Below are 57,671 nucleotides of genomic sequence, written 5' to 3'. Positions count from 1 at the left end.
GCGGATCTGCACCCGCTCGGCGAGACCGACGAACGTCCACGCGAACGCCACGGCCGCGGTCGTGAGCACGACGGTGGGGACGGCGGCGAGCACGGCCGACACCGCGACCGGCACGCTGGACGGGAACGCGGCGGCCACGGCCCCGAACGCCACGGCGTCGACGACCGCCAGGACCGCCCCGCCGACGAGGACGTCGCGCCAGGGCCGGTAGGGCGCCATCACGAGGATGCCGACGCCCGTGACGAGCGGCATGAAGTCGTTCGCGGCGTCCCGGTCCGGACCCCACTGCGCCGCGACGCTCGCGATCGACGCCGCCGCGAGGAGCGCGGTGTAGGCGACGAACGCCCCGCGCGCGAACGGCGCACGGAACGGACTCGTCGCGAACGCCGAGACACCGGCGGCCGCCGCGACGAGCAGCACGGTGAGCGCGGAGAGCGTGGGACTCCCCGGTACGTCTCGGGCGACGATGGAGGCCACGAGCGCCCAGACGACCGAGGCGGCCCCGGTCACGAGGGCGAGCGGGCGGGACCCGAGTGCGCCGAGCGGGTCGTACTGCTGCGGGGTCCGAGCGGGCTCGCGGCTCACGAGGCCGACCTGAGCCGGCCGTCGTCTCCGGCGGGGAACGAGGGCGCCGAGACCGTGCCGGCGCGCCGCGCGTCACCCTCGGCGGCACCGCGTCGGCCCGGACGGAAGGGCACGGACATCATGACGCTGGTCCCGCTGCCGGGCGAGGACCACACCTGCACCTCACCACCGACGCGATCGATCCGCTGCCGCACGGAGTTGCGGAGACCGAGGCGGTCGGCGCCGGTCGTCCGCTCGTCGAAGCCCCGGCCGTCGTCGACGACCATCACGGTGCACATGAGGCCGTCGTCGAACACGCTGACTTCGGCGCGATCGGTACCGGCGTGCTTCTGGACGTTCGTCAGGCACTGCGCGAGCGCACGCGCGAGCGCGGCCGCGACCGGCTGGTCCAGCCGGGCGGTGACGCCCGGGTCGCCGGTCAGGTCGACCTGGAGGCCCGCGGACCGGCACTCCTCCACCGTCCGGTGGACCACGTCGTCGTCCGTCACGGCTCGTCCCTGCGCATCGGCGTCCCGGCCCGCATCCGGCGCCGCCAACCACTCGTGTCCGGCGAGCATCGCGAAGTCCTCGTCGACGGTCCGGGCGAGGGTGGCGTCCATGGGGCCCGCGGGGGCGAGGGCGATCGCGTTGAGGTGGTTGAGGACCGTGTCGTGGAGGATCGCCGCGGCCTCGAGCTCGATGCCCTGCCGGTACGTCGACACGTGCTCCTCGCGCGCCGACCGCAGCAGCTCGGGTTGGACGCGCTGCAACCGCGCGGTCAGCCCCGTGGCGACGCCCACGATCCCGACGACGAGCCCCATGGTCACCCACGCGAGCAGGGTCGGCACCACCTGACCGATCACCTGGGCGGTGCCGATCAACGTCGCGAGGTGACCGACCGAGAACCCGAGGATCGACCACGCGATCACCCGTCCCGTCGACGTGCTCGCCCCACCCACGAGGACGAGCGGGATGACGGCGAGCGACAAGAGGTAGGACTCGATCCAGGTGGGCGCGTCGAGTCCGCTCGCCACGACGATCGTGAACCAGTACGAGCACGCGCCCCCCACGAGCAGGAACGCCGCCGCGGAGCGCCACGTACCGATGCGTGCGTGGACGGCGATCATCACGGTCGTCGGGACGAGCGCGAGCACCGCGAGTCCGACGCGCGGCGACCCCGTGACCGCGCCGTACAGCCCGAGGACCGCGACGAGTGCGACCAGTGCTGCGAGGGCGGCAGCGTGGAACGCCCGCACCAGCGACCATGCGTTCACGCGCGGCGCGAGGTGCGTTGGGATCCCGAGCATCGGTGCCGTCCCTTCCGCCGCCCTGGTGCGCCGCGGCCGATTCAACCACCACAGCGCGCGTCGTGTACCCCGAACAGTGGAGTTGGCTCGGGTTGACCTGATTGTAGCGGGCCGTCGCGACCATGGTGTGTCCCCCGAATGCCCGGACCCGAGCCCGAGAGCCGGCCCCCGACCTCGGCGGAGGCAGCGCCCGCGCGACCATGCTCGCCGGGCGTGGAGGGCGACGTCAGAACAGGGTGACGGCCGACCCTGCGGCGACGTCGAGGTCCCCTCGGGCGCGGCCTGCCGCGGTCGGGGACACGGCGGTCGGCACCGCCGGGGCCCCAACTGCCGGGAGGATCCGGGCAGCTGCTGCCGGGGCCACCGGGGTCGCCGCAGCAGCCGTAGCGCCTTGTGCCTCGCCGACCTCGTCACCGAAGGACGCCGCGGCCCGTTTGAGTGGCGAACCGTCGTGGAATCCCATGGAGCCCGTCGCCGGGTCCACTCGCCCCATGGGCAGGCCGTGGTCGGCGAGGATCGGCCGCATCCGCTCCGAGAGCCACCGTCGGTAGTCCCGCGGTGCGTACGCGGCATTGAGGTACATCCGCCGGTAGCGCTCGACGAGGTCCGGGTGGCGTCGTCCGAGCCAGTCCATGAACCACGGCTTGACGCCCGGCTTGAGGTGCAGGGCCGAGAACACCACGCTCGTCGCCCCGGCCGCCGCCGCACGGCCCACCGCATCCGTCAGGTGCGCCTTGGTGTCCGTGACGTACGGGAGGATCGGCATGAGGAACACGGAACAGTCGAGTCCGGCGTCGCGCACCGCGCGCACGGTCGCCAAGCGCGCGGCCGTCGAGGGCGTCCCTGGTTCCACCGACTGCTGGAGGTCGTCGTCGTACACGGCGATGGACATGGCGAGGTCCACCGGGACGCGCTCCGCGGCCTCGACGAGGATCGGGATGTCGCGACGGAGCAAGGTGCCCTTCGTCAAGATGCTGAACGGCGTGCCCGAGTCGGCGAGCGCGCGGATGATCCCGGGCATGAGCCGGTACCGCCCCTCGGCACGCTGGTACGGGTCCGTGTTCGTGCCCAGCGCGACGGGATGACGATCCCACGAGGGTCGCGCCAGCTCACGCGTGAGGACCTCGGACACGTTCGTCTTGACCACGATCTGCCGGTCGAAGTCCGCTCCGGCGTCGAACTCGAGGTAGGCGTGGGTGGGGCGGGCGAAGCAGTACACGCAGGCATGACTGCAGCCCCGGTAGGGGTTGATCGTCCACCCCCACACGCCGCCGTCGTGGCCGCCGACCCGGTTGAGCGCCGACTTGGCCAGGACCTCGTGGAACGTGACCCCGGCGAACTCCGGCGTCGTCACGCTCCGGACGAACCCGCGGTTCGACGCGAGCCCGGGGAGCATCGCGTCGTCCGAGGCATCGATCGTCTGGCCGTCCCACCGCATGCCCCCATTCGAACACGTGTTCGAACGGAGGTCAAGCGGCGGCGGTCAGCGGTGGAGGTGCAACGTCGCCGCGGTCCGGGTGAGCGTCTCGTCAGCGAGCGCCGGGTCGTCCGACAACCGCTTGCCGTACGTCGGCACCATCCCCCGGATGGCATCCGCCCAGCGGTCCCGGCGGTCGGGGAAGCAGCGCTCGAGCAGCCCGAGCATGATCGGCACCGCGGTCGACGCCCCGGGCGAGGCGCCGAGCAGCCCGGCGATGCTGCCGTCCGCCGAGGTGATGACCTCGGTGCCGAACTGCAGGACACCGCCTCGCTCGCGGTCGGGCTTGATGACCTGGACGCGCTGTCCCGCCGTGATCCGGTGCCAGTCCCCCGGCTGTGCGGACGGCATGAAGTCCCGGAGCGCGGCGAACTTGCGGGACCGGCTCGCGAGCAGCTGCCCGACCAGGTAGCGGACCAGGTCCATGTTCGAGAACGCGACCGACAGCATCGGCCGCAGGTTGTGGAGCCGGATCGACCGGAAGAGATCCGACCACGAGCCCTGCTTGAGGAACTTCGGGCTGAACCCGGCGTACGGCCCGAACATCAGACTCGCCTGACCGTCGACGATCCGGGTGTCCAGGTGCGGCACCGACATGGGCGGCGCACCGACCGACGCCTTGCCGTAGACCTTGGCGGCGTGCTTGACCACGACCGCCGGGTCGTCGGAGCGGAGGAACTCACCGCTCACGGGGAACCCGCCGTAGCCGCGGATCTCCGGGATGCCGGAGCGCTGGAGGAGCTGGAGCGCGCCACCGCCGGCACCCACGAAGACGAACTTCGCTGCGATGCGGGACCTCGACTGCCCCACCTCGTTCTTGACGAGGAGCTCCCAGGTGCCGTCCTTCCGGCGCGACACGTTCTTCACGACGTGGTTTGACTCGAACTGGACGCCGTCCCGGCGCAGCCCGTCGACGAGCTGACGCGTCAAGGAACCGAAGTCGACGTCGGACCCGGCGGGCGAGTACGTCGCCGCGATGGGCTGCGACCGCTTCCGGCCGGGGATGAGCGCGGGCGCCCACCGGCGGATCTGGCGTACGTCGTCGCTGTACTCGAGGCCGGCGAAGAGCGGGTGGTCCTTCATCGCCTCGTACCGTGTGCGCATGTAGGACACGTTGTCCTCGCCCCAGACGAAGCTGATGTGCGGCGTCGGGTTGATGAAGGTCTCGGGAGCGGCGAGCGCGCCGGTCTCGACGAGGTGCGCCCAGAACTGCCGCGAGACCTGGAACTGCTCGTTGACGCCGATGGCCTTGCTGATGTCCACGGAACCGTCGGGCAGCTCCGGCGTGTAGTTCAGCTCACAGAGTGCCGAGTGCCCGGTTCCCGCGTTGTTCCAGGGGTTGGAGGACTCCTCGGCGACGTCGGCGAGGCGCTCGTAGATCCGGATGGACCAGTCCGGCTCGAGACGGTGGATGAGCGCGCCCAGCGTCGCGCTCATGATGCCACCGCCGATCAGGACGACGTCCAACGGCTGCACTGGCTTCTCTGGCACCCGATGATCCTACCGGCGGCGGTCCGACACCGGCTGCGCCGGGGCCGGGAGGCACGGCCTGGGTCAGGCGACGACCGCGCGGCGGGCGAGCACCGCCTCCGCGATCTGGACCGCGTTGAGCGCAGCACCCTTCCGGAGGTTGTCGTTGCTGACGAAGAGGGCGAGCCCGTGCCCCTCGGGTGCCGAGCGGTCCGTCCGGATCCGCCCGACGAAGCTCGGGTCGGCGCCGGCGGCCTGCAGGGGCGTCGGGACCTCGGACAACTGCACGCCCGGTGCGGCGGCGAGGACCTCCGACGCTCGCTCCGGCGTCAGGGGGCGCGCGAACTCCGCGTTCACCGAGATCGAGTGCCCCGTGAACACCGGGACCCGGACGCAGGTCCCCGCGACGAGCAGGTCGGGCAGCTCGAGGATCTTGCGGCTCTCGTTCCGGAGCTTCTGCTCCTCGTCCGTCTCGCCCCAGCCGTCGTCGACGATGCTGCCCGCGAGGGGGATGACGTCGAAGGCGATCGGCGCGACGTACTTCGTGGGCTCCGGGAAGGTCACGGCGGAGCCGTCGTGCGTGAGGGCTGCGGCGTCCTGCTCGAGCGCCGCCCGGGCCTGCCCGAGCAGTTCCTCCACGCCGGCGAGGCCGCTGCCGGAGACGGCCTGGTACGTCGTCGCGACGAGCCGGCGCAGACCGGCCTCGGCATCGAGCACCTTGAGGACCGGCATGATCGCCATGGTCGTGCAGTTCGGGTTCGCGATGATGCCCTTGCGTGCCTCGTCGATCGCATGCGGGTTGACCTCGCTCACGACGAGCGGGACATCCGGGTCCATCCGCCAGGCGCTCGAGTTGTCGATGACGAGCGCCCCCGCGGCGGCGAAGCGCGGTGCCAGGGTCCGGGATCCCGATGCCCCGGCGGAGAACAGGGCGATGTCGATGCCCGTCGGGTCCGCGGTCGCCGAGTCCTCGACGACGATGTCCTCGCCCCGGAACGGCAACGTCGTGCCTGCGGAGCGGGCGGTGGCGAAGAACCGGACCGTCGTGGCGGGGAAGGCACGGTCCTCCAGCAGACGGCGCATGACGGTGCCGACCTGCCCGGTGGCGCCGACGACGGCGACGGTGAGCTCGCTCATGGTGTCTCCTGTCTACCGGCCGGTGCCGGCGTAGACGACGGCTTCGATGTCGGCGTCGAGACCGAACGCCGAGTGGACGACGCGCATCGCCTCGTTCAGGGTGTCGGCCCGCGTGACGACCGAGATCCGGATCTCGCTCGTCGAGATCATCTCGATGTTGATCGAGGCCTCGTGGAGCGCACGGAACAGCTGCGCCGACACCCCGGCGTTCGTCCGCATGCCGGCACCGACCAGGGCGAGCTTGCCGATCTGGTCGTCGTACTGCACGGTCTCGTAGCCGATGCTCGCCTTCGAGGCCTCGAGCGCGGTGAGGACCCCGGAGCCCTGCGACTTCGGCAGCGTGAACGAGATGTCGGTGCGGCCGGTCGCCGCGGCGGAGACGTTCTGCACGATCATGTCGATGTTCGCGCCGGCCCGGGCGACGGTCGTGAAGATCTCGGCCGCCTTGCCCGGCTGGTCGGGCACGCCGACCACCGTGATCTTGCCCTCGGAGAGGTCGCCGGCGATGCCGGTGATGATCGGTTCTTCCACGGACTCCCCCTCGGCAGGGTTGTAGACGATGGTGCCCTCGGTGTTGTTGAACGAGGACCGGACATGCAGGGTGACGCCGTGCCGCCGGGCGTACTCGACGGCGCGGATGTAGAGGACCTTGGCGCCCGCGGCCGCGAGCTCCAGCATCTCCTCGCTCGTGATGCGGTCGATCTTGCGCGCCTTCGGGACGACCCGCGGGTCGGCGCTGAAGATGCCGTCGACGTCGGTGTAGATCTCGCACACGTCGGCACCGAGGGCAGCGGCCAGGGCGACGGCGGTCGTGTCGGAGCCACCGCGGCCGAGGGTGGTGATCTCGCCCGTCGTGCGGTTGAAGCCCTGGAACCCCGCGACGATCGCCACGTGCCCGGCGTCGAGGGCCTCACGGACGCGCTTCGGGGTGACGTCGACGATCCGGGCACGGCCGTGCTGGGCGTCGGTCAGCATGCCCGCCTGGCTGCCGGTGTACGAGCTGGCTTCGACCCCGAGGCTCTTGATCGCCATCGCGAGCAGCGCCATCGAGATCCGCTCGCCCGCGGTGAGGAGCATGTCCAGCTCGCGACCGGACGGCAACGGGGTGACCTGGTTCGCGAGGTCGAGGAGCTCGTCCGTCGTGTCGCCCATCGCGGAGACGGCCACGACGACGTCGTTGCCGGCCTTCTTCGTCTGGACGATCCGCTTGGCCACGCGCTTGATGCTCTCGGCGTCCGCGACGGACGAGCCACCGAACTTCTGCACGATCAATGCCACTGACGAACTCCTGGACTCCCACGGACGCGGTCCGCCGATTCTACCGAGTGTCCTCGGACTGTTGCGTCGCGCGCACGCCGCACGCAGCGACCCCGGGCGGTCGCCGACCGGCGCCCGTCGACCGGGAGGCCCGGGTCAACCGCCCACGAGCCGGCGCCCCTCGAAAGCGCGTCCGAGCGTGACCTCGTCGGCGTACTCGAGATCCCCACCGACCGGGAGTCCGGAAGCGAGGCGCGTCGTCCGGACCCCCATCGGCACGAGGAGCCGGCTGAGGTAGGTGGCCGTGGCCTCGCCCTCGAGGTTCGGATCGGTCGCGATGATGACCTCGTCCACGGTGCCGTCCGCGAGCCGCGTCAGCAGACTCTGGATGCGGAGGTCGTCGGGGCCGACGCCGTCGATCGGGCTGATCGCGCCGCCGAGCACGTGGTACAGCCCGCGGAACTCACGGGTCCGCTCGATCGCGGCGACGTCCTTGGCCTCCTCGACCACGCAGATGACCGCGGGCGAGCGGCGGGGATCGCGGCAGATGCTGCAGCGTTCGGTCTCGGTCACGTTCCCGCAGACCTCGCAGAAGCGGACCTTCTCCTTGACCGTCATGAGGAGTTCCGCGAGGCGCGTCGGGTCGAACGACTCGGTCTGCAGGATGTGGAACGCGATCCGCTGCGCGGACTTCGGACCGATCCCCGGCAGACGGCCGAACTCGTCGATGATGTCCTGGACGATGCCGTCGTACATGGTCAGAAGCCTCCGGACCCGCTGCTGTCGAGCGTGGTCTCCTCGATGAACTGGGCCCCGAGGATCTCACGGACGACCGCCTCGCCGTAGCGTCCGGGGACCGGCACACGGGCGGGCCGCTCCGGCACCGACGGGGCCGTCCGGGCGGGAGCTGGGGTGCCGCCCCCGCGGGGTGCAGACGCCGACGGTGCTCGTCCTCCGGTGGGTACGGGCCCCGCGGCGGATCGACCCGACGGGCCCGGGTCCGGGAACGGCGCTCCGTCGTCGTAGGGCTCGTCGTCGAGGGGGTAGTCGTCGACCGGCACGTCGCTCGGTCCGCCTGCGACAGCCGGGGTGCTGGCCGGACCACGGACGGCACCGGCAGCGGGCGCGCTCGTCGCGGCACCCGCGGGCGCACCGCCCGTCCGTCCGGCTGGCGCGACGGCGGCCGGTGCCGTGCCGTCCGGGCTCGACGCCACCCCGAAGGGCGCGGCCCACGACGGCTCGACGTCGTCCGGGACGGCATCTGCAGTGGGATCGGACGCCGGGATCGTCGCGACCACCCAGTCGGTGACCGGGCCGGTGGGAGCGGGGGCAGGCGCGGCTGCGGATGCTCGGGACGGAGCAGGCACGGCTGCTGGCGCCGATCCCCCGGCTGCGGCCGGCACCTGCGCGCTGCTCTGCTCGGAGGATCCGCGAGCGCCGTCGCGCGTCGGCGCCACCGGTGCGGACTCGGGCTCCGACTGGCGCTCGGGTGTCGCCTGACGCTCGGGCGCCGACTGGCGCTCGGGTGTCGGCTGACGCTCGGGTGTCGCCTGACGCTCGGGCGCCGCCTGACGCTCCGGTGTCGCCTGACGCTCCGGCACCGCCCGACGCTCCGGTGTCGCCCGACGCTCCGGCACCGCCTGACGCTCCGGCACCGCCTGACGCTCGGGTGTCGCCTGACGCTCCGGCACCGCCTGACGCTCGGATGCGGGCCGTCCCGCGTCCGGGTTCGACCCCGCGGGTGCCGGCCCGCGAGCGACGAACTTCACACGGACGCCGAGGACATCGAGGATGGCGGCCCGGAGGTACTCGCTGACGCTGTCCTTCGGGTCGGTCATCTGCTTGAACGACGCGACGTCCTGCTGACTCGGGAACGTCAGTGTGAGGACGTCGTCCGTGAAGGCGGTCACCTGCGCGGTCACGACGACCATCCAGGCGGACCGCCGAGCGCGCTGCACGTGCTCGACGACCTGCGGCCAGCTGTCCCGCACCTGTTGCACGCCCAGCTCGCCGACGGCCCGGACCGCTGGCGAGGCCGCGAGCGCCGCGCCGACACCGGTCGACGAGGGCGAGCCCGCACCCGAGGGCGCGCTGCCGGTCGTGGGGACGACTTCGACCGCGCCGGGGACCGCGCGCTGCTCGTCATCGTCGGCCCGTTCGGTCCCGGACGCGCTGGCCGGGGCGGCAGCAGCGGTGGCTCGGGTCGAAGCCGGGGTCGGCGCGGCCGGCGTCCGCGCGGGTGCGGCAGCCGGTGCGCTTGACGTGACGACAGCGACGGGCGCAGAACCGGTCTGGCCCCCGGCGTCACCGACGCCGACGCGACGCTCGAGGCGCTCGACGCGCGCCAGGGCGCCCCGCTGGCTGTCGTCGCTCTCCGGCACGAGCATCCGCGCCACCATGAGTTCGAGGTGCAGGCGGGGCGACGTCGCGCCGGTCATCTCGGTGAGCGCACGGTTCGCGATGTCGGCCGCGCGCGAGAGCCCGACGGCGCCGAAGACGGCCGCCTGCCGCGTCATCGTCTCGAGTTCCTCGGGCGAGACTCCGCGCAACACGGCCGCAGCGCCCTCGTTGGTGGCGGCGACGACGATGAGGTCGCGGAGCCGTTCGAGCAGGTCCTCGACGAAGCGACGCGGATCCTGACCTGTCTGCACGACGCGGTCGACGGCCGAGAACGCCGAGGCCGGATCCGCCACGGCGAGCGCGTCCACGACGTCGTCGAGCAGGGCGGCATCGGTGTACCCGAGGAGTGCGACCGCGCGGTCGTAGGCGATCGTGCGGTCCTCGCTCCCGGCCATCAGCTGATCGAGGAGCGACAGGGTGTCCCGTACCGATCCCCCGCCGGCCCGGACCACGAGCGGCAGGACACCGGGCGCCACCGACACGGATTCCTGCGCGCACAGCTGCTCGACGTACTCGAGCATGGACGCCGGCGGCACGAGCCGGAACGGGTAGTGGTGGGTCCGCGAGCGGATGGTCCCGATGACCTTCTCGGGCTCGGTCGTCGCGAAGATGAACTTGACGTGCTCCGGTGGTTCCTCCACCAACTTGAGGAGTGCGTTGAACCCCTGCGGCGTGACCATGTGGGCCTCGTCGAGGATGAAGATCTTGTAGCGGTCGCGTGCCGGTGCGAACACGGCGCGGTCGCGGAGGTCGCGTGCGTCGTCCACGCCGTTGTGGCTGGCTGCGTCGATCTCGATGACGTCGAGCGACCCACCGCCGTCCCGCGCCAGCTCCACACAGCTCGGGCACACTCCGCATGGCGTGTCCGTCGGGCCCTGAGCGCAGTTGAGACACCGCGCGAGGATCCGTGCCGACGTGGTCTTGCCACAACCCCTCGGTCCGCTGAAGAGGTAGGCGTGGTTGACGCGGTCTGCCCGGAGTGCTGTCCGCAGCGGATCGGTCACCTGCGACTGGCCGATGAGTTCGGCGAAGTTCTCGGGCCGGTAACGGCGATACAAGGCGGTGACCACGCGACCAGGGTAATCGGCGCCGCCGACACCGGGGGTCGTTCTCCACAGACCCCGGCGATGTCAGCTCGTGGTCCCGGCGCGCGCTGGCGAACCTGGACGTCGACCCAGAAAGGGCGTACCGATCAGTCCGTGGAGCGGTATCGTCCACCTACGGCCACGGCGCGACCGACCATCGCAGGACCATCCGTGGCGGATCAGGATCAGGAGTCGAGCTCATGAACGAGCGGTTGACGCTGTCGTGCACGCTGCGCCGGACGATCGTCCGGACCACCGTGGCGCGGACGGCTGGCCGGGCTCGGAACGGCACCACGACGAGCGCCTGATCGCGGGCTCCGGGAGCCTCGGCCCCCGGAAGCCGGGGCGCGTCGGTGTTCGGGTCATCGCCGCCCCGGCCCCTCGGAGCGGCGGACGACGATGTTCGGGTCATCCTCGTCCGCCGCTCCCTCATGCGTGTCAGGGCCGCGTCCGCGCCGCTGCCCAGCGGCCGCAGCTGATCCGGCGGACGCGCATCGCGGACCGGACCCGGGGAACGGGGGGTCGGTGCCGGCCGTGGCGGTCCGCGCCGGACGCCGGACAGCGCCACCGGTCCCCTGCAGCGGTCTCCGAGCAACCGTGATCGACCGGTTCCAGCGGGCGGCGGCGGAACGAGAAGACTCCCCACGTACCCGCCAGAGCCCGGTTGCCCTTGCTGCGTTTCCGCCCTGGGGGAGTTGGCCTGGATGGCGTCACGTGAGGAGCCGCCGACAGTCTAGCGGACGCCTCGCCCGTTCATCGACGCGCACTCAGCCGCGGGCGGTTCAGTGGAGGCATGAAGATCGTCATCGCCGGAGGACACGGCAAGATCGCCCTGCTGCTCGAACGACTCATCACGCAGGCGGGACACGACGCGGTCGGGATCGTCCGCAACCCGGCGCATGTCGCCGACGTCGAGGCCACCGGCGCGACCGCGATCGTCCGGGATCTCGAGCAGATGGACGAGGACGACCTGGCGGTGGACCTCGAGCAGGCCGACGCCGTCGTGTTCGCGGCGGGCGCCGGACCGAACAGCGGTGCCGAACGCAAGTTCACGGTCGACCGCGACGCCGCGATCCTGCTCGCCGACGCCGCATCGCGGGTCTCGGTGCCGCGGTACGTGCTCATCTCGGCCATGGGCGCCGACTCGTACGACCCGGCCACGGCGGTCCTGCCGGCCGCGGACGACCGCGCGGTGTTCCAGGTCTACCTGCGGGCGAAGGCGGAGGCGGACGCGAACATCCGCGCACGCGGGTTCCAGTGGACGATCGTGCGTCCCGGAGGTCTCCTCGACACCCCGGGCCAGGGCACCGTCCGCGCCGGCACCGAGGTGCCCCGTGGTTCCGTCTCGCGGGCCGACGTCGCGGCGGTCGTCCTGGAGGCCCTGCTCGCGGGTGCCGCGATCGGTCGCCAGTTCGAGCTCACGTCAGGCGACGTGCCGATCCACGAGGCGCTCGCGGCGCTCTGAGGCGGCGGCGCGCCACGGCCCGCATCTGAGGCGGCCGCGGGTCACGGCCCGCATCAGCCCGGGCGGCAGCAGCGGCGCGCGCTGGAGATCATGGGGACGCGCCAGCGGCACCACGACGCCGACGCGGACGCTGGGCGAGCCGTGAGTCCGGCAGATCAGTGCAGTGCCACAGCGGCGGACTGCCGTGCGATCTCCAGCTCCTCGTTCGTCGGGATCACGAGCACCGCGACCCGGGAGCGGTCGGTCGAGATCCGCCGCGCACGGCTGGAGTGCAGGTCGTTGCGGTCGTGGTCGACCTCGATCCCCAGGTGCTCGAGCCCGGCCAGGACCCGGCGCCGCAGGAGCGCGTTGTTCTCGCCCACGCCCGCCGTGAACACGACGGCGTCGAGGCCGCCGAGCTGGGCGGTGTACGCGCCGACGTACCGGCGGATCCGGTGCCGGTAGACGGCGAGCGCCGCCTCCGCCCGGTCGTCGCCCTCGGACGCGTCGCTCTGGACGTCCCGCATGTCCCCGTTCCCGGTGAGTCCGAGCAGGCCCGACTGCTTGTTGAGCATGGTGTCGAGGTCCTCGAAGGACATGCCGGCCTCGCGGTGCAGGTGGATGAGGATCGCGGGGTCGAGGTCGCCCGATCGGGTCCCCATGACGAGCCCCTCGAGCGGCGTCAGGCCCATCGACGTCTCGATGCTGCGCCCTCCGTCGATCGCGGCCGCGGACGCCCCGTTGCCGAGGTGCAGGACGATCGTCTTGAGCTGCTCGAGCGGGCGGCCGAGGAACACCGCGGTCTGCTCGGACACGTACTTGTGGCTCGTCCCGTGCGCGCCGTACCGCCGGATCGCGTAGCGCTGGGCGAGGTCCGCCGGGATCGCGTACGTGTAGGCCTCCGGCGGCATGGTCTGGTGGAACGCGGTGTCGAAGACGGCGACCTGCGGCACGTCCGCGAACACGTGCTGTGCGGCCCGGATCCCCTCGAGGTTGGCCGGGTTGTGCAGCGGTGCGAGGGCGGACAGGGCGTCGATCCGCGCTTCGACCTCGGGCGTGATGACGGTGGCGCGGTCGAAGTCGGTGCCGCCGTGGACGACCCGGTGGCCGACGACGGCGGGCGGCTCGTCGTCGAACGAGGGTCCGACGGCGGCGAAGGCGTCGAGCATCGCGCGGAACCCGGCGGCGTGGTCCGGCACGTGGGCGTCGTCGTTCGAGGTGGACTTGCCGGTCACGGCGTTCGTGTGCTTGGTGGCGCCGGAGGACTCCCCGATGCGCTCGACGAGCCCGGACGCGAGCATGCGCTCCCCCTCGAGCTCGATGAGCTGGTACTTGAAGGAGCTCGATCCGGAGTTGACGACGAGTGCTGTGGTCACGATGCCTGCTTCCTGGGTTCGGCGCTGGTCCCGGCCTGGATGGCGGTGATCGCGACGGTGTTGACGATGTCCCCGACGAGTGCGCCGCGCGACAGGTCGTTGATCGGCTTGCGCAGCCCCTGCAGGACGGGCCCGATCGCGACCGCGCCGGCGGACCGCTGCACGGCCTTGTACGTGTTGTTGCCGGTGTTGAGGTCCGGGAAGATGAACACCGTCGCGCGGCCGGCGACCGGCGAGTCCGGCATCTTGGCGCGGGCGACGGTGGGGTCGGCGGCGGCGTCGTACTGGATCGGGCCCTCGACGAGCAGCTCGGGGTGCCGTTCGCGGACGAACGCGGTGGCGGCCCGCACCTTGTCGACATCCGCCCCGGATCCGCTGTCCCCGGTCGAGTAGCTGAGCATGGCGACGCGCGGTTCGATGCCGAACTGCGCGGCCGTTGCCGCGCTGGACGTCGCGATGTCCGCGAGCTGTTCGCTGGTCGGGTCCGGCACCACGGCGCAGTCGCCGTACACGAGGACGCGGTCGGCGAGCGCCATGAGGAACACGCTCGACACGATCGACACGTCGGGCCGGGTCTTGATGATCTCGAACGCGGGGCGGATCGTGTGCGCGGTGGTGTGCCGGGCTCCGGACACCATGCCGTCGGCGAGGCCGAGGTGCACCATGAGCGTGCCGAAGTAGGACACGTCCGTCACCCGGTCGCGCGCCAGCTCGACGGTCATGCCCTTGTGTGCGCGGACACGGGCGTACTCCTCGGCGAACCGTTCACGGAGCGGTTCGGCGGAGGGGTCGACCACGTCGGCGGCGTCGAGGTCGAGCCCGAGCTCGGCCGCGCGGGTGCGGACCGCCGTCGGGTCCCCGAGGATCGTGAGGTCGCAGACGTCGCGCTGCAGGAGCGTCGACGCGGCCCGGAGGATCCGGTCGTCGTCCCCCTCGGGCAGGACGATGCGCTTCCGGAGCTCCCGAGCGCGGTCGATCAGACCGTGCTCGAACATGAGCGGCGTCACGACGGACGACGGTCCGACCTCGAGCCGGGCGAGGAGTTCGTCCGCGTCGACGTGCCGCTCGAACAGCGACAGGGCGAGGTCGGTCTTGCGCGGCGAGTCCGCCGCGAGGCGCCCCCGGGTCTGCGTGATCCGCAGCGCCGTGTCGTAGGTGCCGAGCCCGTTGCGGGCGATGGGCAGGGTGCTCGACAGACCCTCGAGGAGGCGCTGGATCTGCGGCGACGTCTCGAACCCGCCGTTGAGGACGACCCCGGCGAGCGAGGGGAACGTCTCCGAGTCGTTCGCGAGCAGCGTCGCGATGAGGACGTCGGTGCGGTCGCCCGGGACGACGACGATCCCGCCCTCGATGAGCCGGGGCAGGACGTTCTCCATGCTCATGGCGGCGACCACCGTGCCGAGGGCCTCGCGGTCGAGCAGGGCCTCGTCACCGCTGACCAGGGTGGCGTCCGTCGCGGCGAGCACGGCACGCACCGTCGGGGCGACGAGCACGGCGTCCTCGGGGATCGCCCAGACCGGCGTGCCCGGGTGCTCTGTCGCGATCGCACTGCGGATGCCGGCGACGACCTCGTCGATGCGCTCGGGCGCGGTGCGGTTCGCGACGACCCCGAGCAACGACGCGTGGGCGGCGCGGAGTTCGCTCGTGGTCAACTCCGCGATCTGTCGGACGTCGTCGCCGGTCCGGGCGCCGCGCTCGGAGCTGCTCCGCCCGCCGAGCACGAGGAGGACCGGTGCGCCGAGGTTCGCCGCGATGCGCGCGTTGTACGACAGCTCGGTCGGGCTGCCGACGTCGGTGTAGTCGGAACCGACGACGACGACCGCGTCGCACTGCCGCTCGACGAGCGCGAACCGGTTCACGATCGTGGCGAGCGCCCCGTCGGGGTCCGCGTGGACGTCCTCGTAGGTCACCCCCACGGCGTCGTCGTAGTCGATGCCCGCCGATGTGTGCTGGAGCAGCAGCTCGAGGACGTAATCCCGCTCGGCGGTCGACCGCGCCACGGGCCGGAAGACGCCGACCCGGCCGACGGTCCGCGCGAGGGTCTCGAGCACCCCGAGGGCCACGGTGCTCTTGCCGGTGTTCCCTTCTGCTGACGTGATGTAGATGCGGGTCGACACCTCCCCAGGATAGGACCGGGGGCCGGGTGCCGCCCAAGGGCGCGGTGTCGCGGTCGTCGGCCCGCCTCCGGACCTGTACCATGGGGTGTCGTCGCCACAGGGCGACGCCCGGAGGATTCGCCTAGTGGCCTATGGCGCACGCTTGGAAAGCGTGTTGGGTGCAAGCCCTCGGGGGTTCGAATCCCCCATCCTCCGCCACGATCGACCGTCGATTCCCGTCCGTCGCCCCTCGCGTGGCGCGCCCGGGAGGCTCGTCACCGCCCGCACCGGAGCTCCGGTCCCCCACCTGCCGGACCCGGTCGAACCCCACGTCGCGGGGATCCGCAGATCACCTCCACAACGCTGGGACGGCGCGGGGGTCAGGCCCTAGGCTGACGCTCGCAGGCCGCTCCGTCACCGGTGACGGCCGAGATCCGGCAGCGGCAGGGGCGTCGCGTCGGACCACCGGGACGGCTCCCGGTGGCCGCCGGACCGTGAGGGGCGAGGAGCATCCGTGGGGGAGACGACGGCACGCGTCAGGGCGACGCCGGGGAGGGCGCACCTCGTGGTGCGGCCGAGCGGGGCGTTCCTGCGGAGCACCGCATTGAGCATCCTGTTCTCCGCGGTGCCACTCGCGGTCGCGCTCGTGTGGGTGTCGTTCCCGCTCGGGTTCGTCGCGCCGGTGGGGACCGTCGCGGTCGTCGCGGCGGTGCTGACCTCGCTGCTCGTGGTCCGGTTCCGCACGGTGTACGCCGGCGTCGGCTCGCACCACGTCGAGATGCGCGGGCTGCTCGGACCACGCGTCGTGCTCGACCGTGCGCACGTGCACCGGGTCGTGCTCGCGACGACGTTCGGTCCGTCCGTGGACCGCACGACCCGCCAGCTCGTCGCGCTGACCGAGTCCGGGCATCCGCTCTTCCGGATGCGGGGCGTGCTGTGGGACGACACGGCGCTCGGGCACCTCGCCGAGGCACTGGACGCACGGGTCACGGAGCTCACCAAGCCCATGCCGCTGCGCGAGTTCCACCGCCTGTACCCGCAGAGTCGCGCTTGGTACGAGCGGCCGACGGCGATCCTGGGGATCGCGGTCGGGGTCGGGTCGCTCGTGGTCCTGGCGCTCGTCGCGGAGACCGCGGGACGCATCGCTCACTGACGTCGGGCCGCACCCTCGGCGGTGCGGATCCGGGGTCAGTGCGACAGCGCCGGCACCGTGCGCGGCCGGACCACGAACCAGAGCACGAACACGGCCACGACGGCGGTGGCGGCCATGACCTCGGCCATGGGCACGGCGGAGCCGATGCCGAGCAGGCCGACGACCGGCGAGATGATGCCGGCCACGCCGAAGTTCATCGCGCCGAGCAGTGACGCCGCCGTCGCGGCCTCCTTGCCGTGGGCTGCGAGCCCGAGCACCTGGATCTGCGGGAACGAGAACCCACACGCACAGATGAAGAACCACAGGGGCACGAACACGCCCGCGCGCCCCACCCCGACGGAGTCGAACACGGCGATGGCGACCGCGCTGACGAGCAGGACGGCGGTGGAGCAGGCGAGGATCCACTGCGGGCCGACGCGCCGTGCGAGGCGCGACGACACCTGCACGCCGATCACGACGCCCAACGAGTTGACCGCGAACAGGACGCCGTACTGCTGGGTGCTGAGGCCGTACACCTGCTGGAACAGGAACGGCGACGCGGACAGGTACGAGAACAGGCCGCTGAACACCATCGCTCCGATGAGCGCGACGCCGACGAACACCCGGTCCGAGAACAGTGCGCGGTACCGGTCCCGTACCGACGCGTGTCCGACGTCGTGGCGGCGCTCGCGCGGGAGCGTCTCGACGATGAGGCTGATCATCGCGATGATCACCACCGCCCCGTAGCAGGCCAGGAACACGAACACCCCACGCCAGTCGACGACGCGCAGCATCTGCGAGCCGATGAGCGGGGCCAGGATCGGGGCGAGCCCGTTCACCATCGCCAACCGCGACAGCATGCGCACGAGCGGGATGCCCCCGAAGAGGTCGCGCACCATGGCCATGGCCACGACGACGCCCGCCGCGGCGCCCATCCCCTGGAGGAACCGGAGCACGGCCAACGTCTCGAGGTTCGGCGCGAGGGACGCGGCCACCGAGGCCACGATGTGGAGGGACGTGGCGAGGATGAGCGGGAGCCGCCGCCCGACGCGGTCGCTCCACGGCCCGACGAGGAGCTGGCCGACGGCGAAGCCGACCGTCGTGGCGGTGAGCGTGAGCTGCACCGCTCCGGCGCTGATGTCGAAGGCACGCTCGAGCGACGGGAACGCGGGCAGGTAGAGGTCGATCGTGAACGGCCCGAGCGCCGTGAGCGCGCCGAGGACGACCACGTAGACGAGGCGCTGGGAGCGACGCAGAGCGTCGCCGGGGTGGACGACGGTCAGGGCGCCGGTGGCAGGGGCGGTCACGGGGAGGAGGGCCTTCCGGGGTGAGGGGTGGTCGCCGGTCGAATCGATTCGGGTCCGGGACCAATGCTACGGGTCCGCATCGGCCAGCGCACGGCGGGCCGCGCTTCTGCGTGCATCGGCGCGGCCCGTGCGCGAACCGGCCCCGCGACCCGCCCTCCTGGTAGCGTCGGGGCGTCCACAGAGGGGTGATGACCATGGTCGACGCGCGGATCCTGCACACCACGGCGGCGCTGCGTGGGGCCATCCTCGGGCTCGCGGCCGACCGGCCGGTGTCGGCCATCACCGTCGCGGACGTCACGCGCGCCGCGGGCATCAACCGCGCGACCTTCTACTCCCACGCGGTCTCCCCCGGCTCGCTCCTCGCCGACGTCCTGACGCCCGAGCTCGACAGCATCCGCGACGAGGACGCCGCGCTCCGCGAGGTCCCGGGCGCCGACCCGAGCACGATCACCCGCAGGGGCATCAGCGCCGTCGTCGAGCACATCGTCGCGCACCGCGAGATCTACCGGTGGGCACTCCCCGACCCGAACGACGCCTCGCTGCATCGGCTGCTCGCCGAGCACTTCCGGGTGTCGTGCGTCGCGCACATCGCCGGCATGGCGCCCGAGGACCGGCCCGAGGTCCTCCACGACGTCGCCGCGGGGTTCGTCGCACAGGGGTTCGTCGGCGCGATCACCGTCTGGGTCGCCGGTCCGCGGCGGTCACGCAAGGCGCTCGTCGACACGATCACCGCGTCCCTCCCCGCCTGGTGGCGCTGACCCCGCCAGGCCCGCGGGTCGCCTGACGGGGCCGCTCCGGGCCTCCCGGCCGGAACGGCGAGACGCCGGGCCCCTCGTGGGGACCCGGCGTCTCGTGCACCCGCGGAGGTGCGTCGGACCGGTCGACTAGACCTTCGCCTTCGCGAGCGCGGTGAGCAGGTCGAACGACACCGAGCCGAGGCCGGTGACGTCGTCGTAGCCGCGCGCGGTCGTGAGCGACGTGTCCGTGTTGAGCGTGACCAGGTAGCTGTTCCCGCTCGTGGCACTCGTGTACGCCAGCGCGATCGGCGAGGCTGGCGGGGTCACGTCGTTGAACAGCGACGGGGCCACGCGGTCGACCGCGTAGAGCGTCGGGTTCGCGAACCCGATCCGCGAGTGGGTCGTCTGCTGGACGAGCGCCATCAGGGCCGCCGTGATCGGCGACGCGAGCGAGGTCCCACCGTAGGTCTCGGTCTCGTAGGCCGCCGCGGCGAGCGTGCTGTCGTCCTTGATCGGACGGATGCCGATCGAGAACCCGGTGTACGGGTCGGCCAGCGCCCCGAGGTCGGGCGAGACGCGCTTGCCGTTCGCGAGACCGGCGGGGACGATGCCCTTCTGGTAGCTCGGCTGGGCGAAGTACGTGCTCGCACCGCCACCCGCGCCGCCACCGAACAGGTTGCCGGGCAGCGGTGCCGCGTAGGAGTCCGTGCCGTTCGTCGACACGATCTTGTCGAGCGTGTCCCCCCAGCCGGTCTCGTAGGCCTTGCGACCCGACGCGTCGATGCCGAGGCTCGTCCCGCCGACCGCCGTGACCCACGGGGACGAGGCCGGGAAGTCGGGCTCGGGCTGCCCGAGGGCCGCCGTCTCGTCGCCGTTGTCACCGCTCGAGAAGTACAGGCCGATGCCCTCGCCGGCGGCCTGCAGCTGGATGTTCTCCTCGCCCTGCAGGGTCGACAGCGGAACGTCCTCGCCGGTGTTGCCGTAGCTGTTGCTGACGATGTCGGCCAGGCCGCCGTCGAGGATCCGGGACATCGCGATGTCCAGGCCCCCGCCGCAGTTCGTGCCACCGACGTACAGGATCGACGCCGCGGGCGCGACCGCGTGCACGGACTCGACGTCGAGCGTCTCCTCGCCCTGCCAGCCGCTCGGCTCCGCGCAGGCCTCCTGGTCGGTGAACTGCGACACCGACGGGATCTTCTGCGAGAACGTGCTGCTCGTCAGCTGGGGCTCACCGTGGCTGGCCGAGTAGGTGTTCGTGTCGTGGATGATCGTCGGCGACGCGTACGCGTCGATGATCGCGACGGTCTGCCCCTGGCCCTGGACGCCCCGTGCCTCGAGCGCCGAGACACCGTAGGCGGACCGCAGCTGCGACGGGATGTAGCCGCAGTTGAAGGTGTCGACGGTCGTCGTGCCGTACGCGGCCGGGACGGTCGCGGTGTGCTGCCCCGTGTAGGCCGAGCACTGCGCGTTCACCGCGGCCGGCGCCGTGGTCGACTGAGCGAACACGTGCGACGGTGTGGTGGCGGCGGGCGTCTGCCCCTGGCCGACGATCTCGGGACGCGTGGTGAACCGGCCCTGGTCGACGCTGACACCGGAGACCTTCGCCGCGATCGCGGTCGGCAGGGACGGCGTGGAGGACGGCGCGACGAGCGAGCGACCGTCGTGGCGGTACTCGTGGAGCGTCGTGCCCATGACGCTCTGGACCGTGGCAGCGGGACCGCGGAAGACCACGTACTGGTGGCTCGCGGGGACGCCCGAGATCGTCAGGCCCTGCGCGCGCAGGTAGCTCGTCACCTGGTCGACGTCGGCCTTGGTGGGCGCGTACTTCGCGATCCACGCGGCTGGCGACAGCGGCGTGCGGTACTGCGGGTTGCCGGGCGTCGACACCGCCGTGGCGAGGGCGGTCGCCCCGGCCAGGTCGCGGAGCGGCAGGTAGACCTCGCCCTCCACGCTCGTGTCGGCGGCGACGGTCCCGCTGTCGTTCGCGTGGGTCGCCCACGACGGGACGGAGTTGCCCAGCGGCGCACGGGTGGCCGCGTTGGCGGGGGTCGCGGCGAGGAGCGAGGTGCCGGCGACGCACGCCGCGGCGATGACACCGACGAGGACTCGTCGATGAGGGGTGAGTTTGGGAGTTGGCACTACTGTCCTCTCTGACCGTTGTCCAGGAGACCCAGGGAGCTCCAGGAGATTCGTGTGCTGACCCTAATCTGGGGGGTCCCCGGCAGGACAGTCAGCACATCGCGGGACGGTCGCCGTGCCCCGGGCGCGGTCCGGACCCTGAGCGGACACACAGCGCCGCGCCGCGCGGAGGCAGGCGACGATGCGATCGGTGGGCAGCACGGCTGGGAGGACGCCCAGAGCGATCCGGGCCCCTGCCAGCTGCCACCAGCCACCAGCCACCAGCCACCAGCCACCAGCCGGGGCGTGCCACGGATGCCCGTCGCCGGACGATGGTCCGACGACGCTCACTCCCCGGACGGGCGGCGTCCCTCCTGGAGCCGGTCGGTGAGCCGGACCACTCGGCGGACGAGGTCGGCATCGCTGCTCCCCACCGGGAGCCGGAAGTCCGAGACGACCGGCCGTGACGCGCCCCCCTTCCGCAGGGGTTCCCCGATCGCGACCACCACCGCGCCCGCGTCCTGCGCGCGCTGGACCGCCGCGGCCAACGCCGTCGGGTCGACCGCTTCGACCACGACCACCTTCGCCCCGGCCATCGCCGCGGCGACGATCGCCGCGGACTGCGCGTCCGGACGGGAGGCGATGCGCACGTCCGGCACGTAGCCGGATGCAGTGAGCGCGGATCGGAAGGCCCCGTCGAGTCCGGGCGTGGGTGTGGCGATCGCGCCGGGCTCCGTCGCGCCGGGGGTCGCGTCGGCCCTGGCTCCGCGCGTGCCGCTGGGGGATGCGCCCGCCGGCATCACGACGGCGATGCGCGCGTGCTCGTCGAACCCGCCGTCGGCCCCCGTGAGGTCCGTGCTCCGCACCGGCGTCGGGGTCGTGCCGTCCTCCGCCGCGCAGGCGGCGGGCCCGACCGCGACCACCGCGGCGAGGATGACGCACCGCGTCACCACGGCCACCGTCCTGCCCCGCCGCATCACGTCCTCCCTGGTCGTCCGGCGCCCCACGCTACACACGGCGGGACGGCCGGCACCGCCGCGTCGCCCGCTCCGTCACCCGCGTGGGGCGGGCACGGGCCCGACGCGGCGGACGAGGGCCAGGCCGGCGAGCGCCACGAGCGTCATCGCGCCGAACACCACCGCGAACGACACGGTGGCCGCCCGACCCCCGAACGCCGTGAAGGCGACGCCCGTGATCGCGAGCCCCATGACCGCGCCGGCGGCGTCCCCGATCGCCAGGGCGGAACTCGCGGATCCCTGGTCCGCGCGGTCACTGAGCCGGAGTGTGAGCATCGAGGTCCGCGGGTAGACGATCCCCATGCCGGCACCCGCCACGAACCACCCGGCGATCATCACGACCGGCAGGACACCGGTGACGGCGACGACGAACGCGGCGAGCAGCCCGAGCGCCACGAGCGTCAGTCCGATGCTGAAGGTGCGGCGCGCCGTGAGCACCCGTTCCGGGATCCGGCCGTGGGCCCAGCTCGCGGCGGCCCAGCTGATCGCCGCCAGGGTCAGGGTGACACCGGCCGCCGACGGGCTGAACCCGTGGTGCGCCTGGAGCAGGTACGGCAGGTACACCTCGCTGCCCATGTAGGCGGCGCCGGCGACGGCGCGCATCACGACGACGGCCGGGAGGCCCGGTGCGACCCGGAACGTCCCCACCGGCAGCAGGGGGCGCAGCCCGACCACCGCGACCACGAGTCCGACGGCGAGCACGAGGGGCCCGAGTGCGCCGGCGAGGTCCGGGGCGGTGTTGAGCCCGAGCACCGCGACGGCCGCGACGGCGGACCAGGCGATGCGCGGGGCCGGCCACGCTGGGCGGTCCGCGACGTCGGGGACCGGGAGACGCCGGAGGCTCGGCAGCAGGAGGACGAACGAACCGACGGCGATGACGAGCGCGCCGACGAACACCCAGTGCCAGCCCCACGTGTCCGTCACGACACCGGCGGCCGCCGGACCGACGAGGCCCGGCACGACCCACGCGCCGGCGAAGCCCGCGAAGATCCGTCCGTGCAGGTACTCGGGGTAGATCCGCGACACGATGACGTACAGCACGACCGTGAGGGCCCCCGCGCCGAAGCCCTCGACGAGGCGTCCGCCGAGGAACACCGGCATCGACCCCGCCAGGGCCACGATCGCCGTCCCGAGCGCGAAGAGCAGCGCGGAGACGATCGTGACCACGCGTGCCCCCGACCGGTCCGCCCAGGTGCCGGCCACCACCATGCCCGGCACCCCTGCGGCGAGCGGCGCGGCGAAGGCCAGCGAGTACAGCGCCTCGCCGTCGAGGTCGCGGCTGATCACCGGCATGATCGTGGCCATCGCCAGGTTCTGGAACGCGCTGACGGCGACGATCGCGACCATGCCGACGGTCGGCAGGACGTATCCGCGTCCCAGGATGCCCGCACGCTCCGGCATCGCCGCGCGCCCGGGCGGGAGGGTCACCGCGTCAGGGCCTGCTCGACGTCGGCCACGAGGTCGGCGACGTCCTCGATGCCGACCGACAGGCGGACCACGTGCTCGGGCACCGCGAGCTCGGTGCCCTTGACCGAGGCGTGGGTCATCTCGCTCGGGTATCCGATGAGCGACTCGACACCACCGAGCGACTCCGCGAGCTGGAACACCTCGGTGGACTCGGCGAACCGGCGTGCGGCCTCCGGACCACCCGTCAGCGCAATCGACAGCATGCCGCCGAACCCGCGCATCTGCTTCGCCGCGATCGCGTGACCCGGGTGGGACTCGAGGCCCGGGTAGAACACCCGCTCGACCGCCGGGTGCCCGACGAGCGCCTCGGCGACGGCCTGCGCGTTCGCCGAGTGCCGTTCCATCCGGACCGCCAGCGTCTTGATGCCCCGGGTCGTCAGCCAGGCGTCCATGGGCCCGGAGATCGCTCCTGCGGCGAACTGCACGAAGCCGACGCGCTCGGCGAGCTCCTCGTCGCGCAGCACGATCGCACCGCCCACGACGTCCGAGTGGCCACCGAGGTACTTGGTGGTGGAGTACGCGACGACGTCGGCACCGAGCGCGAGCGGCTGCTGGAGGTACGGGGACGCGAACGTGTTGTCGACGACGACGAGTGCGCCGACCTCGTGCCCGATCGCGGCGAGCGCGGCGATGTCGACGATCTTCATCAGGGGGTTCGTCGGCGTCTCGACCCAGAGCACGACCGTGCGCCCGGGCTCCCCTGCCTGGAGGACGGCGCGCACCGCGTCGAGGTCGCTCATCTCGACGGTGGTGAGCTCGACCCCCCACGGCACGTGCAGGCGGTTCACGAGGCGGTGGGTGCCGCCGTAGACGTCGTTGCCCATCACGACGTGGGCGCCCGGCGCGAGGACGGCGCGGAGCAGGGCGTCCTCGGCGGCGAGGCCGGACGAGAACGACAACGCCCGGACGCCGCCGTCGAGGTCGGCGAGTTGCTCCTGCAGGGAGTCACGTGTGGGGTTGCCGGACCGTGAGTACTCGTACCCGTTGCGCATCCGCCCGATGCCGTCCTGCACGAACGTCGAGGTGAGGAACACGGGCGGGACCACCGCACCGGTGCGCTCGTCGGGCTCCTGCCCGGAGTGGATCGCGCGGGTGGAGAACTCGGCCATGGGGTGACTCCTGGTGATGACGGCGGGGTGGATGGTCGGACGGCTCCACGGCGGGGCTGCCCAGCGGGGCCGGGAACGGCTACGCGGACAGGAACGCGAGCAGGTCGTGGCGGGTGACGACCGAGACGGGCTTGCCGTCCTCGACGACGAGCAGGGCGTTCGTGTCCTCGAGCGCACGGCGGGCAGCCGTGACGGACTCACCGACGCCGATGATCGGCAGCGGGTCGCCGACCGAGGCCGACAGCGAGTCGGTCATGCGGGCCGCGCCCGTGAACACGGCCTCGAGCAGCTCCTGCTCCTCGATCGCGCCGACGACCTCGCCGATGACGACGGGCGGCTCGGCCGAGAGCACCGGCATCTGCGAGACCCCGTACGTCTTCATGATGTCGATGACGTCGCGCACGGTGTCCGACGGGTGGGCGTGCACGAGGTCCGGCAGGGCGCCGGTCTTGGCCTGCAGGAGTGCGCCGACCGTGCGCTCGTCCTCGGTCTCGACGAACCCGTACGAGCGCATCCAGCGCTCGTTGAAGATCTTGCCGAGGTAGCCACGGCCCCCGTCCGGCAGGAGCACGACGACGACGTCGTCCGGTCCGAGATCGCGCGCGGCACGGAGGGCGGCCACGACGGCCATGCCGCTGGAGCCACCGACGAGCAGGCCCTCCTCGCGGGCGAGGCGGCGGGTCATCGCGAACGACTCCGCGTCCGAGACCGCGATGACCTCGTCGACGACGCTGCCGTCGTAGGCGGGCGGCCAGAAGTCCTCACCGACACCCTCGACGAGGTACGGGCGTCCGGTGCCGCCGGAGTAGACGCTGCCCTCGGGGTCCGCACCGACGATGCGCACGCCGCCCTCCGAGACCTCCTTGAGGTACCGTCCCGTCCCGCTGATCGTGCCGCCGGTTCCGACGCCCGCGACGAAGTGCGTGATCGTCCCGTCGGTGTCCCGCCAGATCTCGGGGCCGGTCGTCTCGTAGTGGCTGCGCGGCCCGTTCGGGTTGGCGTACTGGTTCGGTTTGAACGCGCCGGGGATCTCCTGCACCAGGCGGTCGGAGACCGAGTAGTAGGACTCGGGGTGCTCCGGCGGCACGGCGGTCGGGGTGATGACGATCTCGGCACCGTAGGCGGTGAGGACGTTGCGCTTGTCCTCGCCGACCTTGTCGGGGAGGACGAAGACGCACCGGTACCCACGCTGCTGGGCGACCAGCGCCAGACCGACGCCGGTGTTGCCGCTCGTGGGCTCGACGATCGTGCCGCCCGGTCCGAGCTGCCCCTTCGCCTCGGCGTCGTCCATGATCCGGGTGGCGATGCGGTCCTTGGCCGAGCCACCCGGGTTGAAGTACTCGACCTTGACGAGGACGGTCGCGGCGATCCCCGCCGTCACCGAGTTGAGGCGGACGAGCGGGGTGTTCCCGACCAGGTCGATGACGGAGTTGGCGTAGCGCACGGTCATCGAGTGTACGTCGTGCCCCTGCCGCATGACCTGGCAGGTCGGCGAACGCCCCCGGCAGCGGACGTCGCACGGGTCTCCCGCGGCGCCGCGCCTCCCGAGACCCTGCGTTCAGGCCTCGACGCCCTGGGCAGCGGCGACCACCGGCTCGTTCTGCTGACGGTGCAGCGCCGCGTAGACACCGCCGAGTGCCAGGAGCTCCTCGTGGTCGCCGCGTTCGACGATCCGGCCGTGGTCGACGACGAAGATGACGTCGGCGTCCCGCACGGTGGACAACCGGTGCGCGATCGCGATCGTCGTCCGACCGCGGGCGGCCGCGTCCAGGGCGTCCTGCACCACCCGCTCCGAGATGGAGTCGAGCGCGCTCGTCGCCTCGTCGAGCACGAGCACCGGCGGGTCCTTGAGCAGGACGCGCGCGATCGCGATGCGCTGCTTCTCGCCGCCGGAGAGTCGGTAGCCGCGCTCCCCCACGACGGTCGCGTAGCCGTCGGGGAACGACTGGATCGTCGCGTCGATGTTGGCGGCACGGGCGGCCGCGCGGAGCTCGTCGTCGGTCGCGTCCGGCTTGGCGTAGCGGAGGTTGTCGGCGATCGTCGCGTGGAACAGGTAGGTCTCCTGGCTCACGACGCCGACGTGCCGCACCAGGTCGTCCTGCGCGATCGCGCGGACGTCGGTGCCAGCGAACCGGACCGTGCCCGTCGTCGCGTCGTACAACCGGGGCACGAGGTACGAGATCGTGGTCTTGCCGGCGCCCGACGGTCCGACGAACGCGGCGAAACGTCCCGGCTCGAGGTCGAACGACAACCCACGGAGAGTCGGCTCGTCCGGGTCGCCGTCCGGGTAGACGAACGTGACGTCCTCGAACGCGAGCGCGCCGATCCGCGACTCGTCCACGGGGACGGGATCCGCCGGGTCGGTGATGGCCGGCCGCAGGTCGAGGTACTCGAAGATGCGCGCGAACAGCGCCCCGGACGTCTGCAGGTCGAGCACGACGCGGAGCAACCCGACCGTCGGGAACAAGAGCCGCGACTGCACGGTGGTGAACGCGACGATCGTCCCGGCGGTGACGGGCACACCACCGACGATGAGCCAGGCCGCGACGAGGTAGATGATCGCCGGGATCACGGACAGGAAGATCTGCACGATCGCGAAGAACCACTGCCCGGACATCTGCTGACGTACCTGCAGGCGGATCTGGTTGCGGTTCTCGGCCTCGTACCGGTCGATCTCGGCGCCCTGGCGGTTGAAGCTCTTGGCGAGCAGGATGCCCGACACGCTCAGGGCCTCCTGGGTGATCGCCGTCATGTCCGACAGGGACTCCTGCGTCTCGGCGGCGATGCGGGCGCGGACCCGGCCGACGCGACGCTGCGCGATCACCAGCAGCGGCAGGAGCACGACCGCGACGATCGTCATCTGCCAACTGAGCAGCACCATCGCGACGACGGCGGCGATCACGGTCACGGTGTTGCCGAGGACGGACGAGATGGTGTTGTTGAGGACGCTCGCGACCCCACCGACGTCGTTCTGGAGGCGCGACTGGATGACACCGGTCTTCGTGCGCGTGAAGAACGCGAGTTCCATGCGCTGCAGGTGACCGAACAGCTGCGTGCGCATGGCACCCATCACCCGGTTGCCGACCGTCGCGGTCAGGTAGGTCTGCCAGACGCCGAGCCCCGCCGACGCGATCCACAGCGCGACCATGCCCGCGACGAGCCATCCGAGCACGGGCAGGTCGGGATGTCCGGACCGGGGGAAGAGGCCGAGGTCGAACGCCTTCTGGGTGAGCAGCGGCGGGATCACGCTGAGCGCCGCCCCGAGGAGCACGAGCACGACGGTCCCGATGATCGCCGTGCGATGCGGCCGGAACAGCCCCGCGATGCGACCGAGCAGGTCGGGGATCTTCGGCGCTGCCGCGTTCATGGCCCGCTGGGCGTCCGGGTCGCCGCTCGAGATCCGGTTGCCGCGCATGGGTCCGCCCCCGCCACCGCCCCGCATGCCACCGCCGCCGGCGACGGCGTCCATCCGGCTCACGGCGCGATCCTCGTCATGAGGGTCCAGGGTAGTCGCGCGCGCCGACGCGGACGGGCGCCGTCGCACCGTCGGTGAGCGTGCGCGTGTGGCGCCCGGCGACGACGGGCGGTGCGTGGCCCGGGAACGACGGAGGCCGCCGTCCCCGAGGGGACGACGGCCTCCGTGCGAGCGGTACCGAGGGGTCTTACTTGACCGTGACGGTCGCGCCGGCGCCCTTGAGCTGGTCGGCGGCCTTGTCGGCGGTCTCCTTGTTGACGCCCTCGAGGACGTTCGCGGGGGCACCGTCGACGAGCGCCTTCGCCTCGCCGAGGCCGAGGCTCGTGAGGGCGCGCACCTCCTTGATGACCTGGATCTTCTTGTCGCCGGCGGACTCGAGCACGACGTCGAACTCCGTCTTCTCCTCGACCTCCTCGGCCGGGGCGGCGCCCGCGCCACCAGCGGCGGCGACGGCGACGGGAGCGGCGGCGGTGACCTCGAAGACCTCCTCGAACTTCTTGACGAAGTCCGAGAGCTCGATGAGCGTGAGCTCCTTGAAGGCGTCGATGAGCTCGTCCTGGGACAGCTTGGCCATTGTTCTCTCCTTGCTACGTGGTGTGGTTGTCTACCGCAGGCCCGATCAGGCTGCGGACTCCTGCTTCTCGCGCAGTGCCTCGACGGTGCGGACGGCCTGCGAGAGGGGCGCGTTGAACAGGTACGCGGCGCCGAACAGCGATGCCTTGAAGGCGCCGGCCAGCTTGCCGAGCAGCACCTCCCGCGACTCGAGGTCGGCGAGCTTGTCCACCTCAGAAGCGGTCAGGGGGTTACCGTCGAAGTACCCCCCCTTGACCACGAGCTGAGGGTTCGCCTTGGCGAATGCACGCAGCGACTTCGCGACGGCGACGGTGTCACCGTGCACGAAGGCGATCGCGGACGGACCGGCCAGCTCGTCGTCGAACGACGAGATGCCCGCCTCGTTGGCAGCGATCTTCGTGAGCGTGTTCTTCACCACGGCGTACGTGGCGTGCTCGCGGATGTCAGTCCGCAGCTGCTTGAGCTGGGCAACCGTGAGACCGCGGTACTCGGTCAGCAGGACGGCGTTCGAGTTGCGGAAGTGATCCGACAGCTCGGCGACCGCAGCTTCCTTGTTCGCCATGGCTCTCCTTAGGGTCTGTGCCGGCAGCCCCCGGTCCCGAACACGAAAAAAGCTCCGGCGCAGAGGCTCGGAGCTGGACCCACGCGAGGCGTGTGAGCGGTTCGGAACACCTGCGCGGGCTGCCTCGTCGGACGAGGACCTTCGGCCACCACACCAGCGACAGTGGGAACTGTGCAGGCACGGCGGCAACCGGCGGTCTTTGGCTTCCGGAAGCGTACCAGTCCCGCCGCAGGGCCACAACCGGCGGACGACCGCTCACGCGCCCGACGCGGCGACTCCCGATCGGCGCAGGTCGTCCGGGCTCGACGGCACCGCCGGCAGACGGACCGTGAACACCGTGTCGCCCGGGACACTCCGGACGGACACGACGCCGCCGTGGGCCTGGACGACCGCGTCGACGATCGCGAGCCCGAGGCCGGTCGATCCGGCGGTCCGGCTCCGCGAGCTGTCGGCACGCGCGAACCGCTCGAACATCTTCGGCAGGAACGCGGGGTCGATTCCCTGTCCTGTGTCGCGGACGGTCAGGTCCACCCCCTCCGGCCCGGTCGCGATCCCGACCGTGATCCGGGTGCCGTCCGGGGTGTGCGTGCGGGCGTTCGTGACGAGGTTGACGACCACCTGGTGCAACCGTGCGGCGTCGCCGAGCACCACGACGGGCTCGTCCGGCACGTCCACGTCGATGAGATGGCCGGGACTGGCGGCGTGTGCGTCGTTCACGGCGTCGAGGACGAGCCCGGTCAGGTCGACGTCGTCGAACTGGATCTCGCGCCCCTCGTCGAGTCGGGCGAGCAGCAGCAGGTCCTCGACCATCCCGGTCATCCGGACGGACTCGGCCTCCACGCGACTCATGGCGTACACGACGTCGTCGGGCAGGTCGACGGACATGCGCCGCGTCAGTTCGGCGTACCCGCGGATGGAGGCCAACGGGGTCCGGAGCTCGTGCGACGCGTCGGCGACGAACTGCCGGACCTTGTCCTCGCTGGCCTCACGGGCACGCATGGCGTCGCCGATGTGGCCGAGCATGCGGTTGAAGGCGGTGCCGACGCGCCCGACCTCGGTCCGCGGGTCGGTGTCCTGCTGCGGCACCCGCACGTCGGCGAGCTGGTCGCCGCGGACGAGGGGCAGGCGCGCGACCGTCGTCGCGGTCTCGGCGACGCGTTCGAGCGGGCGCAGGGAACGGCGGACGGCGTACGTGGCGACGAGGCTCGCGGCGACGAGCGCGACGACCATCACGACGACGACCACCCAGATGAGGTTCCAGATGCTCGCGTAGACCGGGGCCATCGGCAGGCCGACGACGAGCACGCCGTTCGTGGTCGCGACCGCGGCGACCCGGTAGTCACCGACGCTGCCCCCGAGGTGCACGGTCTGCGCCCCGTTCCCCACGGTCGCCTGCGCGAGCGTCTGCGCCTGGCCCGCGGTGAGCTGCTTGATGGAGCCGCTCTCCTGGATGATCGTGCTGAAGACACGGTTCCCGTTGAGGTACACGGCCGTGAGCGTGCCGGCCGCTTGACCCGCCGGTCGGGCGAGATCGTCGGGAGGCGCGCCTCCGAATCCGCCGCCGCCCTGGTTCAGGTGGCTCTGCGCCCGGTCCGTCGCATGTTCGATCTGCGAGTCGATGCTCGTCGTCTGGATGGTCGCGAGCGCGATGATGCTGCCCGCGCCGATCACCGCGCTCACGGCGACGACGAGGGCGACGATGCTGAGCACGAGGCGTCGACGGAGCGTCATGGGTGGAGGTGCCTTCGTCGGGGCGGTCCGGGCGTGGTCACCCGTCGGTCAGGACGTCGGCTTGATGACGTAGCCGACGCCGCGGACCGTGTGGATCATCGGCGTCTCGCCCGCGTCGATCTTCTTGCGCAGGTACGAGATGTAGATCTCGACCACGCTCGACTTGCCACCGAAGTCGTAGCTCCAGACGCGGTCGAGGATCTGTGCCTTCGAGAGCACGCGTCGCGGGTTCCGCATGAGGAAGCGGAGGAGCTCGAACTCGGTGGCGGTGAGTTCGATCGACCGACCGGCACGGTGCACCTCGTACGACTCCTCGTCGAGCACGAGGTCGCCGACGGTGATCGTGGAGTCACCGGCCTCGGCGATGCTGATCTGCGACCGTCGGATCAGTCCGCGGAGCCGCGCCACGACCTCCTCCAGGCTGAACGGCTTCGTGACGTAGTCGTCGCCGCCCGCCGTGAGCCCGCTCACCCGGTCCTCGACGCTGTCCTTCGCGGTGAGGAAGAGGACGGGGGTGTCGTCGTTGTTCTGCCGGAGTCGGTTGAGGACCTGGAGGCCGTCGAGGTCCGGCATCATCACGTCGAGCACCATCGCGTCCGGCCGGAACTCGCGGGCCTTGGCCAGGGCGTCCTGACCGCCGTTCGCGCTCGTGACGTCCCACCCCTCGTACCGCAGGGCCATGGAGAGCAGGTCGGTCAGGCTGGACTCGTCGTCGACGACGAGGATGCGCAACGGCGAGCCGTCGGCACGGGTGAGACGGGGAGCGGCTGAGGGCTGGGAGATGGTCACGTCTTCCGAGTATCTGGACTCGCCTATGAGCGGTCTGAGGAGGACCGGAGGACCGCCTGTGGATGCGATGGCGTCGGCATCCCCGACATCTGTCGGGCGGCGGCGCAGCCGCTCCTCCGTGCGTACGGTGGCAGGGTGCTCCACCCGACCGCCGCGCCGTCCGCGCACCACCCGTCCGACACGACCGAGGAGGACTGACATGGTGAGCTTCGACCACCGGGAGCCCGGCACCGACCCCGCGTCGTGGACGACGTTCCTCGCGGAGCGGACGACGGAGCGGCTCGACCTCGACGGGATCGCGTCGGTCGTGGTGCTCGCACCCCACCCGGACGACGAGACCCTCGCCGCCGGGGGGCTGCTGGCGACGGCCGCCGAACTCGGGTTGCCGGCACGGGTCCTGCTCGCCACGCGCGGCGAGCGGTCGCACCCGGACTCCCCGACGACCACGCCCGAGCGGCTCGCCGCGCTCCGCGAGTCCGAGTTCGCGACGGCGCTCCAGGTGCTCCAGGCGGACATCCGCGCCACCCGCGTCCGCCTGCCGGACGGCGAGCTCCGCGAGCACCGCTCGACGCTGCGTGACGCGCTCGACCACGTCCTCGCGGGCATGCCGACCCCGACCCTCCTCGCGGCGCCGTGGACGGGTGACGGTGACCGCGACCACCGCGCCGCGGGCGAGGTGGCCGAGGAGGCCGCCGCCGCCCACGACGGCGTGACGCTCGTCGAGTACCCGATCTGGATGTGGCACTGGGACGACCCCGCGTCGGCGAGCGGTCCGTGGGACCGTGTCACGGCCCTCCCGGTCCCGCCCGCGCTGCGTGAGCGGAAGTTCATCGCGCTCACGATGTACGCATCGCAGGTCGGCGCCCTCTCGGACGCCCCGGGCGACGAGGCGATCGTCGACCTCCGTCACCTCGAGCACTTCACGCGCGCGGAGGAGGTCTTCTTCCGCATCGCCGCCACCGAGCGGCCGAGCATCGAGGAGCCCGGAACGACGGCAGCACCCGCTGGGGAGGACTCCAGGACGACGGCAGCACCCGCCGAGGAGGACCCCAGGACGCCCCCCGCACCGGGCGGGGGCGACCCCGGACCGGTGGACCAGCCGTCGCCGGACGGGTCCGGCTCGCGGACCCGCGCGTCCTCCGAGGCGCACTCCGCGCGCCGACCGGACGGCCGGGACTTCGAGCACGACTGGTACGAGCGCCGGAAGCGGGCCGTCACGATGGCGGCGCTCCCGCGGGAGCGCTGGCGGTCCGCGCTCGAGATCGGCTGCGCGACGGGGTTCCTCACCCGTGAGCTCACGGAGCGGACGGACGCGGTGCTCGGCGTCGACATGGCCCGGGCACCCCTCGAGCAGGCCCGCCGCACGGCACCGCGCGCGACGTTCCTCCGCATGACCGTCCCCCAGGAGTGGCCGGACGGGCGCTTCGACCTCGTCGTGCTGTCCGAGGTCGGCCACGACCTGAGCGCCGCCGACCTCGGAACGACGGTCGAGCGGGTGTTCCGGTCCCTCGACCCGGACGGGGTCCTCGTCGCATGCCACTGGCGCCACCCGATCGGCGACGCTGCGCTCGACGGCGACGCCGTGCACGCCCGCCTCCGCGCGCGCTGGCCCCGGTCACCGCTCGTGCACCACGAGGAGGACGACTTCGTCCTCGACGTGTTCCCCGGCCCGGCCGTCCCCTCGGTCGCGCAGGCGTCCGGTCTCGTCGGGTGAGGTGCTGAGCCGAGGTCGCCCGCACTGGGGAACCCCATAGGAGCGGGCAACACCGCGCACAGCACCCCTCCCTACGGTCTCCTCGTCGGCCCCGTCCTGCGACAGCATGACGGTGTTCCCCGCCGACCCCTGCGAGGAGAACCATGTTCCTGACCTACCTCAGGCGCGAGCTCACGAACCGCAAGAAGCAGACCGTGATCATCGCGATCGGGATGGCGTTGGCCATCGCGCTCGTGATCATCGTGTCGTCGATCTCGAGCGGCGTGAAGGCAGCGCAGTCCAGCGTGTTGCAGTCCGTGTACGGCGTCGGCACCGACATCACGGTCACGCAGACCGCGAGCGCCACCACGGACGGCGGCCGCCCGAGTTTCGGCTTCGGCCAGAGCGGCGGTGCCACCGGCAGCGACGGCACCACGAAGCTGTCGAAGTCGCGGCTGTCGGTCACCCGCGGCACCACCGCCATGTCGGACAGCACCGTGAAGACCGTCACCTCGACCTCAGGCGTCTCCGCCGCGTCCGGTGTCCTCAACCTCACGAACAGCACCTTCTCCGGCTCGATCACGCAGCAGCCGGGATCGTCCTCGGGCTCGTCGGGCACCGGTACGGGAACGGGCACCCGTGAGGCTCCCACCGGCGGCGAGGGCGGCGGTTTCGGCGGCGGGAACTTCAGCGTCGACGAGTTCACGGTCACGGGCATCCCGACCGGCAGCAGCACGGTCGGCCCGCTGACGAGCGCGAAGCTCACGAAGGGCCGGGCGCTCACGGCCTCGGACGCCGGCAAGGACGTCGTCGTGCTCGACAAGACGTACGCCAAGAGCCAGTCGAAGACCGTCGGCGACACCATCTCGATCGGCGACACGACGTTCACCGTGGTCGGCATCGTGGCGTCCACGTCGTCCGACTCCGCGACCGCGTCGGATTCGTACATCCCGCTCGACACCGCACAGAAGCTCTCGAGCGAGACCGGCAAGGTCACCACGATCTACGTCTCCGCGACGTCGTCCTCGGACGTCAGCAGCATCAAGACCGCGCTCGAGAAGCAGCTCACCAAGGCGACCGTCTCCACCGAGGCCGACCTCGCATCGAGCGTGTCCGGGTCCCTCTCGACCGCGTCGAGCCTCGTGTCGAACCTCGGCACCTGGCTGTCGATCGTGGTCCTCGCCGCCGCGTTCCTCATCGCCATCCTGTTCACGATCTCCGGCGTGAGCCGCCGCACCCGCGAGTTCGGCACCCTGAAGGCCATCGGCTGGTCCAACGGCCGCATCACCCGGCAGGTCGCCGGGGAGTCGTTCGTCCAGGGCATCATCGGCGGCGTCGTCGGAGCCGTCGCGGGCCTGGTCGGCATCCTCGTCATCAACGTCATCGCTCCCACCATCTCCGCCAGCGCCTCCAGCACCGGCACGAACGGGGCCCGTGGCGGCGCCGGCACCGGCGGCGGGTTCCCCGGGGCCGCCGCAACCGGCGCGGCGAACGCCGGCACGAGCGGATCCGGTGCGACCTCGGGTGGGTTCGGCGGGGCGGGGGGCTTCGGCGGCGGACAGACGGCCTCGACCACCGACGTCGTGCTGCACGCCCCCGTCACCGTCGAGATCATCCTCGTCGCGATCGGTCTGGCGATCCTCGGCGGGCTGCTCGCCGGTGTCCTCGGCGGCTGGCGGGCCTCCCGGCTCCGCCCGGCAGAAGCACTCCGGAGCGTCGCCTGATGCCCACCGACACGTCCTCGAACCCCTCTCGGATCCCGAGCGCCACCCACCAGTCAGGAGCACCGATGTCCACCACGGACCGCGTCTCGACCATCGCACCCGCCGCAGCACCGGCCAGCGGGAACCGCCCCATGTACCAGCTGAGCGGCGTCGGCAAGACCTACGCCCAGAAGAACAAGAAGGTCACCGCCCTGGCCGGGGTCGACCTCGAGATCCCGACCGGCCAGCTCGTCGCGATCCAGGGGCCGACCGGCGGCGGCAAGTCGACGCTGCTGCAGATGCTCGGCGCGCTCGACCGACCCACGTCCGGGTCCGTCGTGCTCGGCGACCGGGACATCGCCGAGCTCGGCGACGGCGCCCTCACCGAGATCCGGGCATCCGAGATCGGGTTCGTGTTCCAGTCCTTCAACCTCATCCCGACGCTGACCGCTCGCGAGAACGTCGAGACGGCGTTCGCGGGGTCGCTCGCCCGGTCGTCACGTGACGAGATCACCCGGAGCGCGACCGCGGCGCTCGAGTCGGTCGGACTGGGCGAGCGCCTCGAGCACCTGCCCGCCGAGCTGTCCGGCGGCCAGCAGCAGCGTGTCGCGATCGCCCGGGCGCTGGTCAAGAACCCGAAGGTGCTCCTGGCGGACGAACCGACGGGGGCACTCGACGAGGGCACCCGTGACGAGATCATATCGATCATTGAGGGTCAGTGGAAGGACCGCGGCCTGACGGTCGTCATCGTGACGCACGACTCGTGGGTCGCCCGCCGCGCCGAGCGCCGTCTGCACATCAAGAACGGCCAGGTGCGCGACATCTGACCGTCCCGCACGCACGGCATCTGCGCCGACATCGCACGACACGCCGCTTCCCCACCACGGGAGGCGGCGTGTCGTGCGATCTCGACGCGGGTCAGTCGACTGGGTAGTCGCAGTAGGCGAACCACGTCGAGCTCGGCGCCCACGGCGGCACGTTCACCGTTCCCTGGCCACCCTGCGTCACCGCGACGGTCCGCGGAGCCTCGGTCGTGGTCCCGAGCACGGCGTCGCCGGGGAGCATCCGGAGTTCGACGTCGCGGTCGGCCGGGTGCCCCTGGGTGCCCGTCGGGTACGCCAGGTACAGCAGGTGCCGGCCGTCCGGGGACGGGTGGGGGAACCAGTTCACCCGCTCGTCGTGCGTCAGTTGCTCGGCTCGTTCCGTCAGCGCCGGGCGCTCCGCGATGCTGTCCGGTACCCCGTCGAGTCGCAACCGTGTCAGCTGCGCGTGCCCGGGCTCGGACTCCCATCGTTCGGAGTTCCAGAGCAGGGCGGACCCGTCCGGGGCGAACACCACGCCGTCGTCGGCGTGCTCGTCGCGCGTCACGAACGTCGGTTCGCCGGTCGCCGGGTCCACGAGCGCGACGTCCGTCGACCACACGCCGTCGTCCGACAGCTCGCCGACGATCGCCGCGAGCGAGGACCCGTCGGGCGCGATGCCGTGCAGGTAGAACTTCCGGCGGACCGGCGCGGCGGCGGCGTCGGTGATCCGCTCGGCGGGCTCGGCCGCGGTGCCCTCGGGCAGTGCGACGCGGTAGAGGTCGCCGTCGCGGGCGGAGACCACGATCGAGGTGCCGGACGGATCGAGCACGTGGTCGTTGTTGATCTCCGGGACACCGTCCATCGGCACCCGCACCAGGTCGTTCTCGTCGAGGACCACGCCGGTCCGCGGCACGGGGAGCGTGAAGAGGTCGCCGTCGCCGTTGAGCACGAGCCGTTCGTCCGAGGTCCCCGCCCGGTCGATCCACACGTTCGGCGCCTCGACGAGCACGCGGTCGCTCACGAACACGACGCGGTCCTCGCCGGTCGTCACGTCGACCACGTGCACCCGGCTCGTCTGTCCGGGCCGCAACTGCCGCCCGCGCGGCTCACTCGTGCTGTCGTCGCTCATGGTCTCCATCCTCTCCTGGTCCGCCGCCGTCCGCCGGTCGCTCGGACGCGCCGTGCGGAGACAGGTGGGCCTGTCCCGCCGGCTCCGGACCGTCGCGCCAGCGACGGGCGACCGTGCCGGGAGGGACGGTGCGGGTCCGACCAGCACCGTCCCTCCCGGAGTGGCTCGTCCCTACTTGACGGCGCCTGCGGTCAGACCGGCGACGAACTGCCGCTGGACGATGAGGAACGCGACGACGACCGGGATGCTGACCACGAGCGAGGCGGCCATGATCTGGTTCCAGTACACGTTCGTCTGGGTCGAGTACTGCTGCAGGCCCACGGCGAGGGTCTGCGAGTTCCCGTTCGTCAGGACGGACGCGAACAGCACCTCACCCCAGCTCGTCATGAACGAGTAGATCGCGACGGCCACGATGCCCGGTCGCGCGGCCGGCAGGATCACCCGGAACAACGCCCCGAGCGGACCCGACCCGTCCACCATGGCGGCCTCGTCGAGATCGCGCGGAATGGTCTCGAAGTAGCCGGCGAGCATCCAGATCGAGAACGGCAGCACGAACGTCAGGTACGTGATGATCAGGCCGAGCTGGGTGCCGACGAGCTGGATGCCGAGCAGCTGGTCCAGGTTGACGAAGATGAGGTACAGCGGCAGCAGGAACAGCACGCCGGGGAACATCTGGGTCGCCAGGATCGAGGTGGTGAACGTGCTGCGACCGCGGAACGTCCACCGCGACACCGCGTACGCGGCGAAGATCGCGATGACGAGCGAGAACAGCGTCGCGATCGAGCAGACGACCAGGCTGTTCACGAAGTAGGTCGCCAGCGGCACCGTGGTCCAGATGTCGATGAACGGCTGGAAGGTGAGGTGTGTCGGGATCCACGTGAACGCGCCCTGCACGTCACCGAGCGGCTTGAGGGCCGAGGTGATCATGACGTACAGGGGCACGATCGTGAAGATCGACAGCAGGACGATGACGATGACGCGGAACGTCTTGGAGCCAGTTGTCTCACGCACGCTGGGACCTCCGGTTGGTGAAGAGCAGGTAGGCGCTCGTGACGATGAGCAGGAACAGCAGCAGCAGCACGCTCATCGCGGCGCCGGAGCCGAAGTTCCACGTGATGAACGAGGCGTTGTAGATGTGGAACGAGATGAGGTCCGCGGCCGGCGGCTGCGCGGTCGAGCCGAACAGCACGTAGGGCGTGTTGAAGTCGTTGAAGGTCCAGAGGAACATCACGAGGACCAGGGTGACGTTGACCGACCGCACCATCGGCAGGGTGATGCTGCGCCACTGCCGGAACGGCTTGGCGCCGTCCACCGAGCTCGCCTCGTAGACGTCCTGCGGGATCGACTGCAGGCCTGCCATGAGCATGAGGAACGCGAACGGCCACAGCCGCCAGATGGCGACGATCACGATCGCGACGAACGCGTTGTTGCCGATCAGCCAGAACGGACCGTGCGCCATGAGGTGCAGCTGGTCGACGAGGATGTGGTTGATCGCGCCGGTGTCGCGCTGGAACATGAACTTCCAGGCGATGATGCCGGCGTAGAGGGGCAGCGCGTAGGGCACCAGGAACAGCGTGCGGAACAGGGAGCGTCCGCGGAACTCGCGCTGCAGGGCGACCGCCGCGGCCATGCCGAGGACCCACGCGAACCCGACCACCAGGACGGTGAACCCGCACGTGACCAGGAACGAGTTGAGCAGGCTCTTGCCGATCGCCTGGTTGAAGTCGAGCGCGACGCTGTAGTTGTGCAGGCCCGCCCACGGTGCGCTCGACCAGTTGGCGATGAAGTACTTGGTGAGCTGGACGAGGCTGATCCAGATGCCCGTGAGCATCGGGACGATGTGGATGAGCAGCTCGAACAGGATCGCGGGAGCCAGGAGCACGTACGGCAGCCACTGCCCGTGACGGCGCCGCTTGGGCGGCTTGTTCGCGAGCGTGGACCGTGAGTCGGTCGTCAGCTCCGCAGCTCGGGACGACTCGGGGAGGACCGTCGTTGACATGTGGAACACCTTCCGGCGGGTGCAGGGATGGGAAGGGGCGGCGCCCCGGGCGATGGCACCATCACCCGGGGCGCCGTCGGGATCAGCCGTTGGCCTGGGACACCTGGTCCTGCGCGGTCTGCAGTGCCGACTTGATCTGGCTGGTCGACACCGTGCTGCCGGTGGCGATCTTGGCGAACATGTCGTTCATCGACTTGCCCACGGTGGACTCGAACTGGTCCTCGGCCGGCACCAGCGGCAGCGGCTTCGCCATCGTGTTGTAGATGTTGAGGAACGTCTTCGTCTCGGCGGACAGGTCCGTCGCGTTCGCGGCGCTCTTGAGCACCGGCAGGGCCGCGTACGGCTTGTCGAGGGTCGCCTGGGTGCTCTCGCTCGTCATGAACTTGACGAACTTGAGCGCGCCGTCCTTGTTCTTCGTGTTCTTGAAGATGGACAGGTTGATGCCGGCCGGGAAGCTCGCGATCTGCTTCGCACCCGTCGGCGCCGGGAAGGGCACCACACCGTACTTGTCGGCGGACATGCCGTTCGACTGGATGGTGGCGTCGGCGTTGTTCTGGTTGAGGATCATCGCCGCCTTGCCCTTGGCGAAGTCCGACGTCGACTGCGTCGCGTTGTCGTACTGGGCGTTCGAGGTGTTCACGGCCTTCTGGGTCTGCATCAGGTCGAGGTACCGCTTGATGCCGTTGACGTTCGCGGTCGAGGTGAACGTCGGGTCACCCTTGCTGTTGAACCACTGGCCACCGTTCTGCGCCGAGTTGATGAACGCGAAGTGCGCGTTCTCGGTGTAGGAACCCGCCGCGAGGGAGAACCCGTACTGACCCTTGGCCGGGTCGGTGAGCTTCTGCGCGTCGCTCGTCAGCTCCTCCCACGTCGTCGGCGGCTTGAGACCGGCGGCGGCGAACATGGCCTTGTTGTAGAAGAGGCCGTAGGCGAGGCCGTAGAGCGGGACGCTCGTCACGGTCTTGCCGGGGGCGCCACCGGTGGACAGCGGCACCTTGCCGAACTTGTCCGAGCCGCCGATCGCCTTCATCGCCGAGCTGTCGAACGGCATGAACGCGCCGGTGGCCTGGAGCGAGGTCGCCCAGGTGTTGCCGATGTTGACCACGTCCGGGCCCTGGCCACTCGTGACCGCGGTCTGGATCTTGTTCTGCAGGTCGTTCCACCCGATGACCTGGAGGTTCACCTTGATCCCGGTCTGCTTGGTGAACTTGGCCAGCTCCGGCGTGAGCACCTCCTTGTCGTTCTGGAGGCTCGTGCCCTGGTTGCTCGCCCAGTAGGTGAGCGTCTTGCCGTCGCTGCTGGAGGATCCGGATGAACCGGAGGAGGAACAGGCCGCGAGGCCCGTGACCATCAGTGCGCCTGCGGCGGCGACGGCCAGTGCGCGGAATGTGGTGCGCATGACTCTCTGCTTTCTCGTCGTTGAGTGGGAGGTGCTATCGGGAAGGGAAAGGAAGGGAAACGGAAGTTCGGGGGCCCGCGCGGCCGTTGGTTTCGGCCGCGCGGGTCGGGGTCAGGCGAGCGTCGACGCCGCGGGGTCGAAGTCCTCGGGGAGGACGGGACTCGAGGACACCGTGCTCTCGACGCGGACGGGGCCGTGCTGCTCGGCGGCCTCGGCGATCGAGACCATGACGTCGAGCACGTGGAACGCCAGCGCACCGGGGACGCGTTCCGGCACGTCGGCGCGGATCGCGCGAGCGAGCTCGACGACGCCGGTCCCCCGCGTGTAGGTCGACCCCGTGGCGGGGATGACCTCGGGCTCCTCGGAGCCGGCGGTCCAGAGCTTCGTGTCCCCGTCGAACATGTTCGGGTCGGGGAACACCACGGTGCCCGTCTCGCCCGAGACCTCGACGAACCCGGCACGCGGCTGGGCCGACTCGAAGCTGAAGATGCTCTGCGCGCTGCCACCGTTCTCGAACTCGATGAGCGCCGAGTAGTGCGTCGGGACCTCGACCGGGAACTCCGTGCCGGCCTTCGGCCCGGACCCGATCACACGGGTGGCGCGGGCCTTCGACGCGGTTGCGCTCACCTGCGCGACCGGGCCGAACACCTGGACGAGCGTCGTGAGGTAGTACGGGCCGATGTCGAACAGCGGGCCACCGCCGAACGCGAACAGGAACTCGGGGCTCGGGTGCCAGGACTCGGGGCCGGGGCTCTGCATGATCGTCAACGCGTTGAGGGGCGTGCCGATCGCGCCACCGGCGATGGTGCGGAGGGACGTCTGGAGCCCGGCGCCGAGGAACGTGTCCGGCGCGACGCACACGCGCTTGCCCGCGGCGTGGGCCGCCTCGACGAGGGCGCGGCCGCTCTCGCGGTCGAGGGCGTACGGCTTCTCGCCCCAGACGTGCTTGCCGGCCTCGAGTGCCTTGGTGGCGACCTCGACGTGGGCGGCGGGGATGGTCAGGTTCACGACGATCTCGATGTCGTCGATGGCGAGGAGCTCATCGACCGTGCCGGAGCCGGGGACGTTCCACTTCTCGGCCTGTGCCGCCGCACGCGGCAGGTCGATGTCCGCGATGAACAGGACCTCGAGGTCGGGGAAGACGGTGAGGTTGGAGAGGTACTGGTCGCTGATCACGCCGGCGCCGATGACGCCGACGCCGACCCGGCCGGTGCGTGCGGCGCTCATGCCTGGACCCCCGTGAGGAAGGCGTGGCTGTCGGCGACGGCCTGGAACACGTCGCCCTCGTGGTCGTCGAGTTCGATGACCTGCTGGGCCTGCGGCGCCGCGGCGATGATCTCGCGGACGGGCATGATGCCGTTGCCGACCGCGACCTGGGCCTTGTCGTTCTTCGTCCCGTCACCGTCCTTGACGTGCAGGAACCGGACCTTGTCACCGAGCTTGCCGAGGATCTCGACCGCGGAGTCACCCCCGACCTGGCACCAGTACGTGTCGAGCTCGAGCACGACGTCGTCGTGCAGGGCGTTCGCGAACACCTCGTAGGCGGAGACGCCGTCGATGCGGTGCTCGAACTCGAACGCGTGGTTGTGGTACCCGAGGGCCAACCCGTGGTCCGCTGCCCGTGCGGCGACGGCTCCGAGCTCGCGGGCGATCGCCTCGACGTCCTCGCGGGTGGTCCAGCGCGCCTCGTCGATGTGCGGGTCGATGAGCGTGGTGAGGCCGACGGTGACGCTCGCGCTGAGGATGCGGTCGAGGTCGAGGCCGGCGTCGCCGAGGAGGCGAGCGTGACCGCTCGGCGCGGTGAGGCCCGTGGCCTGCAGCGCCTCGGCGTACTCGTCCGCGCGGTCGACGTAGCCGGCGAGCTCGACGTTCGTGAACCCGATGTCGGCGATGCGCCGCAGGGTTCCGGGTAGATCGGTCGCGATGGCGTCCCGGACGGTGTAGAGCTGGACCGAAAGCGGTGGGGTCACCTGGTTCTCCTCGTCGAGTGGTGCGGTACCGGCCTGTGTCGGTCCTCCTCCGAGAGGGGCGCCGGCGCTGGCCGCAGGTCACACTACGAGCACTTCTGCCGAGCGTCAAGCAGAAGTCCCATGTCGCTCGGCGATCTTGCTTGCTGCCGCCGTCGTTAGTGTGGTTCACTCCGACCATGGTCGATCTGACGCGTGCGGCAGCGCCGCCCACCGTCGGGGCGAGTGAGCTGTTCCAGATCCTGCGGGACGGCGTCCCCCGTACCCGCGCCGAACTCGCCGCCCGCACCGGGCTGTCCCGCTCGACCGTCAGCGTGCGCCTCGACGCGCTCGTCGAGGTCGGCCTCGTCGGCCCGCTCGACACGGCTGTCTCGACGGGCGGACGGCCACCCGCGCAGATCGCACTCCGACCGACCGCGCGGGTCGTCGCCGCCGCCGACCTCGGTGCCTCCCACGGGCGTGTCGCGCTGACCGACCTCATGGGCAACCGCCTCGCGATGGACGAGGCCCGCATCGACATCGCCGAGGGGCCCGTCCCGATCCTCGAGTGGCTCGTCGGGCGCCTGGACCTGCTGCTCGACCGGATCGGTCGCCGCCGCGAGGACGTCGTCGCCATCGGGATCGGTCTGCCGGGCCCGGTCGAGTTCTCCACCGGACGCCCCGCCAATCCGCCGATCATGCGCGGCTGGGACGGCTTCGACGTCCCCGGATGGGTGCGCCAGCACATCGACACCCACGTGCTCGTCGACAACGACGTCAACATCGCGGCGCTCGGCGAACGGGAGCACGCGTGGCCGGACGTCGACCACATGATGTTCGTCAAGGTCGCCACCGGTATCGGCTCCGGCATCGTGTCCGAGGGCCGCCTCCAGCGTGGCGCACAGGGCACCGCCGGCGACATCGGGCACGTCCGCGTCGCCCGCGCGGGCGAGGTCCCCTGCCACTGCGGCAACACGGGCTGCCTGGAGGCCGTCGCCTCCGGTCCGGCCATCGCCCGCGCGCTGCGCGCGAAGGGCCACGACGTCACGTCGAGCGAGGACATCCTCGCGCTCGTCGCCCGCGCGGACATCGACGCGATCGGCGCCGTCCGGCAGGCCGGCCGCGACATCGGCGAGGTCCTCGCCACGTGCGTCTCGCTCATGAACCCGGCCGTCATCGCGCTCGGCGGGTCGATGGCGCAGGCGGGGGAACACCTGCTGGCCGGCGTGCGCGAGGTCGTCTACTCCCGATCCATGCCGCTCGCGACCTCGCACCTGGTCATCGCGCAGTCCCGCGCGGGCTCCGCCGCCGCGTTGCACGGCGCGTCCGCCCTGGCGATCGACTACGCGCTCTCCCCCGCCGGGATCGACGAGATGGTGGCCGTGGGCGAGGATCGCCGCCTCGTGTCCTCCTGACCGTCCCGGCGCGAGGGACAATGGTCGCGTGACCATCGTGCAGCCGACGCTCTCCCTCTGGGACGACGACGACGCGCACGACCGGTTCACGGTCCTCCGCGAACACACCGCGCGCATCCTGGCCGACGCGACCGACCGCGTCGGCTGGCTCCGTGCCCGCGCGGCCGGGATCACCGCGACCGACGTCGCCCGGCTCGCGTCCCTCCACGCCGTGGAGGCCGTGGTCGCCGACAAGCGCTACGGCTCACGGTTCTCGGGCAACGCGTTCACGGACCACGGTCGCGAACGCGAACCGGTGATCGCCGCCTGGGTCGCCGCCACGCACGGCATCGAGCCGTCGAGCGCCCTGTTCCACGCCCGCACGAACCGAGCCCACCTCGCCACACCGGACGGCGTCGGACACGATCACCAGGGTCGTCTGGTGCTCGCCGAGATCAAGACGACGTCGACGGGCTGGCGTCGGATCCCCCGCCACTACCTGCGGCAGATCTGGTGGCAGCAGTACGTGCTCGGCGCTGAGCGCACGCTGTTCGTGTGGGAACGACACGACGACTTCGTGCCCGTCGCCGACGAGCCCGAGTGCCGCTGGGTGGATCGCGACGACGACCAGATCCGCGGGCTCGTCGAACTCGCCGACCTCGTGCTCGACCGCCTCCGCGTCGCCCGGAGCTGACGCCGGGGCTACCGCCGCTCGACGCGGAGGAGCCGCACCCGCGCCACCCGCGCGACGACGATGCCGATGAGGGTGATGAACACCCCGATCGCCACACATGCGATCGCCACGACGCCGTAGCCCTGCCGCGGATCGAGGAACGGGTACGGCACCCAGCCGTCGGTGCCGCCCCGGACGAGGACCACGCCGAGCCAGACCGCGGGGTAGACGAGGAACCACGGAACGCGCCGCAGCGAGATCGGACGTCGGTCGTCGACGAAGAGCCAGTCGAGTGCCAGGTAGAGCGGCACCCAGCGGTGCAGGACGTCGTTCGACCAGGCGAGCCCGAACGCGCCGAGCGGGACGTGCACGAGGAGGGTGTTGTACACGACGCCCGTCGTGGCCATGTACGTCGTGGCAGCGGCGCGCACGAACGTCAACCGGCTCGTCGACCGTCCACGCGCGGCGAGCACCACGACCGCGACGAGCACCACCGCGGCCACGCAGTTCGACTGGATGGTGAAGTACCCGAAGAAGTCCCACGGTCGGAACACGTCCCCGCGCACGAGCACCACGAGCTGCCCCACCACCGCGGTCACGATCGCGATCGCGACGACGAGCCGGACGGCGGACACGACGGTGAGGCTGGTGCGCACGTGGCTCACAGTAGTGGCCCCGGCTGCTGCACCGTGCCTCCCGACAGCTGCCTGTGGACGTCTGCCGAGCGCGGGCGGTGCTGTGGGCGGACGGTCCCTGTCGCGGATGGTCCCCGGTGGCTCGGACGGCGCAGGAACGCCGAACGGCCCACACCGCGTGCAGCGGTGTGGGCCGTTCGGGTCCTCCGGGACTCAGCCGATCGCGTTGACGTCGAGCGGGATGCCCGGGCCGAACGTCGTCGAGATGGCGCCCTTCGTGATGTAGCGGCCCTTCGAGGCGCTCGGCTTGAGGCGGACGACCTCGTCGAGCGCGGCGGTGAGGTTCTCGTTCAGCTGCTCCGGCGTGAACGAGGCCTTGCCGACGACGAAGTGCACGTTTGCGTGCTTGTCGACGCGGAACTCGATCTTGCCGCCCTTGATGTCGTTCACCGCACCCGCGACGTTCGGGGTGACGGTGCCCGTGCGGGGGTTCGGCATGAGACCACGCGGGCCGAGGACGCGGCCGAGACGACCGACCTTGCCCATGAGTTCCGGCGTCGCGACGGCCGCGTCGAACGAGGTGTAGCCGCCGGCCACCTTCTCGATGAGCTCGTCGCCACCGACCTCGTCGGCACCCGCGGCGATGGCGGCCTCGGCCGCCGCACCCGTCGCGAAGACGATGACCCGGGCGGTCTTGCCGGTGCCGTGCGGGAGGATGACGGTGCCGCGCACCATCTGGTCCGCCTTGCGGGGGTCGACGCCGAGCTTCAGCGCGACCTCGACGGTCGAGTCGAACCTGCTCGAGCCGGTCTCGCGCGCGATGTCGACGGCCTCGGACGGGGTGTAGTACCGGTCGGCCTCGATCTTCGCGGCCGCGGCCCGGTAGGCCTTGGAATTCTTCGCCATGGTGGTTCTCCTAGTCGAGAGTGTGGTTGACGAGCCTGGCGAGGCTCTCCCACGGGGGTGTCGGAAGGGGTGCGGGGCCTCAGGCCTCGACGGTGATGCCCATGGAGCGGGCGGTGCCGGCGATGATCTTCGCCGCGGCGTCGACGTCGTTGGCGTTGAGGTCGGCCTGCTTCGTCTCGGCGATCTGACGGACCTGGTCCATCGAGATGCGCGCGACCTTGACCGTGTGCGGGGTCGCGGACCCCTTCTGGATCCCGGCGGCCTTCTTGATGAGCTCGGCGGCCGGCGGGGTCTTGAGGACGAACGTGAACGAGCGGTCCTCGTACACGGTGATCTCGACCGGGACGACGTTGCCGCGCTGGGACTCGGTCGCCGCGTTGTAGGCCTTGCAGAACTCCATGATGTTCACGCCGTGCTGACCGAGCGCGGGACCGATCGGCGGGGCGGGGTTGGCCGCGCCGGCGTTGATCTGCAGCTTGATCAGGCCCGTGACCTTCTTCTTCGGAGCCATGTCTCTTCCTTCTCCTGGGTTCGAACGCACGGGGACCCGTGCACTCTCCCGCTCGTCCGGCCGTTCCGGACCGCGGTGGCGAGCTCGGTCCGCGACACGGATCCGAGCCCAAACTCGAACAGTCTACTAGAGCTTCGTCACCTGGTCGAAGCTGAGTTCGACCGGCGTCTCGCGCTCGAACAGCGAGACGAGGACCGTGAGCTTGCCGCTCTCCGGCTTGATCTCGGAGATCGACCCCGGCAGACCCGCGAACGAGCCCTCCTTGATGGTGATCGTCTCGCCGATCTCGAAGTCGACCTCGGCGGGGGTGACGCGCTGTGCCGCGGCACCACCCTTCGCGCCGCCCTTGGCCGGGGCCACCTCGGCCACCTGCACCAGGCTCTTCAGCATGCCGAAGGCCTCGTCGAAGCGGAGCGGCGTGGGGTTGTGCGCGTTGCCGACGAAGCCCGTGACGCCCGGCGTGTGACGCACGACCGACCAGCTGTCCTCGTCGAGGTCCATGCGGACGAGCACGTAACCCGGGATCCGGACACGCGTGACGAGCTTGCGCTGGCCGTTCTTGATCTCGACGACGTCCTCCATCGGGACCTCGACCTGGTAGATCGCGTCCTCCATGGACATCGACACCATGCGGTTCTCGATGTTGGACTTCACGCGACGCTCGAAGCCCGCGTAGGAGTGGATGACGTACCACTTGCCCGGCTTCATCCGGAGCTCGGCCTTGAACGCCTCGTACGGGTCGACCTCGACCTCGTCCTCGTCCTCGTCGCCCAGCGCGTCGGCGGCCTCCTCGGCGGCCAGGTCCGCGTTGGCGGCGACGAGGTCTCCCTCGGCCTCCTCGGTCTCGAGCTCGAGCTCTTCCTCGTCCTCCACCGCCTCGACGGCGGCCTCGGCCTCTTCCGGCGTGTCGATCTCGAGCGCGTCGTCGACGATCGCGTCGGCCTCGGGGTCGCGCGACTCGGCGAGGGCGGCGAGCGCCTCGTCGAACGCGTCGCCGTCGGTCGCGCCGGTGGCGAGGGCCTCGTCCTCGTCCTCGACGGACATGGCGCGCTCTTCGGCGGACTCGATCGAGCGACCTTCGGAGGTCTCGACGTTGCCTTCCTGGTTCTCCTCGACCTCGGAGCCCTGCTCGGCGGCGGTCGAGAGGTCGATGTCGTCGCGAGCGCGAGAGTTGTCAGACACTGTCGGTTCTTTCCGTTCGGTTGGCGGATCGGGTGTTCGTTCGGTCCGGTCCGGCGGTGCGGCGCGGCCCCGGGGAGCCGACGCGGATCAGGACTCCGGTCCGGAGCCCGTGGTGGTCGTCAGGAGGTCGCGCCGTTCCCGAAGACGTAGCCGACGCCCCACCCGAACACGAAGTCGAGAACGGACACGAGCACCATCATCACGACGACGAAGACGAGCACGACACCGGTGTAGCTGAACAGCTCACGACGCGTCGGCGTGACGACCTTGCGGAGTTCAGCGATCACCTGGCGGATGAACAGCGCGACGGCGGCGACGGGACCGCGACGCTTCTCGCGGTCACGCTTCGCCTTGGTGACGACGTCGTCGGTCGTCGTCGTCTCCAGGTCTCTTCTCGCCACTTCACACCCTTCGGAGGCCAGATCGCAGACGGTGCGCCTGCTGACCCGTCGTCCGGTCCGCACCGGATCGTGCGGACCGAGCTGCAGGGCGGACAGGACTCGAACCTGCAACCTGCGGTTTTGGAGACCGCTGCTCTACCAATTGAGCCACCGCCCTTCGGAAGGGCTCGCCCTTCCGTCGGTGAGGGAATCCATCCGCTCGACCGTGTCACCCTACCGGGTGCCCGGCCGAGGGGCGATCACACGGCGAAGAGGCGCGCGAGAGCGTGGCGGATTCCGACCACCACGCATCAGTCTACGGGAGCGGCGGAGGCGGTGTCCACTCGGGTGCCTCCGGCCAGGCGGGGCGCCCCGGTAGGCTGACCGCGTGAGCACCGAAGCCCCCCGTTCCGCGCCCCGCATCGCCTCCCGTGTCGCCGCCATCGCCGAGTCGGCGACGCTCAAGGTCGACGCCAAGGCGAAGGCGCTCAAGGCCGAGGGGCGCCCGGTCGTGTCGTTCGCGGCGGGCGAGCCCGACTTCGCGACGCCGCAGCACGTGGTCGACGCCGCCGTCGACGCCGCGCGCGACCCCCGCAACCACCACTACACACCGGCCGCCGGGCTGCCCGAGCTGCGCGAGGCGATCGTGGCGAAGACCCGGACCGTGTCCGGCGCGGACGTCACCGCCGGACAGGTGATCGTCACGAACGGTGGCAAGCAGGCGGTCTACCAGGCGTTCGCGACCCTCGTCGACGTCGGCGACGAGGTCCTCCTGCCCGCTCCCTACTGGACCACCTACCCCGAGGCGATCCGTCTCGCGGGCGGCGTGCCGGTCGAGGTCTTCGCCGGGAGCGACCAGGACTACCTCGTCACGGTCGAGCAGCTCGAGGCCGCCCGCACCGACCGCACGAAGGTGCTCCTGTTCTGCTCGCCGTCCAACCCCACGGGCGCCGTGTACTCCCCCGAGCAGACCCGCGCGATCGGCGAGTGGGCGCTCGCGCACGGCATCTGGGTGATCAGCGACGAGATCTACCAGGACCTCGTCTACGACGGTACGGTCGCGACGGGGATCCTCGCCGGCGTGCCCGCGCTCGCGGACCAGACGGTGCTCGTCAACGGCGTCGCGAAGACCTACGCGATGACCGGCTGGCGCGTCGGGTGGATGATCGGTCCGGCGGACGTCGTCCGTGCCGCCGGGAACCTGCAGTCGCACCTCTCCTCGAACGTCTCGAACGTCTCGCAGCGTGCGGCGATCGCCGCGCTCACCGGCCCGCAGGAGCCGGTCATCGCCATGCGCGAGGCCTTCGCCCGTCGGCGCCGACTCATCGTCGACGGTCTCAACGCCATCCCCGGGTTCACCACGCCCACGCCGCAGGGCGCCTTCTACGTCTACCCGGACGTCACGGCGCTGCTCGGCCGCACCTGGCGGGGCGTGACGCCGACCACGTCCCTCGAGCTCGCGGACATGATCCTGGACGAGGTCGAGGTCGCTGTCGTGCCCGGGGAGGCGTTCGGACCGAGCGGGTACCTGCGCCTGTCCTACGCACTCGGCGACGACGACATCCGCGAGGGCGTCGCACGTCTGACGCGCCTGTTCTCCTGACCCCCCGCGTCCCGCGCCCCGACGAACGGGTCGCCGGCCGGGAGGCCCGACACGTGCCCGGAACGTGCGTCCCAGCGAGCGGTCAGTCCGGCACCGAGTCGAGCAGGTCACCGACCACGACGGGTTCCGGCACGAGGGCGACGCCGAACCGGGTCATGACCATCGTCTGGACGTAGCGCGCGAGCTCGGCGACCTCGCTCGCGCTGGCGCCACCGCGGTTCGTCAGCGCGAGCGTGTGCTTCGACGACACGGCGGCCCGCGACCCGGGCAGGGCGAACCCGCGGTGCACGCCGGCGTGTTCGATGAGCCAGGCCGCGCTGAGCTTCACCCGCTCGTCGGGGACCGTCGGGGGCGCCGCCGGAGCCGACCCGAGCGGGACGACCGCCGGAGCGGCGTCCGGTGCGACCGGCCAGCGCGGTGCGTCGAGCGGCAGGGTCGCGGCGAACGTGGGCGACACGATCGGGTTCGTGAAGAACGACCCCGCGCTCGCGGTGTCCGCGTCCGTCGGGTCGAGCACCATGCCCTTCGCGGCGCGGAGGCCGAGCACCGCCGACCGGACCGCGGTCGGGGCGACGGCCGCGCCGAGCTCCACGGCGAGCGCGGTCGCGAGCTGCGGGTACCGCACGGGGACGCCACGGTCGTCGGCGAGACCGAGGCGGAACTCGACGGTGAGCACGACCCCCCGGCGTCCGCGCTTGAACACGCTCGTGCGGTATCCCAGGCCCAGTTCGTCGACGGGGAGCCAGGCCCGCTCTCCGGTGTCGGCGTCGAGGAACTCCACCGCGGCGAGGACGTCGCCGACCTCGACGCCGTACGCGCCGACGTTCTGCACGGGACTGGCACCCGTCGTCCCGGGGATCCCGGAGAGCGCCTCGAGTCCGGTCCAACCGCGTTCGACGGTCCGGGCGACCAGGTCGTCCCAGGGTTCGCCCGCCGCGACGCGGAGCCGGACGGCGTCCGAACCGTCCGGGACGACCTCGACCCCGCGGGTCCGGACCAGCAGGACCGTTCCGGGGAACCCGGCGTCGGCGGCGAGCAGGTTGCTCCCGCCGCCCACCACGAGCCAGTCGTCGCCGTCGGCCCAGGTCCGTCGGGCCGCCTCGACCAGCCCGTCCGTCGTCGCACACACGACGAGCCGGGTCGGACGGCCGCCGACGCGCAGGGTCGTGAGCTCCGCGAGTGCGGTCACCGACTCGGTCAGCGGAACACCACCCACACCTGGGCCTTGCCGAGCACGGTGACGCCCGCCGCGGTGACCGTGAGGTCGATGCGCTCCGGGCGGCCGTCGTCGTCGAGCAGCCCGATCTTCGCGACGACCGTGACGTCGGCACCGCCCTCGGCGTCGACGACCACGGGACGGGTGAAGCGCACCCCGTACTCGCGGACCCACCCGCGGTCACCGAGCCACTCGGCGACCGGCTGCACGGCGAGCCCCATCGTGAGCATGCCGTGCGCGAGCACACCGGGGAGCCCGACCGCCGCCGCGACGTCGTCGCGGTAGTGGATCGGGTTGAAGTCGCCGGAGGCCCCCGCGTACCGCACGAGGGCATCGCGCGTCAGGTGCACCGTCCGCTCGGCCACGACGGCACCGACCTCGCTCGCGCCGGTGGTGTCGACCGCGCTCATGCGTCGTTCCCCCGCACGACCAGGGTCGACGTGGCGGTCACGACGTGGGCTCCCGAAGCGTCGACCACGGCGGACTCCGCCGTGACCATCGCGTTGCCGCCGAGGGTCTTGACCCCCGTCACCGTCAGGGTGGCCGTGAGTTCGTCGCCGGCGACGATGGGTCGCTCGTAGCGGAAGCGCTGCTCGCCGTGCACGACCCGCGCGAAGTCGATCCCCGCGTCCGGCTCGGCGAGGAGCTGCGCGAGCGTGGCCTCCTGCACGACGACCGCGAACGTGGCCGGCGCGACGACGTCGGCGTACCCGGCGGCGCGGGCGGCCGCGGCGTCGAGGTGGACGGGGGCGGTCGCGAAGACGGCGCGAGAGAACTCACGGACCTTCTCGCGACCCACGAGGTACGGCGCTGCCGGCGGGAACGTCCTGCCGACGAGCTCGGGGTTCACTGACACCCGGGCAGTCTACCGAGGACCGCGTGCGCGGCACCCTGCCCGGCTCCGAGCCAGTGAACGAAGACAGTTGTCCCGTGCGCGCACGGCTTCTCCGCGTGCGCGCTCCCCGGCGGTCCCGACGTCCGTCCCGCTCCTAGGATTCCGGGGCAGGAAAGCGAGGGCGAGTGACGCAAGTGTCGGGGCAGCCCCGGTCGACGGAAGAGGACGGTGTCCCCACCGGCCGGCAGGCGAGCACGGACCACGTGGGGTCCGATCACGTGCGCGTGCTCCGTCTCCGCCACGTGGTCAGCCCCGAGGACCACGGGAGCGATCACCACCTCCTGCTCCTCCCGCCCGGCGAGCACGATCTCCCCGCGACGCTCGACGTGCTCGAGGCGGTCTCGATCCAACTCGCCGTCCTGCACCGCGTCGCACGGACGACCACGGGCAACGAACGACTCCGGCTCCCCCATCAGCCCGCGCGCCCCGTCGGCACCGCCCTGGCTCGCTACTGGGCCAGTGCCGCAGCACACGCCCGTGCCGCGGCAGCGCTGCCCGGCGTGGAGGCCGGCAGCATCGTCCGGACGACGGCCGAGGAGTCCCTGGCGGCGGCCACCATCGCGGCCTTCGAGCTCGCGCCGGTCGACGCCGGGCTGACCGAGGCCCCCTTGGCGGTCCGGCGCGCGGTGGCGTTCATGGAGGAGCACGCAGGCGCACCGATCACGATCACGGACGTCGCCGCGGCCGCGCACATGAGCGTCCGCGGACTCCAGAGCGCCTTCCGCCGCGCGCTCGGGTCGACCCCGCTCGAGTACCTGCGGTCCTACCGCCTCCGGAGCGCGCACGCCGACCTCGTGGCCGCGGATCCGTCCCGCGGCGACTCGGTGGCGGCGATCGCGACGCGGTGGGGCCTCATGCACGCCGGGCGGTTCTCGCAGCGCTACCGCGAGCGCTTCGGCGAGTCGCCGATGACGACGTTGCACCGCTGAACCAGCACGTTCGCGACCGCGGTGCCCGCACCACGCCTCGTCAGTGCCGCAGGGTCTCGCCCGGCGACCGGCCGTACTCCTCGCGGTAGGCACGACTGAACCGGCCGGCGTTGCCGAACCCCCAGCGCCCCGCGATCTCGGTGACGGTCGCGCCGGTCCCCGGATCCGCTGCCTCCAGTTCCTCGTGAGCGGCGGCGAGCCGAGCCCGCCGGAGATGGTCGAGCGGCGTCGTGTCGAGGTGCCGGCGGAACGCGAGCTGGAGTCCGCGCACCGACATCCGGGCCTCCGCGGCGATGTCGGCCACGCTCATCGGACGGCCGGGGTCGTCCTCGATGAACCGGACGGCGCGCCGCACGGACGACGGGAGCGAACCCGTCCCGCGGACCGTGCCCGCCACGACCTCGATCGGGAACGCGTGGAGCGCGGCACCGATGAGCGCGCGGAACGCCTGCTGCCGGACCAGGTCGAAGCCGCCCGACAACTCGTCCTCGCCATCGTCCATGACTCCGCTCGCGGCGAAGTCGACCACGCTGGACCAGAGCGCCGCCGCCGCCGCCGACACGGGCGCCGTGCCGTGGAACCGGACGACCGCCGTCTCGGCGCCGAGGTGCTCCGCGGCGAGCCGCTCGACCGCGGCCGTGGTGACGTTCACGACGAGGAGCCGCGAGTCCTCCGAGTGGCTGCGGACGGCGCCGTGCCACAGGGACGGGCCGGCGGTGGGTCCCGTGTCGACGTTGTCGTAGCGGCCCTCGAGCGTGTGGACGATGCTGAAGCCGTCCGTCAGGTCGCTGGCGAGGTCCATGACCGATCCGAAGCGGATCCGGGCGAAGGTGACGTCCTGGTCTCCGTCGACGTGTTGGGTGAACCGGAAGCCACCTCCGGCGGGCACGTCCTGCACCCGCACCGTCGGGTAGACCGTGCGGAGCGCCGCCAAGGCCTCGTCCGGATCGCTCGTGTCGAAACGCGCGTGGATGAGGGCCATGATCCATCCTGCCTGTCGGTCGCACCGCGACTGCGGGGGACGGAGCGGCCGCGGCCAGGACCGGCCGGACCGACGCCAGCGGCGTCGACCGAGCCGGAGAACGGTAGCGAGGGCGGGACTTGAACCCGCGACACCACGATTATGAGCCGTGTGCTCTAACCAACTGAGCTACCCCGCCGCGGACACCGCGGCGCGGGGAGCGCTGCGGGTCGGAGCCCCGAGTCAGGATTGAACTGACGACCCCTTCCTTACCATGGAAGTGCTCTACCACTGAGCTATCGGGGCGTGGCCGCGGACGGGAACCCGGCGCGCGGCACCGTACGAGGATAGCAGAGCCGGCGCGCCGTGCGTGCACCGGTCACGCTCCCCGGGCGTGCCGAGCGTCAGTCCGCGTTCGCCCGGAGCCAGGCGATCGGGTCCACCGCGACGCCGTCGACGTGGACCTCGAGGTGCAGGTGCGGACCGGTGGAGTTGCCCGTGCTCCCGACCAGGCCGAGTTCGTCCCCGACCGCGACGTGCTGCCCCTCGACCACCTCGAACGAGTCGTCCTCCATGTGACCGTAGACGGTCACGAACCGCTTGCCGTCGACGTCGTGCTCGACCCACACGTCGTTGCCGTACCCGCCGTCGTCCGCCTGCACCTTGGTCACGGTGCCCGCGGCGATCACCCGGATCGGCGTGCCCGCGCCCGGCGCGAAGTCCGCGCCCTCGTGGAACGTGGAACAGAACGAGCAGCCCTCGACGTTGCGGGCGCCGAATCCGCTCGTGATCGGCACGCCGGTCGTGAACGGCCACTGGATGGTCCCGTTCGGGTCGTTCGTGAACGTGTCGCTCGTGTTCGCGGACGCGGCCGCGGGTTGGGAGACCGTGTAGCCGTCCCGACCGGTCTCGGCATCCGAGGCGCCGTCGCCGACGGTCAGGGACTGCGCGGTCGTGCCGGCGGCCGCGTGTCCCGGGAGGGGCATCGGGGACCAGGACGCCTGCGCCGGCAGGGAGGTCGACACGACGAGTCCTGCCACGAAGAGCAGCGCCACCGCACCGGTGACCCGCTCGGCCGCGCGCCGCAGCGCGCCGTCCGTGGCGACCCCGGCCCCGCGGCCCCGCCCGGCACGCCGGGGAGCCGCCACGGCCGCGCGACGCTGCGCCACGACCGGGACCGAGCCCGTCCTGCTCCCCCGCACACGGGCCGACGTGGCCGCGGCGAGCGGGACACCCGCACCGCGGACGGGCGGGACGACGAGCGGCCGGTGGACCGGCGTGACCGCGGGACCGTCGGCGGCCTCCGTGTGCGGAGCGGAAGCCGCTGGACGCGACGCGGATCGGACGCGAGCCGACCTGCGTCCACCGCTCCGGGCCTCCCGGCGTTCTGCGTCGATGCGCTGACGCCGGGTGGTCGGTGCGACCGGAGCTTCGGGACCGGTGACGGACGGGGCGGTTGCACTGGCGTCGAAGGGCATGGCGGCGTGGACGAGATCCTCAGGACGGGGCGGAACGCGCTCGCGGGGCGAGCAGTGACGGAACTGGCACGGTACCAGCGTCCACGGTGCGCCTGCCAGTCGCGCACCCCCGACCTGGGGACGGCCAGTCCGAGGCGGATGGCGCCGTCAGTCCGTGCCCTCGAGGCCCCGCACGAGCTCCACGAGTGCGCCGGCGATCACCGGCGCCGCGACGACGTACCCCCGGGCGTCACCCGAATCCCAGCTCTCGACGGTCGCGCCGGCCTCCGCCGCGACGAGGGCGCCCGCCGCCATGTCCCACGGGTTGATCCCCCGCTCGTAGTAGGCGTCGACGGTCCCCGTGGCCACCGCGCAGAGGTCGAGTGACGCCGCTCCCCCACGTCGGATGTCCCGGACCTCGGTGATGAGTCCCGCGAGCACGCGGACCTGGTCGCGGCGGCGCTCGGCGGTGTACCCGAACCCGGTCGCGACGAGGGACTCGGCGAGCGACGCCGGTGCGCCGACGTGCAGCGGGCGCCCGTTCAGCCACGCTCCGCGACCGCGTTCGGCCCGGTGGACGTCGCCCGTGGCCGGCGCCACGACGACCCCGGCGAGCGCCGACCACCGCGCGGGGTGCGGCTCGCCCTCGACCACCGCGATGCTGACGCCGTACGACGGGCTGCCGTACAGGTAGTTGACGGTTCCGTCGATCGGATCGACCACCCAGGTCAGCCCACTCGACCCCACGCTCGTGCCGGTCTCCTCGCCGAGGAACCCGTCGTCCGGTCGCACCTCGGCGATCCGCCGTCGGATCATCGCCTCGACCTCACGGTCGGCCGCGGTCACGACGTCGACGAGGCTCGACTTGCGGTCGGTGACCTCGACCCCCTCGGTCCGCCGTCGCTGCGCGAGGGCTGCGGCGTCGCGCCCGATCGACTCGGCGATGTCGGCGAGTTCCGGGACGCTGACGGTGGCGCTGGCTCCGGGCACGGGGGCCTCCTCGGGACGGACGGGGCCCGGGACGGACGGACCCGTCGGGACGACGAAGGGTCCGTCCGATGCGGACGGACCCTCGTCGCGTGGGTGGCGAGTGAGGGATTCGAACCCCCGAAGGCTACGCCGGCTGATTTACAGTCAGATCCCTTTGGCCGCTTGGGTAACTCGCCATGTGCGCACCCGACCCGTCTGATCACCGACCGGAGGCGCCGTACGAGCATACCGTGTCGGCGGTGCCGCTCGGGACCATCCGGGGCCCCGCCGCGTGGTGCCGCATTCGTTAGGCTGTCGGGCATGGCAGACAGCTCCTTCGACGTGGTCAGCAAGGTCGACAAGATGGAGGCGGAGAACGCCCTCAACCAGGCCGCCAAGGAGATCGAGCAGCGCTACGACTTCAAGGGCGTGGGCGCGTCGATCGCGTGGAGCGGCGAGGACGTCCTCATCAAGGCCAACTCCGAGGAGCGCGCCAAGGCCGTGCTCGACGTCTTCGAGTCGAAGCTCATCAAGCGCGGCATCAGCCTGAAGAGCCTCGACGCCGGCGAGCCGTACGCGTCGGGCAAGGAGTTCCGCATCGAGGCCGCGCTCAAGAACGGCATCGAGCAGGACGTCGCCAAGAAGGTCGGCGCGCTCATCCGCGGTGAGGCCCCGAAGAGCGTCAAGAGCCAGATCCAGGGCGACGAGATCCGGGTCTCCTCGAAGAGCCGGGACGACCTCCAGGCCACGATGGCCCTGCTGCGGGGGACCGACTTCGACGTGCCGCTCCAGTTCGTCAACTTCCGCTAGCCGGCATCCCCCGACCGCCGAGACCGGAGGCCCGCTGTGGAGCACTGGCTCGACGTCGCCGTCATCGTCCTGCTCGTCCTGCTCGATCTCGCGATCCGCGCGTTCTCGATCATCTACGTGCCGATCAACCGCAAACCACAGACGGCGACGGGGTGGCTGCTCGCGATCTTCCTGATCCCGTACCTCGGGTTCATCGTCTTCCTGCTCATCGGCTCGACGAAGCTGCCGAAGGCACGCCGCGAGAAGCAGGCCGAGATCAACCAGTACATCCTCGACCAGACCGAGGGCATGGACCGGGTGCGGCGGGAACCGAGCTGGCCGTCCTGGCTGCACGGCGTCAGTGAGCTGAACCGCAACCTCGGGTCGATGCCGCTCGTCGGCGGCAACTCCGCGGAGCTCTACCCGGACTACGAGGAGTCGATCGCCGAGATGACCCATGCGGTCGACACCGCGCGGCGCTTCGTGCACGTCGAGTTCTACATCGCGACGCTCGACGAGACGACCTCCCCGTTCTTCGACGCCCTCGGGCGAGCGGTGCAGCGCGGTGTGACGGTCCGGTTCCTGCTCGACCACATCGCGAGCCGCGGCTACCCGGGGTACCGGGCGACGCTCGCGCGCCTCGACGAGATCGGGGCGCAATGGCATCTCATGCTCCCCGTGCAGCCCCTGCGCGGGAAGTACCAGCGTCCGGACCTCCGGAACCACCGCAAGCTCCTCGTCGTCGACGGCGGGCTCGGGTTCACGGGCTCGCAGAACCTCATCGACTCGAGCTACGACACGGGGATCAACCGCCGACGGGGTCTGCATTGGAAGGACCTCATGGTCCGGTTCGAGGGTCCCGTGGTCGCG

Annotated in this window: 50 protein-coding genes, 5 tRNA genes and 1 other RNA gene (2 of these 56 cut by a window edge); 13 read left to right on the top strand and 43 right to left on the bottom strand. The window is 71.5% G+C overall.

The features are described from left to right. From DEI81_RS05280 to ffs, 9 genes are all read right to left on the bottom strand, one after another. Positions 1–585, bottom strand: partial view of a hypothetical protein gene (locus DEI81_RS05280; protein ID WP_111009474.1) — the 5' portion only. Its footprint begins 561 nt before the window's first position; only the first 585 of its 1,146 coding nucleotides appear in the window; the start codon lies at positions 583–585; the stop codon falls past the left edge of the window. Then, positions 582–1,871 carry a sensor histidine kinase gene (locus tag DEI81_RS05275; protein WP_111009473.1) on the bottom strand — a complete coding sequence of 430 codons (1,290 nt, stop codon included), beginning with the start codon at positions 1,869–1,871 and terminating at the stop codon, positions 582–584. The genes DEI81_RS05280 and DEI81_RS05275 overlap by 4 nt, the downstream gene beginning before the upstream one ends. 226 nt (positions 1,872–2,097) lie before the next feature. Continuing rightward, positions 2,098–3,309 carry an Rv2578c family radical SAM protein gene (locus DEI81_RS05270; RefSeq protein ID WP_111009472.1) on the bottom strand — a complete coding sequence of 404 codons (1,212 nt, stop codon included), beginning with the start codon at positions 3,307–3,309 and terminating at the stop codon, positions 2,098–2,100. A gap of 45 nt (positions 3,310–3,354) precedes the next feature. Then, on the bottom strand, positions 3,355–4,839 hold the full coding sequence (locus DEI81_RS05265; RefSeq protein ID WP_111009471.1) for a malate:quinone oxidoreductase: 1,485 nt from the start codon (positions 4,837–4,839) through the stop codon (positions 3,355–3,357). Between the two features lie 63 nt (positions 4,840–4,902). Further along, entirely contained in the window at positions 4,903–5,955 is a 1,053-nt protein-coding gene (locus tag DEI81_RS05260) for an aspartate-semialdehyde dehydrogenase (protein WP_111009470.1), read from the bottom strand. Positions 5,956–5,967: 12 nt separating this feature from the next. Beyond that, entirely contained in the window at positions 5,968–7,233 is a 1,266-nt protein-coding gene (locus DEI81_RS05255; RefSeq protein ID WP_111009469.1) for an aspartate kinase, read from the bottom strand. A gap of 135 nt (positions 7,234–7,368) precedes the next feature. Next, complete coding sequence (recR, locus tag DEI81_RS05250) at positions 7,369–7,968, bottom strand: recombination mediator RecR (protein WP_111009468.1); 600 nt, start codon at positions 7,966–7,968, stop codon at positions 7,369–7,371. 2 nt (positions 7,969–7,970) lie between these two features. After that, entirely contained in the window at positions 7,971–10,682 is a 2,712-nt protein-coding gene (locus tag DEI81_RS05245; protein WP_111009467.1) for a DNA polymerase III subunit gamma and tau, read from the bottom strand. 645 nt (positions 10,683–11,327) lie between these two features. Further along, positions 11,328–11,424: signal recognition particle sRNA small type (gene ffs / locus DEI81_RS05240), an RNA gene on the bottom strand. Positions 11,425–11,490: 66 nt separating this feature from the next. Here ffs and DEI81_RS05235 point away from each other — a divergent pair. Next, positions 11,491–12,162 (top strand): SDR family oxidoreductase, encoded by a 672-nt coding sequence (locus tag DEI81_RS05235; RefSeq protein WP_111009466.1) that lies wholly within the window; start codon positions 11,491–11,493, stop codon positions 12,160–12,162. 155 nt (positions 12,163–12,317) lie between these two features. Here the strand turns inward: DEI81_RS05235 and DEI81_RS05230 are convergent, their stop codons facing one another. Then, the gene (locus DEI81_RS05230) at positions 12,318–13,517 is read right to left on the bottom strand and encodes an acetate/propionate family kinase (RefSeq protein WP_111009465.1); all 1,200 of its coding nucleotides are present in this window, start codon (positions 13,515–13,517) and stop codon (positions 12,318–12,320) included. Next, the gene (gene pta, locus DEI81_RS05225) at positions 13,514–15,634 is read right to left on the bottom strand and encodes a phosphate acetyltransferase (protein ID WP_111009464.1); all 2,121 of its coding nucleotides are present in this window, start codon (positions 15,632–15,634) and stop codon (positions 13,514–13,516) included. The genes DEI81_RS05230 and pta overlap by 4 nt, the downstream gene beginning before the upstream one ends. A gap of 110 nt (positions 15,635–15,744) precedes the next feature. Between pta and DEI81_RS05220 the strand changes: the two genes are divergently transcribed. Together DEI81_RS05220 and DEI81_RS05215 are read left to right on the top strand one after the other, a co-directional pair. Next, positions 15,745–15,832: transfer RNA gene (locus tag DEI81_RS05220), tRNA-Ser, on the top strand. A 295-nt stretch (positions 15,833–16,127) separates the two neighbouring features. Beyond that, complete coding sequence (locus tag DEI81_RS05215) at positions 16,128–16,766, top strand: hypothetical protein (RefSeq protein WP_111009463.1); 639 nt, start codon at positions 16,128–16,130, stop codon at positions 16,764–16,766. 35 nt (positions 16,767–16,801) lie between these two features. On the opposite strand, the gene DEI81_RS05210 is transcribed toward DEI81_RS05215, so the two are convergent. Further along, positions 16,802–18,052, bottom strand: a complete 1,251-nt coding sequence (locus DEI81_RS05210; protein WP_111009462.1) for a multidrug effflux MFS transporter — start codon at positions 18,050–18,052, stop codon at positions 16,802–16,804. 188 nt (positions 18,053–18,240) lie between these two features. On the opposite strand from DEI81_RS05210, the gene DEI81_RS05205 reads away from it, so the two are divergent. Next, positions 18,241–18,810 carry a TetR/AcrR family transcriptional regulator gene (locus DEI81_RS05205; RefSeq protein ID WP_111009461.1) on the top strand — a complete coding sequence of 190 codons (570 nt, stop codon included), beginning with the start codon at positions 18,241–18,243 and terminating at the stop codon, positions 18,808–18,810. 126 nt (positions 18,811–18,936) lie between these two features. On the opposite strand, the gene DEI81_RS05200 is transcribed toward DEI81_RS05205, so the two are convergent. The 10 genes from DEI81_RS05200 to DEI81_RS05155 all read right to left on the bottom strand — a co-directional run bounded on the left by DEI81_RS05200 (position 18,937) and on the right by DEI81_RS05155 (position 31,629). Continuing rightward, the gene (locus tag DEI81_RS05200) at positions 18,937–20,928 is read right to left on the bottom strand and encodes a protease pro-enzyme activation domain-containing protein (protein ID WP_258368511.1); all 1,992 of its coding nucleotides are present in this window, start codon (positions 20,926–20,928) and stop codon (positions 18,937–18,939) included. A 326-nt stretch (positions 20,929–21,254) separates the two neighbouring features. Then, positions 21,255–21,884: a substrate-binding domain-containing protein gene (locus DEI81_RS05195; RefSeq protein ID WP_111009460.1), complete on the bottom strand. Its 630-nt coding sequence runs from the start codon at positions 21,882–21,884 to the stop codon at positions 21,255–21,257. A gap of 75 nt (positions 21,885–21,959) precedes the next feature. After that, the gene (locus tag DEI81_RS05190) at positions 21,960–23,351 is read right to left on the bottom strand and encodes an MFS transporter (protein ID WP_111009459.1); all 1,392 of its coding nucleotides are present in this window, start codon (positions 23,349–23,351) and stop codon (positions 21,960–21,962) included. Continuing rightward, complete coding sequence (locus DEI81_RS05185) at positions 23,348–24,499, bottom strand: cystathionine gamma-synthase (protein WP_111009458.1); 1,152 nt, start codon at positions 24,497–24,499, stop codon at positions 23,348–23,350. The genes DEI81_RS05190 and DEI81_RS05185 overlap by 4 nt, the downstream gene beginning before the upstream one ends. 79 nt (positions 24,500–24,578) lie before the next feature. Further along, entirely contained in the window at positions 24,579–25,943 is a 1,365-nt protein-coding gene (locus DEI81_RS05180) for a cystathionine beta-synthase (protein WP_111009618.1), read from the bottom strand. A 114-nt stretch (positions 25,944–26,057) separates the two neighbouring features. Then, positions 26,058–27,968 (bottom strand): ABC transporter ATP-binding protein, encoded by a 1,911-nt coding sequence (locus DEI81_RS05175; protein WP_181434864.1) that lies wholly within the window; start codon positions 27,966–27,968, stop codon positions 26,058–26,060. 193 nt (positions 27,969–28,161) lie between these two features. Further along, complete coding sequence (gene rplL / locus DEI81_RS05170) at positions 28,162–28,548, bottom strand: 50S ribosomal protein L7/L12 (RefSeq protein ID WP_111009457.1); 387 nt, start codon at positions 28,546–28,548, stop codon at positions 28,162–28,164. Between the two features lie 45 nt (positions 28,549–28,593). After that, positions 28,594–29,109 carry a 50S ribosomal protein L10 gene (rplJ, locus tag DEI81_RS05165; protein ID WP_111009456.1) on the bottom strand — a complete coding sequence of 172 codons (516 nt, stop codon included), beginning with the start codon at positions 29,107–29,109 and terminating at the stop codon, positions 28,594–28,596. A 255-nt stretch (positions 29,110–29,364) separates the two neighbouring features. Next, positions 29,365–30,840: a cell wall metabolism sensor histidine kinase WalK gene (locus DEI81_RS05160; RefSeq protein ID WP_111009455.1), complete on the bottom strand. Its 1,476-nt coding sequence runs from the start codon at positions 30,838–30,840 to the stop codon at positions 29,365–29,367. A 48-nt stretch (positions 30,841–30,888) separates the two neighbouring features. After that, positions 30,889–31,629, bottom strand: a complete 741-nt coding sequence (locus DEI81_RS05155) for a response regulator transcription factor (RefSeq protein WP_111009454.1) — start codon at positions 31,627–31,629, stop codon at positions 30,889–30,891. 199 nt (positions 31,630–31,828) lie between these two features. Here DEI81_RS05155 and DEI81_RS05150 point away from each other — a divergent pair, with 199 nt between their 5' ends. The 3 genes from DEI81_RS05150 (at position 31,829) to DEI81_RS05140 (ending at position 35,852) form a co-directional block, all read left to right on the top strand. Then, entirely contained in the window at positions 31,829–33,343 is a 1,515-nt protein-coding gene (locus DEI81_RS05150) for a bifunctional PIG-L family deacetylase/class I SAM-dependent methyltransferase (RefSeq protein ID WP_181435329.1), read from the top strand. Positions 33,344–33,486: 143 nt separating this feature from the next. Beyond that, positions 33,487–35,046: an ABC transporter permease gene (locus tag DEI81_RS05145; protein WP_111009452.1), complete on the top strand. Its 1,560-nt coding sequence runs from the start codon at positions 33,487–33,489 to the stop codon at positions 35,044–35,046. 131 nt (positions 35,047–35,177) lie between these two features. Beyond that, positions 35,178–35,852, top strand: a complete 675-nt coding sequence (locus DEI81_RS05140) for an ABC transporter ATP-binding protein (protein WP_111009616.1) — start codon at positions 35,178–35,180, stop codon at positions 35,850–35,852. A gap of 91 nt (positions 35,853–35,943) precedes the next feature. Here the strand turns inward: DEI81_RS05140 and DEI81_RS05135 are convergent, their stop codons facing one another. The 6 genes from DEI81_RS05135 to DEI81_RS05110 form a co-directional block, all read right to left on the bottom strand. Then, positions 35,944–36,957 (bottom strand): biopolymer transporter Tol, encoded by a 1,014-nt coding sequence (locus DEI81_RS05135; RefSeq protein ID WP_111009615.1) that lies wholly within the window; start codon positions 36,955–36,957, stop codon positions 35,944–35,946. Positions 36,958–37,128: 171 nt separating this feature from the next. Beyond that, a complete protein-coding gene (locus DEI81_RS05130; RefSeq protein ID WP_111009451.1) occupies positions 37,129–37,968 on the bottom strand; it encodes a carbohydrate ABC transporter permease in 840 nt (279 codons plus the stop codon). Then, entirely contained in the window at positions 37,961–38,956 is a 996-nt protein-coding gene (locus tag DEI81_RS05125) for a carbohydrate ABC transporter permease (protein WP_111009450.1), read from the bottom strand. Before DEI81_RS05125 ends, DEI81_RS05130 begins: the two co-directional genes overlap by 8 nt. An 82-nt stretch (positions 38,957–39,038) precedes the next feature. Continuing rightward, positions 39,039–40,355 carry an ABC transporter substrate-binding protein gene (locus DEI81_RS05120; RefSeq protein WP_111009449.1) on the bottom strand — a complete coding sequence of 439 codons (1,317 nt, stop codon included), beginning with the start codon at positions 40,353–40,355 and terminating at the stop codon, positions 39,039–39,041. A 111-nt stretch (positions 40,356–40,466) separates the two neighbouring features. Further along, complete coding sequence (locus tag DEI81_RS05115; protein ID WP_111009448.1) at positions 40,467–41,582, bottom strand: Gfo/Idh/MocA family protein; 1,116 nt, start codon at positions 41,580–41,582, stop codon at positions 40,467–40,469. Then, positions 41,579–42,325: a sugar phosphate isomerase/epimerase gene (locus tag DEI81_RS05110; protein WP_111009447.1), complete on the bottom strand. Its 747-nt coding sequence runs from the start codon at positions 42,323–42,325 to the stop codon at positions 41,579–41,581. The genes DEI81_RS05115 and DEI81_RS05110 overlap by 4 nt, the downstream gene beginning before the upstream one ends. 176 nt (positions 42,326–42,501) lie before the next feature. On the opposite strand from DEI81_RS05110, the gene DEI81_RS05105 reads away from it, so the two are divergent. Next, positions 42,502–43,716: an ROK family transcriptional regulator gene (locus DEI81_RS05105; RefSeq protein WP_111009446.1), complete on the top strand. Its 1,215-nt coding sequence runs from the start codon at positions 42,502–42,504 to the stop codon at positions 43,714–43,716. Positions 43,717–43,744: 28 nt separating this feature from the next. Continuing rightward, on the top strand, positions 43,745–44,389 hold the full coding sequence (locus tag DEI81_RS05100; protein WP_111009445.1) for a YqaJ viral recombinase family protein: 645 nt from the start codon (positions 43,745–43,747) through the stop codon (positions 44,387–44,389). Positions 44,390–44,397: 8 nt separating this feature from the next. On the opposite strand, the gene DEI81_RS05095 is transcribed toward DEI81_RS05100, so the two are convergent. From DEI81_RS05095 to DEI81_RS05070, 6 genes are all read right to left on the bottom strand, one after another. Beyond that, positions 44,398–45,024: a Pr6Pr family membrane protein gene (locus DEI81_RS05095; RefSeq protein ID WP_111009444.1), complete on the bottom strand. Its 627-nt coding sequence runs from the start codon at positions 45,022–45,024 to the stop codon at positions 44,398–44,400. Positions 45,025–45,216: 192 nt separating this feature from the next. Beyond that, positions 45,217–45,909: a 50S ribosomal protein L1 gene (rplA, locus tag DEI81_RS05090; RefSeq protein WP_111009443.1), complete on the bottom strand. Its 693-nt coding sequence runs from the start codon at positions 45,907–45,909 to the stop codon at positions 45,217–45,219. Between the two features lie 79 nt (positions 45,910–45,988). Beyond that, complete coding sequence (rplK, locus tag DEI81_RS05085) at positions 45,989–46,420, bottom strand: 50S ribosomal protein L11 (protein WP_111009442.1); 432 nt, start codon at positions 46,418–46,420, stop codon at positions 45,989–45,991. Between the two features lie 126 nt (positions 46,421–46,546). Beyond that, positions 46,547–47,602 (bottom strand): transcription termination/antitermination protein NusG, encoded by a 1,056-nt coding sequence (gene nusG / locus DEI81_RS05080; protein ID WP_111009441.1) that lies wholly within the window; start codon positions 47,600–47,602, stop codon positions 46,547–46,549. A gap of 119 nt (positions 47,603–47,721) precedes the next feature. Then, entirely contained in the window at positions 47,722–48,003 is a 282-nt protein-coding gene (gene secE, locus DEI81_RS05075) for a preprotein translocase subunit SecE (protein ID WP_111009440.1), read from the bottom strand. A gap of 84 nt (positions 48,004–48,087) precedes the next feature. Next, positions 48,088–48,160: transfer RNA gene (locus DEI81_RS05070), tRNA-Trp, on the bottom strand. Positions 48,161–48,370: 210 nt separating this feature from the next. Here DEI81_RS05070 and DEI81_RS05065 point away from each other — a divergent pair. Then, on the top strand, positions 48,371–49,585 hold the full coding sequence (locus DEI81_RS05065) for a pyridoxal phosphate-dependent aminotransferase (RefSeq protein WP_111009439.1): 1,215 nt from the start codon (positions 48,371–48,373) through the stop codon (positions 49,583–49,585). An 82-nt stretch (positions 49,586–49,667) separates the two neighbouring features. Here DEI81_RS05065 and DEI81_RS05060 read toward each other — a convergent pair whose 3' ends face one another. The 3 genes from DEI81_RS05060 to DEI81_RS05050 are packed head-to-tail and all read right to left on the bottom strand — an operon-like array spanning position 49,668 to position 51,657. Then, on the bottom strand, positions 49,668–50,774 hold the full coding sequence (locus tag DEI81_RS05060) for a UDP-N-acetylmuramate dehydrogenase (RefSeq protein ID WP_258368510.1): 1,107 nt from the start codon (positions 50,772–50,774) through the stop codon (positions 49,668–49,670). Positions 50,775–50,782: 8 nt separating this feature from the next. Beyond that, entirely contained in the window at positions 50,783–51,211 is a 429-nt protein-coding gene (locus DEI81_RS05055; protein WP_111009438.1) for a MaoC/PaaZ C-terminal domain-containing protein, read from the bottom strand. Continuing rightward, on the bottom strand, positions 51,208–51,657 hold the full coding sequence (locus DEI81_RS05050) for a MaoC family dehydratase N-terminal domain-containing protein (RefSeq protein ID WP_111009437.1): 450 nt from the start codon (positions 51,655–51,657) through the stop codon (positions 51,208–51,210). Before DEI81_RS05050 ends, DEI81_RS05055 begins: the two co-directional genes overlap by 4 nt. 164 nt (positions 51,658–51,821) lie before the next feature. On the opposite strand from DEI81_RS05050, the gene DEI81_RS05045 reads away from it, so the two are divergent. Further along, positions 51,822–52,625: a helix-turn-helix transcriptional regulator gene (locus DEI81_RS05045; protein WP_146244019.1), complete on the top strand. Its 804-nt coding sequence runs from the start codon at positions 51,822–51,824 to the stop codon at positions 52,623–52,625. A 40-nt stretch (positions 52,626–52,665) separates the two neighbouring features. On the opposite strand, the gene DEI81_RS05040 is transcribed toward DEI81_RS05045, so the two are convergent. From DEI81_RS05040 to DEI81_RS05015, 6 genes are all read right to left on the bottom strand, one after another. Beyond that, entirely contained in the window at positions 52,666–53,607 is a 942-nt protein-coding gene (locus DEI81_RS05040) for an AraC family transcriptional regulator (protein WP_111009435.1), read from the bottom strand. Between the two features lie 104 nt (positions 53,608–53,711). Next, positions 53,712–53,785, bottom strand: a tRNA-Met gene (locus tag DEI81_RS05035). 35 nt (positions 53,786–53,820) lie between these two features. Further along, positions 53,821–53,892: transfer RNA gene (locus DEI81_RS05030), tRNA-Thr, on the bottom strand. A 98-nt stretch (positions 53,893–53,990) separates the two neighbouring features. Continuing rightward, complete coding sequence (locus DEI81_RS05025; RefSeq protein WP_181435328.1) at positions 53,991–54,755, bottom strand: M23 family metallopeptidase; 765 nt, start codon at positions 54,753–54,755, stop codon at positions 53,991–53,993. Between the two features lie 456 nt (positions 54,756–55,211). Beyond that, a complete protein-coding gene (locus tag DEI81_RS05020) occupies positions 55,212–56,033 on the bottom strand; it encodes an inositol monophosphatase family protein (protein ID WP_111009433.1) in 822 nt (273 codons plus the stop codon). A 94-nt stretch (positions 56,034–56,127) separates the two neighbouring features. Next, positions 56,128–56,209: transfer RNA gene (locus DEI81_RS05015), tRNA-Tyr, on the bottom strand. Between the two features lie 124 nt (positions 56,210–56,333). Here DEI81_RS05015 and DEI81_RS05010 point away from each other — a divergent pair. After that, positions 56,334–56,822 (top strand): YajQ family cyclic di-GMP-binding protein, encoded by a 489-nt coding sequence (locus DEI81_RS05010; protein ID WP_111009432.1) that lies wholly within the window; start codon positions 56,334–56,336, stop codon positions 56,820–56,822. Between the two features lie 36 nt (positions 56,823–56,858). Then, a protein-coding gene (gene cls, locus DEI81_RS05005; RefSeq protein WP_111009431.1) for a cardiolipin synthase crosses the window boundary here: on the top strand, positions 56,859–57,671 show its 5' portion. 648 nt of this gene lie beyond the right edge of the window; only the first 813 of its 1,461 coding nucleotides appear in the window; the start codon lies at positions 56,859–56,861; its stop codon lies off the right edge, out of view.

Origin of the sequence: Curtobacterium sp. MCBD17_013 (assembly GCF_003234565.1) — a bacterium.
In the GTDB taxonomy this organism is placed as follows: Bacteria; Actinomycetota; Actinomycetes; order Actinomycetales; family Microbacteriaceae; genus Curtobacterium.
The sequence above is the reverse complement of the archived record's forward strand: the minus strand, read 5'-3'. Positions and strand labels throughout refer to the sequence as shown.

Coding starts and splice junctions, on each gene's coding strand:
- DEI81_RS05275 (WP_111009473.1), bottom strand. CDS start 1,871: ATGCTCGGGATCCCAACGCACCTCGCGCCGCGCGTGAACGCATGGTCG.
- DEI81_RS05270 (WP_111009472.1), bottom strand. CDS start 3,309: ATGCGGTGGGACGGCCAGACGATCGATGCCTCGGACGACGCGATGCTC.
- DEI81_RS05260 (WP_111009470.1), bottom strand. CDS start 5,955: ATGAGCGAGCTCACCGTCGCCGTCGTCGGCGCCACCGGGCAGGTCGGC.
- recR (WP_111009468.1), bottom strand. CDS start 7,968: ATGTACGACGGCATCGTCCAGGACATCATCGACGAGTTCGGCCGTCTG.
- DEI81_RS05235 (WP_111009466.1), top strand. CDS start 11,491: ATGAAGATCGTCATCGCCGGAGGACACGGCAAGATCGCCCTGCTGCTC.
- DEI81_RS05205 (WP_111009461.1), top strand. CDS start 18,241: ATGACCATGGTCGACGCGCGGATCCTGCACACCACGGCGGCGCTGCGT.
- DEI81_RS05195 (WP_111009460.1), bottom strand. CDS start 21,884: ATGCGGCGGGGCAGGACGGTGGCCGTGGTGACGCGGTGCGTCATCCTC.
- DEI81_RS05185 (WP_111009458.1), bottom strand. CDS start 24,499: ATGGCCGAGTTCTCCACCCGCGCGATCCACTCCGGGCAGGAGCCCGAC.
- DEI81_RS05175 (WP_181434864.1), bottom strand. CDS start 27,968: ATGGACGCCGTCGCCGGCGGCGGTGGCATGCGGGGCGGTGGCGGGGGC.
- rplL (WP_111009457.1), bottom strand. CDS start 28,548: ATGGCCAAGCTGTCCCAGGACGAGCTCATCGACGCCTTCAAGGAGCTC.
- rplJ (WP_111009456.1), bottom strand. CDS start 29,109: ATGGCGAACAAGGAAGCTGCGGTCGCCGAGCTGTCGGATCACTTCCGC.
- DEI81_RS05160 (WP_111009455.1), bottom strand. CDS start 30,840: ATGACGCTCCGTCGACGCCTCGTGCTCAGCATCGTCGCCCTCGTCGTC.
- DEI81_RS05150 (WP_181435329.1), top strand. CDS start 31,829: ATGGTGAGCTTCGACCACCGGGAGCCCGGCACCGACCCCGCGTCGTGG.
- DEI81_RS05145 (WP_111009452.1), top strand. CDS start 33,487: ATGTTCCTGACCTACCTCAGGCGCGAGCTCACGAACCGCAAGAAGCAG.
- DEI81_RS05140 (WP_111009616.1), top strand. CDS start 35,178: ATGTACCAGCTGAGCGGCGTCGGCAAGACCTACGCCCAGAAGAACAAG.
- DEI81_RS05135 (WP_111009615.1), bottom strand. CDS start 36,957: ATGAGCGACGACAGCACGAGTGAGCCGCGCGGGCGGCAGTTGCGGCCC.
- DEI81_RS05125 (WP_111009450.1), bottom strand. CDS start 38,956: ATGTCAACGACGGTCCTCCCCGAGTCGTCCCGAGCTGCGGAGCTGACG.
- DEI81_RS05120 (WP_111009449.1), bottom strand. CDS start 40,355: ATGCGCACCACATTCCGCGCACTGGCCGTCGCCGCCGCAGGCGCACTG.
- DEI81_RS05115 (WP_111009448.1), bottom strand. CDS start 41,582: ATGAGCGCCGCACGCACCGGCCGGGTCGGCGTCGGCGTCATCGGCGCC.
- DEI81_RS05105 (WP_111009446.1), top strand. CDS start 42,502: ATGGTCGATCTGACGCGTGCGGCAGCGCCGCCCACCGTCGGGGCGAGT.
- rplA (WP_111009443.1), bottom strand. CDS start 45,909: ATGGCGAAGAATTCCAAGGCCTACCGGGCCGCGGCCGCGAAGATCGAG.
- rplK (WP_111009442.1), bottom strand. CDS start 46,420: ATGGCTCCGAAGAAGAAGGTCACGGGCCTGATCAAGCTGCAGATCAAC.
- DEI81_RS05055 (WP_111009438.1), bottom strand. CDS start 51,211: ATGAGCGCGGTCGACACCACCGGCGCGAGCGAGGTCGGTGCCGTCGTG.
- DEI81_RS05040 (WP_111009435.1), bottom strand. CDS start 53,607: ATGGCCCTCATCCACGCGCGTTTCGACACGAGCGATCCGGACGAGGCC.
- DEI81_RS05010 (WP_111009432.1), top strand. CDS start 56,334: ATGGCAGACAGCTCCTTCGACGTGGTCAGCAAGGTCGACAAGATGGAG.